Source organism: Pseudomonas putida (genome assembly GCF_028682175.1).
In the GTDB taxonomy this organism is placed as follows: domain Bacteria; phylum Pseudomonadota; class Gammaproteobacteria; order Pseudomonadales; family Pseudomonadaceae; genus Aquipseudomonas; species Aquipseudomonas putida_AD.
Map to the genome: position 1 here is coordinate 113798 of NZ_JANHKS010000008.1, position 51304 is coordinate 165101.

41 protein-coding genes are annotated in these 51304 nt (G+C 62.6%); 15 read left to right on the plus strand and 26 right to left on the minus strand.

The features are described from left to right. Positions 1-18: 18 nt before the first annotated feature. On the minus strand, positions 19-1872 hold the full coding sequence (locus tag NPS29_RS08405; protein ID WP_274131944.1) for a hypothetical protein: 1854 nt from the start codon (positions 1870-1872) through the stop codon (positions 19-21). A 428-nt stretch (positions 1873-2300) separates the two neighbouring features. Here NPS29_RS08405 and NPS29_RS08410 point away from each other — a divergent pair, with 428 nt between their 5' ends. Next, a complete protein-coding gene (locus NPS29_RS08410) occupies positions 2301-4493 on the plus strand; it encodes an autotransporter outer membrane beta-barrel domain-containing protein (RefSeq protein WP_274131946.1) in 2193 nt (730 codons plus the stop codon). A gap of 65 nt (positions 4494-4558) precedes the next feature. On the opposite strand, the gene NPS29_RS08415 is transcribed toward NPS29_RS08410, so the two are convergent. From NPS29_RS08415 to acnA, 5 genes are all read right to left on the minus strand, one after another. Next, positions 4559-5218, minus strand: coding sequence for a hypothetical protein (locus NPS29_RS08415; protein WP_274131947.1), 660 nt, complete (start codon positions 5216-5218; stop codon positions 4559-4561). Positions 5219-5641: 423 nt separating this feature from the next. After that, positions 5642-6313, minus strand: coding sequence for a hypothetical protein (locus tag NPS29_RS08420; RefSeq protein WP_274131948.1), 672 nt, complete (start codon positions 6311-6313; stop codon positions 5642-5644). A 281-nt stretch (positions 6314-6594) separates the two neighbouring features. Then, positions 6595-8160 (minus strand): methyl-accepting chemotaxis protein, encoded by a 1566-nt coding sequence (locus NPS29_RS08425; RefSeq protein WP_274131949.1) that lies wholly within the window; start codon positions 8158-8160, stop codon positions 6595-6597. A gap of 104 nt (positions 8161-8264) precedes the next feature. After that, positions 8265-9056, minus strand: coding sequence for a CPBP family intramembrane glutamic endopeptidase (locus NPS29_RS08430; RefSeq protein WP_274131950.1), 792 nt, complete (start codon positions 9054-9056; stop codon positions 8265-8267). Between the two features lie 353 nt (positions 9057-9409). Then, positions 9410-12151 carry an aconitate hydratase AcnA gene (gene acnA / locus NPS29_RS08435; RefSeq protein ID WP_274131951.1) on the minus strand — a complete coding sequence of 914 codons (2742 nt, stop codon included), beginning with the start codon at positions 12149-12151 and terminating at the stop codon, positions 9410-9412. Between the two features lie 223 nt (positions 12152-12374). Between acnA and rlmM the strand changes: the two genes are divergently transcribed. From rlmM to NPS29_RS08455, 4 genes are all read left to right on the plus strand, one after another. After that, positions 12375-13442 (plus strand): 23S rRNA (cytidine(2498)-2'-O)-methyltransferase RlmM, encoded by a 1068-nt coding sequence (gene rlmM, locus NPS29_RS08440; protein WP_274131952.1) that lies wholly within the window; start codon positions 12375-12377, stop codon positions 13440-13442. 271 nt (positions 13443-13713) lie between these two features. Next, complete coding sequence (locus NPS29_RS08445; RefSeq protein WP_274131953.1) at positions 13714-14277, plus strand: helix-turn-helix domain-containing protein; 564 nt, start codon at positions 13714-13716, stop codon at positions 14275-14277. Positions 14278-14480: 203 nt separating this feature from the next. Next, positions 14481-15896, plus strand: coding sequence for an FAD/NAD(P)-binding protein (locus NPS29_RS08450; protein ID WP_274131954.1), 1416 nt, complete (start codon positions 14481-14483; stop codon positions 15894-15896). A 137-nt stretch (positions 15897-16033) separates the two neighbouring features. Then, on the plus strand, positions 16034-16522 hold the full coding sequence (locus NPS29_RS08455) for a hypothetical protein (RefSeq protein ID WP_274131955.1): 489 nt from the start codon (positions 16034-16036) through the stop codon (positions 16520-16522). Here the strand turns inward: NPS29_RS08455 and soxR are convergent. Next, the gene (gene soxR / locus NPS29_RS08460) at positions 16513-16974 is read right to left on the minus strand and encodes a redox-sensitive transcriptional activator SoxR (protein WP_274131957.1); all 462 of its coding nucleotides are present in this window, start codon (positions 16972-16974) and stop codon (positions 16513-16515) included. The genes NPS29_RS08455 and soxR overlap by 10 nt on opposite strands. Before the next feature lie 169 nt (positions 16975-17143). Between soxR and NPS29_RS08465 the strand changes: the two genes are divergently transcribed. Then, positions 17144-17479: an antibiotic biosynthesis monooxygenase gene (locus tag NPS29_RS08465; RefSeq protein WP_274131958.1), complete on the plus strand. Its 336-nt coding sequence runs from the start codon at positions 17144-17146 to the stop codon at positions 17477-17479. Between the two features lie 24 nt (positions 17480-17503). On the opposite strand, the gene NPS29_RS08470 is transcribed toward NPS29_RS08465, so the two are convergent. Together NPS29_RS08470 and ssuD are read right to left on the minus strand one after the other, a co-directional pair. Then, positions 17504-18607: a sigma-54 interaction domain-containing protein gene (locus tag NPS29_RS08470; RefSeq protein ID WP_274131996.1), complete on the minus strand. Its 1104-nt coding sequence runs from the start codon at positions 18605-18607 to the stop codon at positions 17504-17506. Between the two features lie 218 nt (positions 18608-18825). Further along, complete coding sequence (gene ssuD, locus NPS29_RS08475) at positions 18826-19962, minus strand: FMNH2-dependent alkanesulfonate monooxygenase (RefSeq protein ID WP_274131959.1); 1137 nt, start codon at positions 19960-19962, stop codon at positions 18826-18828. Positions 19963-20264: 302 nt separating this feature from the next. Here ssuD and NPS29_RS08480 point away from each other — a divergent pair, with 302 nt between their 5' ends. Then, positions 20265-21179 (plus strand): LysR substrate-binding domain-containing protein, encoded by a 915-nt coding sequence (locus NPS29_RS08480; RefSeq protein WP_274131960.1) that lies wholly within the window; start codon positions 20265-20267, stop codon positions 21177-21179. A 104-nt stretch (positions 21180-21283) separates the two neighbouring features. On the opposite strand, the gene NPS29_RS08485 is transcribed toward NPS29_RS08480, so the two are convergent. From NPS29_RS08485 to NPS29_RS08520, 8 genes are all read right to left on the minus strand, one after another. Further along, complete coding sequence (locus NPS29_RS08485; protein ID WP_274131961.1) at positions 21284-22888, minus strand: inorganic phosphate transporter; 1605 nt, start codon at positions 22886-22888, stop codon at positions 21284-21286. Positions 22889-23073: 185 nt separating this feature from the next. Continuing rightward, positions 23074-24090 carry a transporter gene (locus NPS29_RS08490; protein WP_274131963.1) on the minus strand — a complete coding sequence of 339 codons (1017 nt, stop codon included), beginning with the start codon at positions 24088-24090 and terminating at the stop codon, positions 23074-23076. A gap of 123 nt (positions 24091-24213) precedes the next feature. Continuing rightward, entirely contained in the window at positions 24214-25047 is an 834-nt protein-coding gene (locus NPS29_RS08495) for an aldo/keto reductase (protein WP_274131964.1), read from the minus strand. Positions 25048-25756: 709 nt separating this feature from the next. Continuing rightward, complete coding sequence (locus NPS29_RS08500; RefSeq protein ID WP_274131966.1) at positions 25757-27181, minus strand: efflux transporter outer membrane subunit; 1425 nt, start codon at positions 27179-27181, stop codon at positions 25757-25759. Further along, complete coding sequence (locus NPS29_RS08505) at positions 27178-28074, minus strand: efflux RND transporter periplasmic adaptor subunit (protein ID WP_274131968.1); 897 nt, start codon at positions 28072-28074, stop codon at positions 27178-27180. Before NPS29_RS08505 ends, NPS29_RS08500 begins: the two co-directional genes overlap by 4 nt. A 1-nt stretch (position 28075) precedes the next feature. After that, entirely contained in the window at positions 28076-28285 is a 210-nt protein-coding gene (locus NPS29_RS08510; RefSeq protein WP_274131970.1) for a DUF1656 domain-containing protein, read from the minus strand. Further along, entirely contained in the window at positions 28282-30372 is a 2091-nt protein-coding gene (locus NPS29_RS08515) for an FUSC family protein (RefSeq protein ID WP_274131997.1), read from the minus strand. Before NPS29_RS08515 ends, NPS29_RS08510 begins: the two co-directional genes overlap by 4 nt. A gap of 5 nt (positions 30373-30377) precedes the next feature. Next, entirely contained in the window at positions 30378-30830 is a 453-nt protein-coding gene (locus NPS29_RS08520) for a MarR family winged helix-turn-helix transcriptional regulator (protein ID WP_274131972.1), read from the minus strand. A 547-nt stretch (positions 30831-31377) separates the two neighbouring features. Between NPS29_RS08520 and NPS29_RS08525 the strand changes: the two genes are divergently transcribed. Then, complete coding sequence (locus NPS29_RS08525) at positions 31378-32046, plus strand: polysaccharide lyase family 7 protein (protein WP_274131974.1); 669 nt, start codon at positions 31378-31380, stop codon at positions 32044-32046. 126 nt (positions 32047-32172) lie between these two features. Here the strand turns inward: NPS29_RS08525 and NPS29_RS08530 are convergent, their stop codons facing one another. Both NPS29_RS08530 and NPS29_RS08535 read right to left on the minus strand, forming a co-directional pair. After that, a complete protein-coding gene (locus NPS29_RS08530) occupies positions 32173-33570 on the minus strand; it encodes a heavy metal sensor histidine kinase (protein ID WP_274131976.1) in 1398 nt (465 codons plus the stop codon). Further along, positions 33543-34238, minus strand: coding sequence for a heavy metal response regulator transcription factor (locus NPS29_RS08535; RefSeq protein ID WP_274131979.1), 696 nt, complete (start codon positions 34236-34238; stop codon positions 33543-33545). Before NPS29_RS08535 ends, NPS29_RS08530 begins: the two co-directional genes overlap by 28 nt. Before the next feature lie 252 nt (positions 34239-34490). On the opposite strand from NPS29_RS08535, the gene NPS29_RS08540 reads away from it, so the two are divergent. From NPS29_RS08540 to NPS29_RS08550, 3 genes are all read left to right on the plus strand, one after another. Next, the gene (locus tag NPS29_RS08540; RefSeq protein ID WP_274131998.1) at positions 34491-35096 is read left to right on the plus strand and encodes a hypothetical protein; all 606 of its coding nucleotides are present in this window, start codon (positions 34491-34493) and stop codon (positions 35094-35096) included. Positions 35097-35237: 141 nt separating this feature from the next. After that, positions 35238-35861, plus strand: coding sequence for a cytochrome b/b6 domain-containing protein (locus NPS29_RS08545; protein WP_274131981.1), 624 nt, complete (start codon positions 35238-35240; stop codon positions 35859-35861). Beyond that, positions 35854-36624, plus strand: a complete 771-nt coding sequence (locus tag NPS29_RS08550; RefSeq protein ID WP_274131983.1) for a molybdopterin-dependent oxidoreductase — start codon at positions 35854-35856, stop codon at positions 36622-36624. The genes NPS29_RS08545 and NPS29_RS08550 overlap by 8 nt, the downstream gene beginning before the upstream one ends. Positions 36625-36891: 267 nt before the next feature. Here NPS29_RS08550 and efeO (NPS29_RS08555) read toward each other — a convergent pair whose 3' ends face one another. From efeO (NPS29_RS08555) to NPS29_RS08575, 5 genes are all read right to left on the minus strand, one after another. Then, positions 36892-37713: an iron uptake system protein EfeO gene (gene efeO / locus NPS29_RS08555; RefSeq protein WP_274131985.1), complete on the minus strand. Its 822-nt coding sequence runs from the start codon at positions 37711-37713 to the stop codon at positions 36892-36894. Between the two features lie 27 nt (positions 37714-37740). Continuing rightward, positions 37741-39075 (minus strand): iron uptake transporter deferrochelatase/peroxidase subunit, encoded by a 1335-nt coding sequence (gene efeB, locus NPS29_RS08560; RefSeq protein WP_274131986.1) that lies wholly within the window; start codon positions 39073-39075, stop codon positions 37741-37743. A gap of 66 nt (positions 39076-39141) precedes the next feature. Beyond that, positions 39142-40353 carry an iron uptake system protein EfeO gene (efeO, locus tag NPS29_RS08565; protein ID WP_274131987.1) on the minus strand — a complete coding sequence of 404 codons (1212 nt, stop codon included), beginning with the start codon at positions 40351-40353 and terminating at the stop codon, positions 39142-39144. Between the two features lie 8 nt (positions 40354-40361). Next, positions 40362-41231, minus strand: coding sequence for an iron uptake transporter permease EfeU (gene efeU, locus NPS29_RS08570; RefSeq protein WP_274131988.1), 870 nt, complete (start codon positions 41229-41231; stop codon positions 40362-40364). A 308-nt stretch (positions 41232-41539) separates the two neighbouring features. Beyond that, positions 41540-42433 (minus strand): LysR family transcriptional regulator, encoded by an 894-nt coding sequence (locus tag NPS29_RS08575; protein WP_274131989.1) that lies wholly within the window; start codon positions 42431-42433, stop codon positions 41540-41542. A gap of 255 nt (positions 42434-42688) precedes the next feature. Here NPS29_RS08575 and NPS29_RS08580 point away from each other — a divergent pair, with 255 nt between their 5' ends. Genes NPS29_RS08580 through NPS29_RS08590 form a run of 3 tightly spaced genes read left to right on the plus strand, consistent with a single transcriptional unit; the run spans position 42689 to position 45660 of the window. Further along, positions 42689-43981 (plus strand): CitMHS family transporter, encoded by a 1293-nt coding sequence (locus NPS29_RS08580; protein WP_274131990.1) that lies wholly within the window; start codon positions 42689-42691, stop codon positions 43979-43981. After that, the gene (locus NPS29_RS08585) at positions 43982-45340 is read left to right on the plus strand and encodes an acyclic terpene utilization AtuA family protein (RefSeq protein ID WP_274131991.1); all 1359 of its coding nucleotides are present in this window, start codon (positions 43982-43984) and stop codon (positions 45338-45340) included. Then, a complete protein-coding gene (locus NPS29_RS08590) occupies positions 45337-45660 on the plus strand; it encodes an AtuA-related protein (protein WP_425312467.1) in 324 nt (107 codons plus the stop codon). The genes NPS29_RS08585 and NPS29_RS08590 overlap by 4 nt, the downstream gene beginning before the upstream one ends. A gap of 217 nt (positions 45661-45877) precedes the next feature. Here the strand turns inward: NPS29_RS08590 and NPS29_RS08595 are convergent, their stop codons facing one another. After that, positions 45878-46600, minus strand: coding sequence for a DUF3142 domain-containing protein (locus NPS29_RS08595; RefSeq protein ID WP_274131992.1), 723 nt, complete (start codon positions 46598-46600; stop codon positions 45878-45880). Continuing rightward, positions 46600-48765, minus strand: coding sequence for an outer membrane assembly lipoprotein YfiO (locus tag NPS29_RS08600; protein WP_274131993.1), 2166 nt, complete (start codon positions 48763-48765; stop codon positions 46600-46602). Before NPS29_RS08600 ends, NPS29_RS08595 begins: the two co-directional genes overlap by 1 nt. 376 nt (positions 48766-49141) lie before the next feature. On the opposite strand from NPS29_RS08600, the gene NPS29_RS08605 reads away from it, so the two are divergent. After that, complete coding sequence (locus tag NPS29_RS08605; protein ID WP_274132000.1) at positions 49142-51268, plus strand: TonB-dependent siderophore receptor; 2127 nt, start codon at positions 49142-49144, stop codon at positions 51266-51268. Positions 51269-51304: the final 36 nt, after the last annotated feature.

A 51304-nucleotide genomic window follows, 5' to 3' on the forward strand; every position in this document is an offset into this window, starting at 1 on the left:
TGATTTTATAAGTGAGGGTCAGGTGCAACTGATTGGAGGTGAGCGTCGATCTACATACACTTCACCGATTAATGAAGTAGCACTGCCGTAATCATTCCTGATGCGATACCGGGTTTTTAAACGGCCAGTGGTAATCCGCTCCAGAAATAGAGTCGGAATGTTTAAATGGATGCCGTTCATGAACTGTTGTTCATCTACGGTTGTAGAAAGTATCAACGCAGCGGATTCAATGGGCTGGCCTTCGATGAAGCTATCTAAGCCTTGCAGGCTCAACTCGATTCGGTCGCCGATTCGCATATTTCGATAGGGCTGTATCAGTACCGTTGCGCCTTCGACGATGGCGGGAAGCCGCAAGGTGTGGGTTTCATCGGCCTCATTGAACAGCGCGCCTTGCAGCCCGTTCTCGCCGCCGGGCAACTGCGCCTGGCGCACCACCCTGACCAGTTGCGTGGCGGAGTGTGAAAGGTTCGGGTTGCCGGCATGGGTGACCGTGTAATGCACGGGGATGGCCCGCCCCACGCCTTCGCCGACGATCAGCCCGTTGGGCATGCAGATCACCAGGTCCGCTGCGGCGTCCAGGTCGTTCTGGTCCAGGGTGCGCACCACCGGCAATGGCCAGGATCCCCAGTACAGCTGGATCCGGTCACAGGGCTGGAACCCTGTCTGCCAGGCGATGACCACAGCGGCGTCGAGCAGGTAGTCCTCTTCATCGAGGAAGTTGGCCTGCCGATTGGGGTGGTCACTTTTGCCGTGCACCTGAGGAGCTGCCAGCTGTTCATTGATCAGCGTTTCGGGCATCGGGTCCTGGGGGCCGGGCAGTGTGACGAACACGTTCACCAGTCGGCCGGGGGAGGTGGCGCGATTCTGTCCCTCGCGCCGCACCTCGTAGCGCACCTCGATGGCACCGTCACCAGCGGCCATGACCGTGGCGAACGAAACCGGTATCGAGGCCACCACCTCCAGCGCTGCTGCGGCCTCGCTCAACACCATGCCCGGCAGCGCCTGTCCGCCCCAGCTCAGCAGGATCACATCACCGGCCTGGGCATTGCCGTAGTGGGGAATCAGTACGTCCACACCGTGGCGGACATCATTGTGCGTCAGCAATCCGTCGACCGCCTTGGGCACGAGCGGTGCCAGCAGGTCATGGGGATGGTTGCGCAGTTGCAACCGCAGGTGGGCAGGCTCCGAGACGACCGACAGGTTGCCCGCGCGGTCGGTGACGGTGTAGGTCACTGCGATGTCGCCGTCGGCCAGCTGCTCCAGAAAGCTGCGCTCGAAAGTGAAGGTGATGTCGCTGCCGCCCACTTCCTCCGCGGTGAGCACGCGCACCGGGCCCGGTTGATCGCCCCAGTAGGTGCGGACCACATCGCCCCATTTGGCGTCGAAATAGCCGGGGAGCCTGGCGGTCAGGATGTTGCCTGCTGCGGCCAGCGACTCTTCGGTCAGTGGCAGTTGATGCGAAGCAAATAGGAGTGGAGCAAGGAGGTCGCCGCCGGGTGGGGTGCGGTCTACGATGAGAGGTATGGTGGGAGAAGGGGCGAATTGTCCGCCAACGTCATTGATGGCGGCGTAGCCGATCTGATAAACACCATCTTTGATCAGGTATGGACCTGGTATGTCCATCGTCAGTGGGTCTCCAGGCTTTTCATTGACAATGGCGAATTCGACTCCCGTTCGCAAGCCGTTAACCATTAATTGATAGGAGTGTTCCGGACTAGCCGTTTCCCATGCTGAAAAGGTTAGGGTAATCGGTCTGTCGAGTGCCTCGAGCGTTAGTAAGCCATCTACAGGGTCGGTTTGGGGGATGGAGGGGGTAGGAAATTCATAATAACGTGATCTTTCGTTCACGTTGTCGATCGTTTCTTTTTTCATAAAATAATCCTCGTTAAGTTGGTCAGGTCGCGTGGGAATGCCGAAATTTGATAACTCACTCGTTGTCTGAATGTTCTGTATATGTGCACCGCTTTTCATATGCCGGTGGTACATATGTATATTCTTGCCGGGCTCAATACCAGAGGGTTTTAACGGTAGAGAAATGTCCTACGCCTCTATCGGACCGACCATGGCTGTTTGTAGGGCGGATGAAGCGTCTGTAGGACCCAGACCACTTTTTGCCAAGAGCAAGGGGGGCCGGGTGCCGGACTCTTCAGGTCGCCGTACCCTGTCCATGATTTCACCCTGCCCGCTCTTTTTAAGGGAGGGTTCTCTAGGTGAAAAACAGAAGCAGAAAACGCGGCGGCGTCGCAAGGCATTGGCAAGTGGCAGGAGTGCTGTGCGGAGTCTCGCTGGCCGCTCAGGGGATGGCTGACAGTAGAGTCATCGGTGCTTTGCCGGGGGCGATTGAGGTCCCTGCGAACACCGTGGTCAATATCGATCAGGCCACAGGGCTGGAGTATCACCTCATGGGCAGGCAGGCGACCCTTAACCTGCTGCCAGGGGCGATGGTCAATAACGTCATAGCTGCGACAGAGGATAATTCTGCACTCAATATCCGTGGAGGCATCATTGACCAGCAAATCGACGGGTCGAACGTGAAGGCGGCTGTTTACCTGACCGGAGGCAGATTGGATGCCGATGACGCCACCATCATAAGCCGCGTAAAGCCTGGCATGCGGCTGGGTCAGGGGGTGCGATTGGGGACGTTGGCGACTGTCAAGAACAGCTTCGTAGCCGGTCTGGGTGCAGGCATCCATGTGGCCAACAGCGAATTGACGCTGGCTAATTCCGAGGTCATCGGTATGGCGGATGGCAATGGATCCGGCGCGGGCATTGTGGCCGCAAGCGGGAAAGTTGCAATCTCTGCCAGCAGTCATGTAGAGGGAGAATTGATCGGCCTGTCCGTGGTTGGGCCAGGCAAGCAGGGTGGCACGGGTGTTGAGGGCGGGCCGAGTGTGATTGTCGTTGATGATGCCCGGGTGACCGGCACCATGGGCCCCGCCATATCCCTGACCGCCAGCCTAACAACCCAACCCAAAGCCACCATCACCCTGCAAAACAGCGCCGAACTGCGCTCCGGCAATGGCAACCTCATCGAGGTCCACGACAAGGGCGAGCTTGACCTGATCGTCGACGACAGTCGCCTCAAGGGCGATCTCTTCGCCGCCGAGGGGGCGCGGATGGATGTGGTGCTGCAAAACGAAGCGCGGCTTTCCGGCAATGTGCAGAACCTCAAGAGCCTGACCATCAACTCCGATGCCCGCTGGCGCTTGATGGGCGACAACAGCGTGCCGACCTTGAAGCTTGGGGCGGGGCGGGTGAGTTTTCGCGGTGAGGGCTTCAATACCCTGACCGTGGGCGAGCTGTCCGGGCGCGGGGTGTTCGACATGCGCATCAACCTGGACAACGCCACCGGCGATCTGCTCAACGTCACCGGCCAGGCCAGCGGTTTCCACCACGTCAACATCGCCAACACCGGGGCCGAGGTGGTACCGGAAAACTTCGAGGCGTTGCGCATCATCCACACCGAAGGCGGCAATGCAGATTTCGAACTGGGTGGCGGGCGTGGCCGCGCCGACCTCGGCGTCTATTCCTACGCCCTGGAGCAGCAAGGCAACGACTGGTTTATCGTCGGTTCCGGCAAGACCATCAGCCCCTCGACCCAGAGCGCCCTGGCATTGTTCAACGTCGGGCCGACGATCTGGAACAGCGAGCTGACTACCTTGCGCAGCCGCATGGGCGAGGTGCGCGGGCGGGAAGAGGGCGGTGGCTGGATTCGCAGCTACGGCAACCGCTTCAAGGCGTCGCTGGATTCGGGCGTGGATTATCAGCAGAAGCAGCACGGCCTGTCGTTCGGTGCCGATGCGCCGGTGCCAGTGGGTGACGGGCAACTGCTGGTGGGTCTGATGGGCGGTTACAGCAAGTCCAGCCTGGACCTGAGCCGCGGGACGTCCGGCGAGGTGGACAGTTACTACCTCGGCGCTTATGGCACCTGGCTGTCGAACGATGGCTACTATCTGGACGGCGTGCTGAAGGTCAACCAGTTCCATAACAGCTCGAAAGTGGCGATGAGCGACGGCGAGAAGGCCAAGGGCGACTACAGCAACCGGGCCGTGGGTGGTTCTGTGGAGTTCGGCAAGCACATCAAGCTGGCCGATGACTACTTCGTCGAGCCCTATGCGCAGCTGTCCGGCGTGTGGATCGACGGCAGCAGCTACACCCTGGACAACGGCCTGCAGGCCAGGACCAGCCAGACCCAATCGGTGCTGGGCAAGGTCGGTACTTCGGTCGGGCGGCAGTTCGCGCTCAAGGACGGCGGCGTCCTGCAGCCTTACGTGCGGGTGGCGGCAGCCCATGAGTTCTCCCGCAACAATGACGTGAAGGTCAACGACCAGCGTTTCGACAACGATCTGTTTGGCTCGCGGGCCGAACTGGGCGCTGGCGTTTCGGTGTCGCTGTCCGAGCGTCTGCAGGTGCATGCCGACTTCGATTACATGAAGGGCAAGCATGTCGAGCAGCCGTGGGGCGCGAACGTCGGGTTGCGCCTGGCGTTCTGACCCCCTGATGGAGCGTTGAAGTGAGCCCCGGCGACAGCGATGTCGCCGGGGTTTTTGCTTTGCGGCTACTGGATGCGCTTGCGGCGGCGGATGGCGCGGGTGCGGTCCGGCGGGGGTGGGCCGATGTGGTGGTCGCCAACCAGCATCAGGATCAGGGTTTCGGACACGCCCACCAGTTTCGAGCGGCGCAGCACCTCATAGGAAACCTCCACCAGACCATTCTTGCTGCGACCCAGGTGTGCGCCACTGAGGTAACGCGTCTCGCGGGGCCCGGTACGGCCCCTCGGTTCGCCGATGACGCTGTAGTAGGTGGTGTTGCCCCAGCGCAGCTTGAGCTGATCGCCTGCCCACAGCTTCGGTGAACGCGGGATATTGATGCGAATGCCTTCAAGCAGCGCACTGCGCGGCAGCATCTGGGATTTTGCCTCCGACACCAGGGGCGCGGCGAAGATGGGCTCGATGTTCAGCTCATCGGCACTCGGACAGTCCAGGCGTGGGACATTGGCCAGGAAGGAGGAGTAGCTGGCGATCACTTCCCGGGTGATCTGATCGATGGAGCGTACGGCTTGCAGTTCCTCGTACAGCGGGACGCAGGAGGGGTCGAGTGTCGATGGATCGAACGCCTGAGTGTCGATCGCCCTCATGTTTTCCATCCATTTATTATCGGTGTTGGCAGTGGCCGAAGGTAAACCTTTGGGCAGCAGAATGTCCTTTTCGTCTTCCATGGAAGCTCCTTTGAATAATGAGTGTGCTCAGCGTTTAAAACGTTCGGACGATACGGCTGAAGTTGTAGGAGTCGGCGTCTCGGGCGACTATGTTCAATTCGAAGAAAGCACTTGTCAATCTTGCGGGTTGCAGAGGTTATACATAGCGTCGCGGGAAAATAGAGCCCTTGATTAATGGTCTTGAATGTGAAGGTTGTGGTTTTGAAGCAATTTTTGGCTGTGCATGACTATATATGTAGGGTCTGTTTGTGGGTTGTTTGTGATAGCGTCTGACAGGCTTCTGAAAATGCTGTAGGAATAAGGGAAATAAGACGAATAAAATAAATTTTGCTAAACGATGGTTGTTTAAAATCCTGCAAGTTCTCAACGCATACGCATGGAGAACTTGCACTGGTGTATTCAAATGAATGGCAAATTATATGGTTACAATTTAAGTGTCATGGCTACCGACAGCGAGCCAACGGACTGATTGCCGGCTCGGTCCGTCACTTGGTACTCGATGAGCGCAATGTCAGCGTCGAGGGTCTTGAGGTATTCGCGTTCGAAGGCGATCTCGATCGGGCGCAGGGTCAGTTCGCCCGGTTCCACTTGATGGGTTGGGCCGAGGACCCCATTGCACAGGGTCTGGATGAGGTCGCCGGGCTCCATGCCGGCGTAGCCGGGGAGCATGCCGATGAGTTGATCCCCGAAGCTTGCGTTCGGGAAGATCATGGGCGCGAGTAGGGTCGCTCCCGGTGGAGTGAGGTCGACTTTTAGCACGATGGACGGAGAGTCCGCGCTGAGTTCGGTGTTCGGGCTCGTGATCCTGTAGCCCAGCCTATACGTGCCGTTGTCTGAGAATAGCGTGTTATCGATGTCAACCAAAATCACGTCCCCGACCTTATCGTCGGAGGTGATGGTGCGAATATCTCCCTTGGGATGTCCATTGAGCATCAATTGAAAATAATTACCAGGCTCGGCGGACTCCCATACCCTGACTCTGACTGGAATGGGAGCGCTCAGATCGGCTGTTTTCAACAGTCCATCCTCTGGGGCGGCAATATTAACCACAGGTGGGGTAAGTGGAATGACTTCCTGCAAATTTACGTCTTTCATGGCGTTCTCCATCTAGCACCCGAGAATGTCTGAGACAATCAGGTAAGTGCCTGCTTAATCAGTGTCGTAGACAGACGCAAACACCTTTGTGGTGTTATTTATTTATCGCTTGTCTGAATTTCAACTAATAGTGATTCGTGGTTTCTGTCAACCCGTCGCATTGCCGTTAATCCATGAAAAACATCGCAGAAGTGCAACTTCAGAAACGTCCTACATTTTCGAACCCATAAAAAAGCCCCGGCAGTGGGGCTGCCGGGGCTTGGGGTGTTGCTGTGCAGGCATTAGCGGTTGAAACGCTCCACCAGCGAGTACTGGCTCAGGGCGGTACCGGTCAGTTCGGCGCTCAGGTTGGCCGAGCGGCGGGCTTCGTCGGAGGTCTGGTCGGCCAGTACGGCAATGTTGCGGATGTTGCGGCTGACTTCTTCGGCGACCGAGCTTTGCTCTTCGGTGGCAGCGGCGATCTGGGTCGCCATGTCGGTGATGTTGGCCACCGCATCGCTGATGCCCACCAGCGCCTTGTCGGCTTCCAGCACCTGTTCGACGCCTTCTTCGGCCTGACGGCGACCGGTTTCCATGGTCTGCACGGCGTTGTTGGCGGTCTGCTGCAGTTTGGCGATCAGGGCGTGGATCTGGCCGGTGGATTCGGTGGTGCGTTGCGCCAGTTGGCGAACCTCGTCGGCGACCACCGCGAAGCCACGGCCCATCTCGCCGGCACGGGCGGCTTCGATGGCGGCGTTCAGGGCCAGCAGGTTGGTCTGGTCGGCAATGCCTTTGATGACATCGACCACGCCACCGATTTCGTCGCTGTCCTTGGCCAGTTGGGTGACGGTCAGGCCGGTGTCGCCTACGGAGGCCGAGAGCCGCTGAATGGCTTCGCGGGTTTCGCTGGCGATGTCACGGCCACGGCGGGTCAGTTCATTGGCCTGCTGGGTGGCGTCGGCGGTGCGTTGAACGTGGGTGGCCACTTCCTGGGTGGTGGAGGCCATCTGGTTGATGGCGGTGGCCACCTGATCGGTTTCCACGCGCTGACGCTCAAGGCCCATGGAGCTGGCCTGGGCGAGACTGTCGGACTGGCGCGCCTGGGCATTGAGGTGTTCGGCGGTGTCCTGCAGGCGGGTCAGGCAGGTTTTCAGGCGGGCTTCCTGGCTGAGGATGGACATCTCCAGACGCGCCTGCGGGCCGCGGCTGTCGGTGTACATCTGGGCGATCAGCGGGTCGGAGGTGGTCTGTTCGGCCAGACGCAGCAAGCGCTTGATTCCGCGCTGTTGCCAGCTCAGGCCGAGCAGGCCCAGCGGCACGGAGAGGGCGGCGGCCAGGGCGAAGCCCCATTGCGAGTTGAGCCACACGCCGATCAGGAAGCTCAACTGGCTGACCAGGATGAACGGCAACCAGTCCTGCAGCACCGGCAGCCATTTGTCGCGGCTGGGCACGGCGGTCTTGCCGTTGTTGAGGCGCTGATACAGGGCCTCTGCACGACGAACCTGTTCGGCGGTGGGCTTGATGCGCACCGACTCGAAGCCCACCACCTGTTTGTTTTCGAAGATCGGCGTCACGTAGGCGTTAACCCAGTAATGGTCGCCGTTCTTGCAGCGGTTCTTGACGATGCCCATCCACGGCTGACCCTGTTTCAGGGTGCCCCACATGTGTTCGAACACGGCGGACGGCACGTCAGGGTGGCGCACGGTATTGTGCGGTGCCTTGACCAGTTCGTCGCGGGTGAAGCCGCTGATGTCGACGAAGGCGTCGTTGCAGTAGGTGATCACGCCGCGCGCATCGGTGGTCGAGATCAACCGTTGCTGCGCCGGGAAGGTCCGTTCGCGTTGGGTGATGGGCTGGTTATTGCGCATAAGCTATTCAATCCGGGAAGGCTTTGAACCCTTATCGGCGGCCTTCGCCGGAAATTAAGCGTTTTGTGAACTGCGTCATGGGACGCTTTGTCGCAGATCAACCGTCAGCGGTTGAACATCGGGTAGGTGAACAGGCCGAAGTGCGCCAGATTGAGCCCGATATGAGTGATGACCGCCGCAGTCAGGCCGCCGAATCGATAGGCGATGCCGTAGCCGATGCCGGCCATGCCCGCCAGCAGCACCCACTCCCAGCCCGCGCCCATGTGCGCTAGGCCAAAGGCCAGCGACGCCAGCCCGATGGCCAACGCCTGGTGGTAGGGAAGGCGATGCAGCAGGCGAGCGAGGCCTTGCTGCAGGTACCCGCGAAACAGCAGCTCTTCGGTGATGGTGACCAGCAACAGGTTGTTGATCGCCCAGATCATGCCCTGCTCAGGCCATTTCGGTGCCCAGCCGACGATCCCCAGCGAGACTGCGCCTGTCAGGCAGATGACCGTGGTCACGGGCAGGGTGATGCTGGCAGTCAGCACTGTGCGGCGAGGGCTGACGGCGAAAAATACCCAGGGACAGGCCAATGCGATCCAGAAGCCGATCAGGGGTTTGTCCAGGTTCAGGAACATTGAAAACGGCGCCGCTTCCTGGGTGAAGCGTACGGCGGCGATGACCCGGGCATTGAAGAAACCGGGCAGCCAATGGCTGGCAAGCCCTGCGGCCAGGGCGATGAACAGGCTGTGACCGAACAGGCGTATGCCCCGATGGCTGAACTGGCTGACGCAGATCCCCGCCATGATCAACAGCCCGAACGTCACCACCACAGGCAGGGTCAGTTGGCCGTAGGTCAGCGCAATGCAGTAACCCAGCGTAAGCAACGCAAGCGCGGTCCAGCGAAGCGCCGGCATGGTGTCGTCCTTGAACGTGAGATAAGGCTGCGGATTCTAGCGTTCATTAAACGGTTGTGCATGTAGGACGGGGCTGAAAGTCGCGGGGGAATCAGTGTCGTGGAAGGGTTAAACGTTTCCATGCCGATACGGAAATGCGACATCCATCTGCAGCGGTACGGCTTGCGGGCGGGGGGTGTTGAGGGCGCTGTCGCGGGCAAGCGCGCTCCTACAGGGGGGCAGGAGCGTAGCAGTCCGGCTTGCCGGCGTTGGCGATTTGAGGGTCGCCGACGCCGGCAAGCCGGACTGCTACGGGGTTGTGTCGTGCTTTCTGGCGGTGTTGACCTGCGTGGCGCCGTCGCGGATAAGCCGCCCTACGACTTGATCAACTGCCGCAGCACATAATGCAGTATCCCCCCCGCCTTGAAGTATTCCACCTCATTCAAGGTATCGATCCTGCAAAGCACCTCGACATCCTCCTGCTTGCCGCTCTCCCGGGTGATCTGCAACGTCAGGCTCATGCCCGGTTGCAGCGTGGCCCCGGTCAGGCCGGTGATGTTCAGCACCTCCTTGCCGGTCAGTTCAAGGGTCTTGCGGCTCTGGCCGTTCTTGAACTGCAGCGGCAACACGCCCATGCCCACCAGGTTGGAGCGGTGGATGCGCTCGAAACTCTCCGCGATCACCGCTTTGACGCCCAGCAGGTTGGTGCCCTTGGCTGCCCAGTCCCGGCTGGAACCGGTGCCGTATTCCTGCCCGGCAATGACCACCAGCGGCGTGCCTTCCTGCTGATAGCGCATGGCCGCATCGTAGATCGGCAGCTTTTCATCGGTCGGAACGTGCAGGGTGTAGCCACCTTCTTCGTTGCCCAGCATTTCGTTGCGAATGCGGATGTTGGCAAAGGTGCCGCGCATCATCACTTCATGGTTGCCGCGCCGTGAGCCGTAGGAGTTGAAGTCCTTGGGTTCCACGCCCTTGCTGCGCAGGTAGCGGCCGGCGGGGCTGTCGGCCTTGATGTTGCCTGCAGGGGAGATGTGGTCGGTGGTCACCGAGTCGCCAAGCATCGCCAGTACGCGGGCCTGCTGTACATCGGCGATGACCGGCAACGGCCCGGCCACGTCGTCGAAGAACGGCGGGTGCTGGATGTACGTGGAGTCGGCCTGCCAGACGTAGGTCGGGTCCTTGGACACCTCGATCGCCTGCCACTGCGCGTCACCGGCAAACACCTCGGCATATTCCTTGTGGAACATGCCGGTGCTGACCTTCATCACCGCATCGGCGATTTCCTGTTGCGTCGGCCAGATGTCGCGCAGATAGACCGGCTGCCCATCCTTGCCTTCACCCAGCGGCTCGCTGCTCAGGTCGATGCGCACGCTGCCTGCCAGTGCATAGGCGACCACCAGGGGCGGCGAGGCCAGCCAGTTGGTTTTCACCAGCGGATGCACCCGGCCCTCGAAGTTGCGGTTGCCCGACAGCACCGACGCCACGGTCAAATCCGACTGCTGGATGGCTTTTTCGATAGGGTCGCGCAACGGGCCCGAGTTACCGATGCAGGTGGTGCAGCCATAACCCACCAGATCGAAACCCAGGGTGTCGAGGTACTGGGTCAGGCCTGCGGCGTTGTAATAATCGGTCACCACTTTGGAGCCCGGCGCCAGCGAACTCTTCACCCACGGCTTGCGTTGCAGGCCTTTCTCGACGGCCTTTTTCGCCAACAGGCCGGCCGCCATCATCACGCTGGGGTTCGAGGTGTTGGTGCACGAGGTGATCGCGGCGATCACCACCGCGCCGTTTTTCAGACGGTAGCGGTTGCCTTCGTATTCGTACTCCGCCTCGCCGACCTGCTCGGCGTTGCCCACCGCCACACCGCCACCGCCTTCACTTTCCAGACGGCCCTCTTCATGTTTGGTCGGTTTGAGCGCCAGGCCGAGAAAATCGCTGAACGCCTGGGAAACGTCAGGCAACGCCACGCGATCCTGCGGGCGTTTAGGCCCGGCAAGGCTGGCGACCACCGACCCCATGTCCAGCTCCAGCGCGTCGCTGAACACCGGTTCCTGGCCTGGCACGCGCCACAGGCCCTGGGCCTTGCAGTAAGCCTCGACCAGCTTGACGGTTTCAGCGGGGCGGCCGGACAGGCGCAGGTATTCCAGGGTCACGTCATCGACCGGGAAGAAGCCGCAGGTGGCGCCGTATTCCGGAGCCATGTTGGCGATGGTGGCACGGTCCGCCAGTGGCAGGTCGGCCAGGCCGTCGCCATAGAATTCGACGAATTTGCCCACCACGCCTTTCTTGCGCAGCATCTGGGTGACGGTCAGCACCAGGTCGGTGGCGGTGATGCCTTCCTTGAGCTTGCCGGTCAGCTTGAAGCCGATCACCTCGGGAATCAGCATCGACACCGGCTGGCCAAGCATGGCCGCTTCCGCTTCGATACCGCCCACGCCCCAGCCCAGCACGCCGAGGCCGTTGATCATGGTGGTGTGGGAGTCGGTGCCCACCAGCGTGTCGGGGAAGGCATAGGTGCGGCCATCCTCTTCTTTGGTCCACACCGTGCGGCCCAGGTATTCGAGGTTGACCTGGTGACAGATGCCGGTGCCCGGCGGCACCACGCTGAAGTTGTCGAACGCACCCTGGCCCCAGCGCAGGAACGCATAGCGCTCGCCGTTGCGCTGCATTTCGATGTCGACGTTTTCGCTGAACGCCTGCTGATCGCCGAACTTGTCGACCATCACCGAGTGGTCGATCACAAGGTCCACGGGGGACAGCGGGTTGATGCGCTGCGGATCGCCACCGGCCTTGGCCACGGCGGCGCGCATGGCGGCCAGGTCGACCACCGCCGGTACGCCGGTGAAGTCCTGCATCAGCACCCGGGCAGGGCGATACTGGATTTCCCGGTCCGACTTGCGTTCGGTCAGCCAGGCGGCCAGCGCCTTGAGGTCGTCGCCGCTGACGGTCTGGTTGTCTTCCCAGCGCAGCAGGTTTTCCAGCAGTACCTTGAGCGACATTGGCAACCTGCTCAGGTCGCCCAGGGTTTTCGCAGCGTCGGGCAGGCTGAAGTAGTGGTAGGTTTTGCTGTCGATTTGCAGTGTCTTGAGGCTTTTCAGGCTATCGAGGGAGGGCATGAACTAACTCCTTCACTGATCCGCAAGATTGCGGACGGGCTTATCACGAACGGTAAGACGATCTGTCCAAGCCCTCTGAATGGCGGCTTTTAAATGGTCATTGAGTAGTACTGGACCTTTGGCCTGCGCCAGTGGTTCCTGATTCCGTTATCATGCGCCGCTTTCGAGTCACCGAGATGAAATCTCGGTCAGCGATGACTCACCCGCTTCTGGAGTACACCCGGTGAACACCCTTTTCATGCATTGCCGCCCCGGTTTCGAAGGCGAGGTCTGTTCCGAGATCAGCGAGCACGCTGCCCGGCTGAACGTGCCCGGCTACGCCAAGGCCAAGCCTGGCACGGCCTGCGCCGAATTCGTCTGCACCGAGCCCGATGGCGCCGAGCGGCTGATGAACGGCGTGCGTTTCATGGACCTGATCTTCCCGCGGCAGTGGGCGCGCGGGGTGTTCGTCAGCCTGCCGGAAACGGACCGCATCAGCGTGATCCAGCAGCACATGGCCGATTTCCCGGTCTGCGGCAGCCTGTGGCTGGAAGTGGTCGACACCAACGACGGCAAGGAGCTCTCGACCTTCTGCCGCAAGTTCGAGGCCCCGCTGCGCAAGGCGCTGGAGAAGGCTGGCAAACTGGTGGACAACCCGAGCTTGCCGCGCCTGCTGCTGACCTTCAAGAGTGGCCGCGAGGTGTTTCTCGGCCTGGCAGATGCCAGCAACTCGGCAATGTGGCCGATGGGCATCCCGCGTCTGAAATTCCCCCGGGAAGCGCCCAGCCGCTCGACCTTGAAACTGGAAGAGGCCTGGCATCACTTCATTCCTCGCGAGCATTGGGACGAGCGTCTGTCCGGCGACATGACCGGCGTTGACCTGGGGGCCGCGCCAGGCGGCTGGACCTATCAACTGGTCAGGCGCGGCATGCTGGTGACCGCCATCGACAACGGCCCGATGGCTGAAAGCCTGATGGACACCGGCCTGGTGCAGCATCTGATGGCCGACGGTTTTACCTACAAGCCGCGCCAGACCGTGGACTGGATGGTCTGCGACATCGTCGAAAAACCTGCGCGCAACGCCGCCTTGCTCGAAACCTGGCTGGGCGAGGGGTTGTGCCGCGAGGCGGTGGTCAACCTCAAGCTGCCGATGAAACAGCGCTACGCCGAAGTGCGGCGCTTGCTCGACCGCATTGAAGAAGGCTTCAAGGCCCGGGGCGTCAAGGTATCGATCGGTTGCAAACAGCTCTACCACGACCGCGAAGAAGTGACGTGTCACCTGCGGCGCCTGGATATGAAGCCCAGGGTGTAAGCCCAGATCCCCTATGACCTCAAGACCGCCCCGCCGGCAAGCCGTGCTGCTACGGTACCGGGGTCGCCACGAATCCCGGGGGATGTTGCCGCAGACCCTGTGGGAGCGGGCTTGCCCGCGAAGAGGCCGGGCCAGGCGCTAGAAATCTTGCGCCGGTACCTGCGCTTTCGCGGGCGAGCCCGCTCCCACAAAGGGCACCACCAGTGCCAAGGCAGGTGCTCTTGCACACAAAGGGCAATATAGTGCGCAGGATGCGAAGGGGATCTGTTCGATGGAAAAAGAATCACTGCCAAGGGCCTCGGTGCTGCAACACGTCAGCCTCAATGTGCGGCGCTTGCGGCATGGGGCGGGGTTGAGCCAGACGGCGCTGGCGCAACGCTCCGGCGTCAGCCGGCGGATGCTGGTGGCCATCGAGGCCGGGGAGAAGAATGTCAGCCTGGCCACGCTGGACCGGGTGGCCGAGGCTCTGGATGTGGCCTTCAGCGATCTGATCCAGGCGCCGGACCTGCGCGACTCCAGCCGCATCAACGAGGTGGCGTGGGCCGGCACACAGCCAGGCAGCAAGGCCGTGCTGCTGGCCAGGGCGGCGGCGCGCCAGGGCGTGGAATTATGGGAATTCAGCCTGGCGCCGGGGGAGTCATACGGGTCGCAGTCTGACCCCGAGGGCTGGAGCGAACAGGTCTACGTGATCGAAGGCTGCCTGACCGTCGCCTTGCCGGACCAGATCCACGAAGTCGCCACCGGTGAGTTCTTCATGTTTCCCAGCGACCGGCCCCATGCCTACCGCAACGACGGCGACACCCTGCTGCGCTTCGTCAGAAACGTGGTGTCGTAAGGGCCAGGGTGTTGATTCGGCAACAGCGGATCAACACTTTGCCCGCATTTCACCCACCCAGAGTCGCTTTATTCCGGCACGGGCCGTGCCTTGCATCCTTCGTACCGCAACGGGCCTACCAACGTCCTGTTTGAATCCATCGGCGCGCTCTGCATAATCTGGGCGTGCGGGCCCATCGGGCGAAGAAAAAAGGCGAAACAACAATGACCGCAGACAACAGTCGACCGGACGCAGACATTCTCATCGTCGGCGGTGGCCTGAGTGGCACCATGCTCGCGGTGCAGCTGCTGCGCCTCGCGGGGCCGCGTCGCATCACAATCGTAGAGTCGCGCAGCGAACTGGGGCGAGGCGAGGCCTACAGCGCCACCGAGCTTGGGCACACCCTGAACGGCAACGCGGCGCGCATGAGCGTCGACCCGGACAACGCCGACGACCTGACCCAGTGGCTCACCGATTTCATTGCTGCAGGCGGCTGGCCGGAATCGGACGATGAACATGTACCGGTGGCGGAATTGTTCCCGCCCCGAGGAATTTTCGGCCTGTATGTGCAGCAACGTCTGGCAGAGGCCCAGGCGCTGGGGGCGCGGCACGGCTCCAGTGTCGAGCATGTGCGTGGCGAAGTCAGTGACCTTGAACACAGCGCCTCGGGCGTTCGCTTGACCCTGGCCGACGGCGCCGAACTGACTGGCCGCTTCGCGGTGCTGGCCACCGGCATGTTCGCCGCCGCCCGCACCCCGCAACGGGATTCCAACGCCCTCAACGCAGCCGCCGTAGACCCTTGGGATGTGCAAGCCATGTCCCGCCTCGACCCCCAGGGCCGCGTGTTGATTATCGGTTCGGGCCTGACCATGGTCGATGCCGTGGTGTCGCTGGAGCAGGCCGGGCATCGTGGCCCCATCGATGTGTTCTCCCGCCATGGGTTGCTGCCCCATGTGCGTCGGCAACCGCCGGCATGGCCGGATTTTCTTGGCGCCGATCACAGCATTCGCAGCACCCGGCAACTGGTTCGCGCACTGCGTGAACAGTGTGCCCGGGCGATTGCCCAGGGTATTGACTGGCAGGCACCGCTGGACACCGTTCGCGTGCACATCGGTCGCTTGTGGAGCCAGGCGAGCGATGTGCAGCGGCGCCAGTTCGTGCGCCACGTGCGGCCCTGGTGGGAGAGCCACCACCACCGCTCGCCACCGCCAAGCGCACGCTTGCTTGAGCGTCTGGTGCGGGAGGGGCGGCTGAACATTCACGCCGCCTCCTTGCTGGGTGTCGACAGCGCCGAGGCGGGGAAGGTAAGTATTCAGGTGCGCCGTCGTGGCGAGGAGCAGGCGAGCCAGATCAGCGGCGATGCCTTGATCAACTCCACGGGTATCCAGTACGACTGGCGCCGCGTTGACCGCGCCTTGCCGCGCAATCTGCTGGATCGGGGTTTGGTTCAGCCAGGGCCGCTGGCGCTGGGGATCGCCGCCGATGCCGGTGGCGCGGTGCTGGATGCCCAGGGGCAGGTGTCGGACCGGCTGTTCGCCCTGGGCCCGCCGTTGCGTGGATTGTGGTGGGAGAGCACGGCGGTGACCGATGTGGCATTGCAGGCCAAGGCGTTGGCGATTCGATTGGCGGAATTCGGCTGACCGGGGAATTGTGTCGACTCCGACACAATTCCTGCGCCTTACCCTAAAGCACTATCCGAACGGGCCGAGAACCTTGCAGGACCCGCTCGATCCGTCTGGACATCGTGGGTGATTCAAAGCTATGGAGGCGTTCACCCATGTTGAGTCTGAATTTCAGGAACCCGGCCGATGCGGCCGTGCTGTTGCCGCAGACAGCGACCAAGGCTCAGCCATCGAACGATGACAGCACCAAGCTGCCCAGTGCCGCCGAGCAGATGCGCCAGAGCGTGGAAGTGCTGCTGTCGCCCGAAGCCCAGAAGGCGGCCAGGAGCGGCGACAAGAACGCCGACATCGATGCCACGAACCTGCCGGACCGGATCAAGGATCAGTTGAAGATGATTCGCGCGCTCCAGGAACGCATTGCCAGGCGCATGCAGGACATGCAGGCCTTCATGAGCGACCGTTCACTGTCCAGGCAGGTGCGCGAGGCCAAGATGCGGCAGTTGCAGATGGAAATCATGGCCATGAACAGCTCGCTGCTGCAGGCCACCAACCAGCTCAATCAGGCCATGCAACAGATGCAGCTCTCGAACGGTGACCGGGTGCTGGCCGCCACGCTGGTGGGCCCGCAACACATTCAGTCCTGATCCAGCAGCACGGGGCCCACGCCACTCTCACCCAGGTTATCGCCCTGGTTGCGCAGCGGGCAGGCTTCCATCGACAGACAGCCGCAGCCGATGCAGCCATTGAGTTGGTCGCGCAGGGCGGTGAGGCGATTGATGCGCTCGTTCAGATCGGCTTTCCAGCAGTTCGACAGGGTGTTCCAGTCCTGCAGCGTGGGCGGATGGTCCTGGGGCAGGTTCTGGAACGCCACCTGAATGCTGGCCAGCGGAATGCCCAGGCGCTGGGCGGTCTTGATCAACGCCACGCGCCGCAGCACGTCCCGTGCGTACCGGCGCTGGTTGCCGGCATTGCGCTGGCTGCTGATCAGGCCCTTGGATTCATAGAACCGCAGCGCGGTAATGGCCACGCCGCTGCGGGCAGCCAACTGGCCGACGGTGAGTTCGCGGGGAAGGTGAATGGAATCGCTGGCGCGCATATTTATACCAAATGCTTCTTGACCTCTAGTTAAGTGGAGGTTTTACCCTTCGCAGCGTTGAATCGCAACCGGCCTGTTTGCGTCGAGGCCCGGCGCAAGAAACGTAGTTCGCAACACCCGGCTGTGGAGCATTGTGCTCAGTAACACCTGTCATCAGTGGAGAGCGTTCATGACGTCACAAGACTCAAACCTTCCGTTCAGCCAGTTCATCGAGTTCACCGTCAATCCGCCGCACCAGACCGGGCTGGTCAATGCCTTGAATGAGCATTTCGAGCGCTTCACCCGCACCTATCCAGGCTTCATCCGCGCCAGCGTGCACGTCAGCGAAGACCAGCGCCGGGTCCTCAGCCATGTGCTGTGGCAATCCAGGTCCGACTGTGAAAAGGCCTTTGCCAACGCAGAGAAAGGAGAGGGCGACCTGTGGAACCTGATTCGTGCCTACCGGACCACGGCGATGGCATTCAATGCCTACGAACAGGTGGGGGAGATTGTCGGGCCGCGCTGAACAGGCGGCCTGTGGCGGCATCGATCACACGGACAATTGCACCATTCGGTCACCCTGCAACTGCTCGCCGGGGCGACGTTTGTTCACCGCCAGCTCACCGATCCTGATCAGGCGCGCACGAATCACGTTTCGGCTCAGGCCCAGCAACTGCGCGGTATGCACCTGGTTGTAGTGGCTAAACCGATAGGCCGCCCGCAGCAGGCTGTCTTCGACCTTTTCATGCAGCGCGCCTGCCTGCTCCTCGAACAACTTCTGGAACGCTCGGCTGAGCAAGGCTTCGGTGGAGTCGTCGATGGCGACCGTAGCTTCTTCCTGACGCTCCAGGCGCAGGTTGGACAATCGCAGGTCGCTGGGCTGGATCACGCCGTTGCGGCAGATCAGCAGCGTGTGATGAATGACGTTTTCCAGCTCGCGAATATTGCCCGGCCAGCCGTAGGTGCGCAGCTTGTGCTCGGCGTCGTCGCTGATCTGGATCGGCCCGCAGCCCAGGCGCTGGCTGTAGACCTCGATGAAGTGGCGGGTCAGCGGCATGATGTCGCCGGGGCGTTCGCGCAGTGTGCTCAACATCAGGTTGACCACGTTCAGGCGATAGAACAGGTCTTCGCGAAAATGCCCGGCGTTGATCGCCTGTTCCAGTTGCACGTTGGTGGCCGCCAGTACGCGCACGTTGATCGGCGTGCTCTTGCGCGAGCCCAGGCGCACCACTTCGCGCTCCTGCAACACGCGCAGCAACTTGACCTGAATCGCCATCGGCAGATCACCGATTTCATCCAGGAACAGGGTGCCGCCGTTGGCTTCCTCGAACCAGCCAGCCTTGGCGGTGAGGGCGCCGGTGAAGGCGCCTTTCTCATGGCCGAACAACTCGGCTTCAACCAGTGATTCGGAAAACGCGCCGCAGTTCACGGCCACGAACGGCTGGTGGCGGCGGGCCGAGAGGTTGTGAATGTGACGCGCCACCAGCTCCTTGCCGGTGCCGGTCTCGCCGATGATCAGCACACTGGCGTCACTGGGCGCGACCTGTTGCACATGGGCCAGCAGCGCCCGCGACTTGGGGTCTTCGAACACCTGCGCGGTGGCGCGGATCGAGGTGGCCAGGGCGGGCGAGGGCGGTAGGGTCAGTAGCTGCATGGGGATCACTTGTGGTTGAAACGGAACGCTGGCGGTCATGTGTGACTCCTTGTCGCGATGGGCTATTACCCATCTCCCGAACGCCATGCTTTGGCAAGGCAAACGGTTTACCTGTAGGAGTGAGCTTGCTCGCGATGGCGGTGTGTCAGCTTGAGTAGTCAGCACAGACAGGTTGCAATCGCGAGCAAGCTCACTCCTACAGGAGATGTGGAGATTTTCTATTTCTGCGGCGGCAGGTCGTTGGCGATCATCTCGCCGAAGGGCCCGGTCAGGTTGGTGATGCCGCGTCCGGCCAGGCTGCGGTACGGTTCTGGCAGCAGCGGGAAGACCAGTTCGGCGAAGCGATAGGCCTCTTCCAGGTGCGGGTAGCCGGAGAAGATGAAGCTCTCGATACCCAGGTCCGCGTATTCCTTGATCCGCGCGGCGACTTCCTCGGGGTTGCCCACCAGCGCCGTGCCCGCGCCGCCACGAACCAGGCCGACGCCGGCCCACAGGTTCGGTGCGATTTCCAGGTTGTCGCGCCGCCCGTCATGCAGCGCGGCCATGCGGCGCTGGCCTTCGGAATCGAAGCGCGAGAAGGATTTCTGCGCAGCGGCGATGGTTTCGTCGCTGATGTGTTCGATCAGGGTGTTGGCGGCTTTCCACGCCTCCTCGCTGGTCTGGCGCACGATCACGTGCAGGCGGATACCGAATTTCACGGTGCGGCCATTGCGGGCGGCGCGCTCGCGAATGTCGGCCAGTTTCTCGGCCACTGCCGCTGGCGGCTCGCCCCAGGTCAGGTACACGTCCACCTGTTCGGCGGCCAGTTCATGGGCCGCCTCGGAAGATCCGCCGAAATACAGCGGCGGGTAAGGCTTCTGGATCGGCGGGTACAGGGCCTTGGCGTTCTGCACTTTCAGATGCTTGCCTTCGAAATCCACCGCCTCGCCTTGCAGCACGCGGCGCCAGATCTTGAGGAATTCGTCGGTGACTTCGTAACGCTCGCTGTGATCGAGGAAGCTGCCGTCGCCACGGTTCTCGTCAGGGTCGCCACCGGTCACCACGTTGATCAGCAAGCGCCCGCCGGACAGCCGGTCCAGGGTCGCGGCCATGCGCGCGGATACGGTGGGCGAGATGATGCCCGGACGGATCGCCACCAGATACCGCAGGCGCTCGGTCAGCGGCACCAGGGCCGAGGCGATCACCCAGGAGTCTTCGCAGGAGCGGCCGGTGGGAATCAGCACACCGTGGTAACCCAGGTCGTCAGCGGCCTGCGCCACTTGCTTCAGGTAATTGAGCGTAACCGGGCGCGCGCCCTTGGTGGTGCCCAGGTAGTGGCCATCGCCGTGGGTCGGTAGAAACCAGAAAACATCCATGAGAAGTCCTTCGAGCAGAATCAGTGGCTTTTGGAATAAGTGGGGCTATTTATAGAGGCTGCGATTTATTCCGTAAAAGAACTGAATTCCATATTTTTAGAACTTAAAGAGATATGTCGGCATTTACGTTTTGAAACGTATGTTTTTCACAGGGTGATATTCTCTTGCCCTGCGCGCCCCTGTAGGAGTGAGCTTGCTCGCGATCGCGTTTGTTCAGGTAATGGATCGGTGATTGGCACTCCGCCATCGCGAGCAAGCTCACTCCTACAGGTCATTGTCCCAGCCTGACAAAAAGAACCCGCATGACCACAAAAAAAGAAGCAGCACCCCTGCCCGAAGACCTGCGGGTATTCCTCACCGTGATTCGCAAATCCGGGTTCGCCGCCGCCGCCGAAGAACTCGGCCTGTCACCGGCCTACGTCAGCAAGCGCATCCAGATTCTGGAGACGACCCTGGCCACGCGCCTGCTGCATCGCACCAGCCGCAAGATCGCCCTCACCGAAGACGGCGAGCGGGTGCAGCGCTGGGCGGTGCGGATCCTTGAAGATTTCCAGTTGCTGCATGACGAATTGTCCGAGGCCCATCAGGCGCCACGGGGCAAACTGCACCTGTGCAGCTCCCTGGGCTTTGGCCGCAACCACGTCGCCCCGGCGATCTCGAAACTGGCCCGGGCCTACCCGGACCTGGAGGTGCGCCTGGACCTGTTCGACCGCGTGGTGGACATCGTCAGCGAAGGCTTCGACCTGGAAATCCGCGTCGGCGACGACATCCCCGGCCAGCACATCGGCCGGCAGTTGGCGAGCAACCACCGCGTGCTTTGCGCAGCCCCCGACTACCTGGCCCGGCGTGGCACACCCACGCAACTGGCCGATCTCGAACAGCACGATTGCCTGGTCATCAAGGAGCGCGACAACGCCTTTGGCATCTGGCATGTGGAGCGCGACGGGGTGCCGGAGACGGTGCGGGTCAGCGGGCCTCTGTCATCCAACAGCGGCGAGATCGTCCTGCAATGGGCGCTGGACGGGCGCGGGGTGCTGCACCGTTCGCTGTGGGATGTGAAGCCCTTTCTGGAGCAGGGCAGGCTGGTGCAGGTACTTCCCGAATACACCGAAACCGCCAACGTCTGGGCGGTGTACCCGACGCGGCTGGCCAGTTCCGGGAAGCTGCGGGTGTGCGTGGAGTTTTTGCAGGCACATTTTCAGGGGCTGTCGATCTGACACCCCATTCCCGTAGCAGCACGGCTTGCCGGCGGGAGCGATGCAGCAGGCAAAAAAAACAGGCGCCTGAGCGCCTGTGAAGGAGAGCACGGAAGCTCTGCAAATCAGAAAATCTGGGTGAACAGCCAGTACAGTCCGCCGGACAGCAGGATCGCCGCAGGCAGGGTCAGGACCCAGGCCATGGCCAGGTTGCGCAGGGTGCGCATCTGCAGGCCCGAACCGTTGGCGGTCATGCTGCCAGCCACGCCCGAAGACAACACGTGGGTCGTCGACACCGGCAGGCCGTACATGTCGGCCGCACCGATGGTCAGCATCGCGACCACTTCGGCAGAGGCGCCCTGGGCGTAGGTCATGTGGGTCTTGCCGATCTTCTCACCGACGGTGACTACGATGCGCTTCCAGCCGACCATGGTGCCCAGGCCCAGCGCGATGGCGACCGCGATCTTGACCCACAGCGGGATGAAGCGGGTGGCGCTGTCGATCTGCTGCTTGAACAGCTGCACCTTGCCTTGGGTGTCGGCGTCGAAGTTGCCGACCTTGTTCTTGTCCATGATGCGAATGGCTTCGGACGTCAGGTACATGTCGTTACGCACGTTGGCCGTGGCCTCGGCAGGCACTTTGGCCAGCGAGCCGTAGCTTGCGACCTGGTCGCCGATCTTGCCGGCCATCACCGCCAGCGCAGGCACCAGCTCGGGAGTGGCCTGTTTGTCGCGGATGTACTCGGACAGCGTCTTGCGCGAGTCGGCCGGGGCTGGCAACGGCGCAGCCTTGGTCAGCGCCTGCTGGGTCACTTGCGCCACGGCGGCGAACTGCACCGACTGGTCGGCCGGCATGGTGCGGTTCAGCGCGTAGGCCATCGGCAGGGTGCCGACCAGGATCAGCATGATCAGGCCCATGCCTTTCTGGCCATCGTTGGAGCCGTGGGCGAAGGACACGCCGGTGCAGGTCACGATCAGCAGGCCGCGAATCCACAGCGGCGGCGGGGTGTTGCCTTCCGGCGCCTTGTACAGCGCGCGATTCTTCACGAAGGCGCGCAGGGCCAGAAGCAGCAGCGCGGCGCAGGTGAAGCCCACCAGGGGCGATAGCAGCAGCGAGTAGCCGATCTTGGTCGCCTGGGTCCAGTCCACGCCGCTGGTGCCGTCACGGCCGTGCATCAGCGCGTTGGCCACGCCCACGCCGATGATCGAACCGATCAGGGTGTGCGACGACGATGCTGGCAGGCCCAGCCACCAGGTGCCCAGGTTCCACAGGATGGCGGCGATCAACAGGGCGAAGATCATCGCGTAGCCGGCCGACGAGCCGACCTGCAGGATCAGTTCCACCGGCAACAGCGCGATGATGCCGAACGCCACGGCGCCGCTGGAGAACAGCACGCCCAGGAAGTTGAACGCACCGGACCAGACCACCGCAAAGTTCGGCGGCAGGGAGTGGGTGTAGATGACCGTTGCCACCGCGTTGGCGGTGTCATGGAAGCCGTTGACGAACTCGAAGCCCAGGGCGATCAGCAGCGCGACGCCCAGCAGCAGGAACGGCACCCAGGTGGTGACGACCGTGCCCAGCTCATCCATGTCCGATTTCAGGCTGTAGGCCGTGTAGAGCAGGCCCAGGCCGAGGACGGCGAAGAAGATCACCATCGTCAGGATGCCGGGCTTGCGGCCGAATTGGGAGCTAAGGCTCGGTGAGCCTTGAGCCATAGAGGGGGTCGCCATGATTCACAATCCTGTTGAGATGGGATGGTGAATATCTTCATTACAAAATGTGACAGAGATACGACGCAGGTCAGCAAGACCGCGTATTTATTGGCTGTAAGCGATTAACGGGCTTCAAAAAAATGGCGTCAAAGGGCCATTTTTCTTTCAGGAAGACTCAATGTGAGTGGGCGCTTGTCGCCAGGTCAATAATCCCGACTCTTGCGAAATGCCCAGCGCCCGGCGATGAAGGTGAACGACGCCACCAGTGCCACCAGCACCCAGAAGCCATGGGGATCGGTGGCCAGCGGAATGCCGCCGACGTTCATGCCGAAGAAACCCGCCACGATGTTGATCGGCAGGGCCAGCACCGTGACCACGGTCAGGGTGAACAGCGTGCGGCTGCTCTGTTCGTTGAGGTTGGCGGCGATTTCCTCCTGCAACAGCTTGATCCGCTCGCCCAGGGCGGTGAGGTCGCTGATGACCAGCGCCGACTCTTCGGTTGACTGGCGCAGCTCCTGCAAGTCCTCTTCCAGCAGCCATTGCGGCGGTCGGTGCAGCAGGCGCATCAGTGAGCCAGGCTCCAGCGCCAGCAGGCGTTGCAGGCGCACCAGCACCCGGCGCATGGTGCCAAGTTCGGTGCGGTTGTTGCTCAGGCGCTGGGACAGGAGCTGGTCTTCGATCTTGTCGACGCTGATGCTGGTCTTGCGCATGAACTGCGCCAGCACTTCGCTCTGGTCGCGCAGCAGGTGCGCCAGCAGTTCCAGCGGCGAGCGGAAGGTCTCGCCGCGCTTGACCGAGGAGCGCAGCTTGTCCACCGAGCGCAGCGGCTGATGGCGAGCGGAAATCATCAGGTTGCCGCGTACGCAGACCCACATCGTGGCGATGTCGGTCGAGACCCGGTTGAAGTCGAACACCACGTCGTTGACCACCGCCAGCAGCGCCGAGTCGACGTGCTCGATGCGGGTCGAGCGCGAGCCTTCATGCAGCGCTTCGAGAAATTCGTCGGGTAAATCCAGATTCGTCTTGAGCCAGCGCTCGCAACTGGCGTGGGCCAGGTTCAGGTGCAGCCAGATGAATTCCCCGGGCTCGGCGGGGTTGCGCAGGAATTCCAGCGCAGTGGCCGAATCAATCTCGCGCCCCGGCTCATCGATACGGAAACGGAATCCATACAGCAGACCGAAGATGTCAGAGTCCTGATGCCGGGCAATGCTTTGATTCATGAGGGCTCGCAGGCGATGCGTGCCGCTGGGGCACGGGGCTGAAAGCGGCATCATCGCAAGCGGTTTTGACAGTTTTGTGACGGTTTGTATCGCAAGGTTACGATTTCATTTACCGGCGACGTCTTACACCATCGCCAGGCGCTTTTTACGAATCGGTGCCGGCCACGAAGTGTTTATCAGCAGCTCGTCCTCGATGCTCAGTTCGATCCTTGCAGCATCGGCGTTGAGCTGGATGTGCAGGGGATCCACCGCCTTGGGGATAGCGATCACACCTTCCTGACGGATTACCCAGGCCAGGCTGATCTGCGCGGGAGTGGCGTTGTGCTGCTCGGCGATCTGCATCAGCGCCGGGTTCATCAGCAGGTCACCCGCCTGGCCGATGGGGCAGTAGGCCATGAGTGGCATCAGGGCGTTTTGCATCCAGGGAATGAGGTCGTATTCGATGCCGCGTTCGGCGGGGTTGTACAGCACCTGGTTGGTGGCGCAGGGCGTGCCCGAGGCGATGGTGTCGAGTTCCAGCAGGTCCGAGACGTCGAAGTTCGATACGCCCCAACGACCGATCTTGCCCGCCACGCGCAGGCCTTCGAAGGCTTCGACGGTTTCTTCCAGTGGGTAGGAACCTGGCCAGTGCAGCAGGTAGAGGTCGATGTGGTCGGTTTTCATGCGCTGCAGGCTGCGTTCGCAAGCGGCGATCACGCCTTTGCTGCTGGCGTTGTGGGGGTAGACCTTGCTCACCAGCGTGACCTGATCGCGCCTGCCGGCGATGGCCTGGCCGACCACTTCTTCGGCACCGCCTTCGCCGTACATTTCGGCGGTGTCGATCAGGGTCAGGCCCTGTTCGATGCCGTGTTGCAGGGCGGCTACTTCGGCCTGTCGCTGGGCGCGATCTTCGCCCATGTGCCAGGTGCCCTGGCCGATGACGGGAACGGTTTTGTCTGCCAGTTGCATCGTGCGCATGGGGTGCCTCCTGCCGGGTGGGTATAGAGAGATGAGGCAGTGTAGGCGGGCGAGGGTTCAATTGCATGTGCGCGGCACGGCACATGATCGTTCCCACGCTCCGCGTGGTAACGGCTTTAGTGACGCTCTGCGTCGTTGGGTGACTTTGGGATCGGGTGTATATCCGTTTTCGCGGTGGTTTTGGCTTAGGGTTTCGCCCCTTACGGGCGACCTACTTTCTTTCGGGAAAGTAGGCAAACCATTTGCGACAGGCTGGGGTCCTCCTTCGTCGGACTTCCCTCGACTCCGGCGCCGTTCCGGGGGCACGCCGTGATGGGCCGTCCCTGGCCCGCACGGCTTTCGCGGCTCCTGCCGCTCATCCCCCTCCACGACACCTGCGCTCGGCCTGGCGCCTTGACGTCGCATTCTGCGGCGTTTGTGCCATCGCGCACCAAGATCAAAAGCAAGATCAAAATCTTTGGTTGTACACCGCCCCGTAGCAGCACGGCTTGCCGGCGGGAGCGATCTCAAGGGCGCCATCGCTAGCAAGCTCACTCCTACAAGGTTGAGGTGACGACACCCGTAGCAGTCCGGCTTGCCGGCGGGAGCGATCTCAAGGGCGCCATCGCGGGCAAGCGCGCTCCTACGGGGTTGAGGTGACGACACCCGTAGCAGTCCGGCTTGCGGGAGTCGGCGATTTTGAGGGCGCCGTTGCAAGCAAGCCATGCCGCTACCGGTGGCTGCCTTCCCAACCACCACCCAGCGCCAGGAACAGGTCGATCTGTCCCATCGCTACCTGGGTGTTGGCGGCTGACAGCTGGGCGGTGACGTCGGTGTAGGTGCGGGTCGCCTGCAGGTCGGCCAGGAAGGATTCGCGGCCAGCCACGAAGAAGCGGTGGATCTGGTCGGCGGCCTGTTTGGCGGACTGTTCGGCGTCGGCCAGGGCGTCGCGGCGTTCGAGCAGGGCGGTGTATTGCGACAGGCTGGTCTGGGCTTCGCGGATCGCATTGAGCACCACGCCATCGAAGTGCGCCAGGGCCGCCTGGTTCGAGGCTTCGGCCATGTGGATGCGGGCGCGGGCGCCGTTGGACGGGATGGTCCAGTTGATCACGCCGCCAAAGCCCCAGCGGTTGGTCGAGGGCTCGCCCAATTCCTTGAGGATGCCGACGGTGCCGACGGTCGCGCCGATGCTGATGTCCGGATACAGCTCGCCGGTGGCCACGCCAATCGCGGCGCTGGACACTGCCAGGCGGCGCTCGGCCTGACGCACGTCCGGGCGGCGTTTGAGCAGCGCGGCGCCGTCACCAACTGGCATCACCTGGGCGATATGCGGCAGCTCGGCGCAGTCGGCCACGCCCTTGGGCAATTGCTCCAGCGGCTTGGCCAGCAGCATCGACAGGCGGTACAACCCGGCCTTTTGCGCCGCGTCATAGCGAGGCAGTTCGGCGCGCAGGGATTTGAACTGGGTCTGCGTGCGGGTCACCTGCGTTTCGTCGCCACGCCCGGCATCGCGCAGGCGCTGGGTCAGGTCGACGCTCTGTTTTTGCAGGTCCAGCGAGTGCAGGGCGATGTTGCGTTCTTCATTGGCCGCGCAGATTTGCGTGTAGGAACGCACGACATCGGCCACCAGAGTGATTCGCGCCGTGTCCGCCGCCGCCTGGGCCGCATCGGTGTTGGCCTGGGCCGCTTCGATACCCCGCTGCAGCACGCCGAACAGGTCGAACTGGTAAGAAGTGGTCAGGCCGACGTCGGCGACGTTGGCAACCGGGACTTTTTCCGGCAACAGAAACGCCTGCCCGGCTTCCTGCAGGCGCTGGACTCCGGCCTTGGCGGTGTTGGTAAAACCACCGGCGGCATCAGCTTCGTCGGTCTGGTAACGGGCGCGCTGCAGGTTGGCCGCCGCGACGCGCAGGTCGGTGCTGGACACCAGCGCCTGACGCACCAGTTCGTCGAGTTTCGGATCGTGATACAGCCGCCACCAGTCCGCTGGCACCGGGGCCGACACCACGTTCGACGACGATCCGGCGATCTCGCCCTGCAGGTCCGCGCGGTTCACGGCGGCGTCCTTGGGCAGTTTGTAATCGGGGCCAACCACAGTGCACGCCGACAGGAGCATGCCTAAACCGACGGTCAGCAGCCGCGCGCTGTGTTTCATTGCGCGGCTCCTTTGTCGTTGGCCTTGGCCTCGTCGATGATCGACACCGTGGCGGTACGCCCGGCGATCATGCGGAAATCCTGCGGCACTTCGTCAAAGGCGATGCGCACCGGAATCCGCTGGGCCAGACGCACCCAGCTGAACGCCGGGTTGACGTTGGGCAGCAGGTTCGAGCCGCTGCTGCGGTCGCGGTCTTCGATACCGGCGACGATGCTCACCACGTGGCCGCGCAGGCGGGCGTTGTCGCCGATTACGCGGATGTCCACGGCCGAGCCGATGTGGATGCCGTCCAGCTTGGTTTCTTCGAAGTAGCCGTCGATGTGGTACGAGGCGCTGTCGACCACCGACAGCACCGGACGCCCGGCACTGACGAACTCGCGGTCCCGTGGCGCACGGTCGTTGAGGTAGCCGTCCACCGGGCTGCGGATCACCGAGCGATCCAGGTTCAGTTGCGCGGCATCCACCGCCACCTGGGCCTCGTTCAACGCCGACAGCGCGCGGGCTTCCTTGGACTGGCTTTCTTCCAGTTGCTCGCGGGCCACCAGGTTGCCCAGGCCACGGTTGCGCTTGTTCTCGCGCTGGGCCTGTTCCCAGGTCTCCTTGCGCTCGGCCACGGTCGCCTGGGCCTGGCGCAGGGCCAGACGGAAGCGGTCCTGGTCGATGGTGAACAGCACCTGGCCCTTGGTGATCGCCTGGTTGTCGGTGACCGAGACTTTCTCGATCAGCCCGGACACGTCCGGGGCGATCTGGATCACGTCGGCACGGATATGGCCGTCGCGGGTCCAGGGCGCGTACATGTAATACATCACCATGCGCCAGACGACGATGGCGGCGAGGATGACGACCAGCAGTGTCAGGACCACACGGCCCAGAGTCAGTAGAGGTTTTTTCATTTCAGCTCATCAGGTAGCGACTGAGGGTATCCACAACGCCGAGCAGCAGGGCGTACAGACCGACGTTGAACAAAGCCCGGTGCCAGACCAGGCGGTAGAAGTGGACACGCGACAGCACGGCGTGGACCACCAGGAAAATCACATAGGCGATGCCCATCAGCACCAGAAAGGTCGGCAGGAAAATCCCGCTGATATCCAGATCACCAATCACAGTGGCGCTCCATCGATGCCATACGGCGGTTGTTCTTCTTGCTCGGCGAGCACGTCGACGATCTCCACTCCCGGCAATAACGCCAGGCGCAGGCCGCTCAGGGCGTGCAACAGGTGCAGGCGCGACTGGTCGTCGCCCATCCAGTCGAAGGTCAGCGAGCGGCGCGCGCGGTCCATGGTCATCAACAGGCCCTTGGGCGCAGGCAGGCGCTCGTGGGCTTTGAGGCAGGCGCGGAAGTAGCTGCCCACTTCATCGATGACCTGGCGCAGCAGTTGATGCGGCACCGCTTGCACCCGCGGCAGGTACGCCAGCAGGTCGAGCATGTTCAGCGCCACGCGCACCTCGCGCACGGCGATGCTGGTGTCCTGGGCGGTAATGGTCAGGCGCGGCAAATGCTGCATCAGGCGGTCGAGCATGCGCACGCCCATGCGCCGGTGTTCGGCCAGGGTGGCGTCTTCGCACAGGGTGACGATGTCGCGCCAGGCCGAGCGGGTCAGGCGCTTGGCGGCCACTTCGGTGCCGAAGGGCCGCACGACGAGGGTCCAGACAAACGCAAACGCCAGACCCGCAGGGCCAGCCAGGTTCGAGTTGAGGAAGTTCAGGAAGTCCGCGTCGTAGGCGCTCTGGATGCTGATGAACGACGAGGTGTTGACGATGGTCAGCAGCGTGCCCAGGTAGAACTTCGGCTGCACGGTCAGGGTGCCGACCACGATGAACGGCACGGCGAAGGCCAGCACCAGCATCGGGAAATCGTGCAGGTTGGGCAGCACCACGAACAGGTAGAGACTGGCGAAGATCACCGACATCAGGGTCCAGAAGAAGAACCGGTAGATCTGCGGCGCCGGATCGTCCATCGCCGCGAAGAAGCTGCAGGACACGGCCGCAAGAGCCACGGCACTGGCGCCGTCCTGCCAGCCAAGGAGAATCCACAGCACGGAAGCAACGATGATCGCGCTGACCGAAGTGGCCACCGAATACAGCATCATGCCCTTGTCCAGGAACGGCGACAGCCGGCCCAGACGCCAGTGGCGGTACACGGCGCGCCAGGGAGAATGGTCGTCGGTTTCGATGGCGCATTGCAGGGTGCGGCAGTCCTGCCACAGGTCGATGAATTCGCGCAGGCGATAGAGCACGGTGGACAGCAGCAACTGGCGGCGGTCATCGACCTGGGCGGCGGTCGGTTGCAAGCGGTCGAGTTCGTCGTGCAGGGCCTGCCAGTATTTCTCGGGGGCGCTGGAAGCGGTTTTCTCCAGCCAGTCGCGGCACTCGATGACCAGCGGCGCCACATCGGCCACCAACTCTGGCGTGCGGCGTTCGAGCGCCCACAGGGCATCGTCCAGCGCGTCGATCACCGGCAGCAGATGGATCATGCGCCCGCGCAGTTCGCGGATGTTGCGCATGGTCTGCGGATGCGCGCCCTCGTGAGGCAACTGGCCGATCATCAGCTCAAGTGTGTTGAAGGTGCCGACCATGGAAGTGCGCAGCCCGCCGATGGCCTCGGGTGTCGCGTTGCGCGCCAGGAACAGATCGCTGTAGGTCGAGGCGTCCTTGAACCATTTGCTCATCGAGTCCACCAGCACCGGGGCTAGGCGCCGAGGCCAGAACATCGCCCCGACCACGGCGGCGCAGACGATGCCCAGAAAGATCTCTTCGGTACGCGATACGGCGATGTCGAACACGGCTTGGGGGTTGTCCACCACGGGGAAGGAAATCAGCGGCATGGTATAGCCAGCCAGCATCAGCGCGTAGCTGTTGGCGGTGCGCAGGTGCAGGGACAGGAAGAGCAGGGTGCCGGTCCACAGGGCAATCACCACCGCCAGCAGAAAGGGCGTCTGCACGAACATCGGCACCACCAGCACCGACGCAGCAGCCCCCAGCAGCGTGCCGGCTGCGCGGTACAGGGCTTTGGAACTGGTGGGCGCGACGAAGGGGCTGGAGACGATGTAGACCGTGGCCATCGCCCAGTAGGGACGCGGCAGTTCGAAGATCAGCGCCAGGTACAGGGCCAGCATGGAGGCGGCGAAGGTGCGCACGCCGTAGAACCAGTCCCGGGATGGCGGCACGCCTTGGAAGAAGCCTTTGAACAGCGCGCTCAAGAGGACGACTCCGGGGTGATCGACGTGGCCCGGGCAATCGCCTTGAACACCCGCTGAGTGGCTTCCAGATCGGCAGGGTCGATGTCGGCGAAGACCTCGCGGCGCAGGCGAATCAGCTCGGCCTCGATGGAGTTGGCCAGCGCGCGACCTTCGGCGGTCAGGCTCAGGGCCTTGGCGCGGCGGTCGGTGGGGTCTTCGGTGCGCTGCACCAGGTTGGCCTTGCCCAGTTGATCCAGCAGGCGCACCAGCGAAGGGCTCTCCAGCCCGCACGCCTGGGCCACCGTGACCTGGCGCACACCTTCACCCAGGCGCGCGATCATCAGCAGGGGGCCTGCGCAGGCCTCCGACACGCCGCTGTTCATCAGCGTGGTCTGACACACCCGGCGCCATTGACGGGAAGCCGCGACCACGCCGCCGGTGATGTGCATTTGCAGTGAGTCTAGAGTCATCGAAGGTGCCACTGGTTGATCGATTGAGAAAAGCTTTTGGTTAGGCTGTGAATGATTAGTCGCTGTATTATTAGCTTGCTAACTATTAATATCCAGTAACAAAGTTATTTCGTCAAATGAAAAAGTGCCCGTAGCAGCACGGCTTGCCGGCGGGGCGGTGTGTCATCTGGACTATTTTTACCTGACACACCGCTCCCGCCGGCAAGCCGTGCTGCTACGGATGATGTGCCGACCGTCTGTCGGGGATTTGGAAAATATCCCGGTCGATTTTGGAACTTGCCTCAGAGACGCTTCAAAAAACTGACGCATACGCCATGCCCGATATCCGCCATGTTGGTTAAAAAATGGCCAATCGGCTGTTTGAATTAATTGATATCAAACCGGCATCATTCACAGATTTTTGAGCGATTCCGGCGGTTTCTTGACTGATGCCATCGCTAAAGATCAACCGTTTCAGCCGATAGCAAAGGCGACAGGAAACCGGGCGCACAACCCCGGTCCAGACACATCCCTTTGCTGGTGCGCAATGCGCACCCACGAGCGCAACATGATCGATCTCGCCACCTGGAATCTCTCGGTACCCGTCGGTACACCCGCCGTCACTGTCGACACCGCCAAACTGGTCGGCGGTTATCAGGATGGGTATTTCCGTTCCGGAGACACGCTGTTTTTCTGGGCACCGGTGACCGGCTCAAAAACCGACAACGCCATCTACCCGCGTACTGAACTGCGCGAAACCTATGCCAACGGCGCGGTCCACAACTGGACCTACACCCAGGCCGACAATTTCCTGCGTGCGGCGCTGACCGTGGACCAGGTGCCGTCGTCGGGCAAGATCGTCATCGGCCAGATCCACTGCTATGGCAGCACCGAGCCGCTGATCAAGCTTGAGTACCAGTACAAGGAAAAAACCGCGACCGGCAATATCGTCGCCAAGTTTCGCCTGACCCCGACTTCGGAGCCCGAAGTGATCCAGATCGCCACCGGCGTGCGGCTCAAGGAACGCTTCACCTACACCATCCACCTGACGCCCAGCGGCGACCTGACCGTCAACGCCCACGAAATGCAATGGGGCACCCGACTGGACCAGACCTGGAATGGCAAGCAGCTGTATTTCAAGGCAGGCGTCTACACCCAGGACAACACCGGGTATGCGACCGAAGGCGGCGCGGCAACGTTTTACAAGTTACAAATTTCCCACGACAAAAAAGCGTAAACTCGATCCCGTAGCAGCACGGCTTGCCGGCGGGGGCGGTGTGTCATTTAGAAATTTTTACCTGACACACCGCTCCCGCCGGCAAGCGGAGCGCCGCCCGGCCGGGCTGCTACGGTGCGTAGGGATTCAGGATTTGGGGAAGATCAGGGAAAAGCAGATCCGCCCTGACGCGGGCTGGTTCACCGTGACCTTGCCGCCATGCAACTGCATGATCGCCGCGACGATGGCCAGGCCCAGGCCGTTTGAGTCGGAGCTCTGGTGACGCGAGGCGTCGGCGCGGTAGAAGCGGTCGAAGAGTTTGCTCAACGCCGACTCACTCAGCACCGGCCCCTGGTTTTCCACCTCGATCTGGCAGCCATCAGCCGCATTGACCACCCGAACATCAATCCGGCTGCCTTCGTCGGCATAGCGAATGGCGTTGGCCACCAGGTTGCTCAGCGCCCGGCGCAACAGCAGTGGGTCGGCATCCAGTCGGCCGTCGCCTGCGATGTTCAGGGTCATCTGCCGCTCTTCGGCAAGACCCTCGAAATACCCGGTCACGCGCTGCAGCTCATCCTCCAGCTCCAGCGGCTGACGGTTCAGCGCCGCCTGGGCGTCGTCGGCGCGAGCCAGGAACAGGATGCTCTCGACCATGCGTGAGATGCGTTCCAGTTCTTCAAGGTTGGAGGCCAGCAGTGCCTGATACTCATCGGCACTGCGCGGCTGGCGCAGCGCGACCTGGCAATGCCCCATCAACGAACCCACCGGGGTGCGGATTTCATGGGCCAGGTCCGCCGAGAACTGGGTCAGGCGCTGATAGCCGTCGGCCAGGCGGTCGAGCATGGCGTTGTAGGCGTCGCTCAGTTGCTGCAATTCGACCGGGGTGTCGCGGCTTTCCATGCGGCTGTCCAGCCGGGCCGGGGTGATGGCGGTGGCGTGGGCAGCCATCCGCCGCAACGGGCGCAGGCCACGGCGCAGCAGGAGGTAGCCGAGCAGGGCGGTCACGACGAAGGCCAGCGCGACGGCGAACAGGATGCGGTTGCGAAAGTTGGCCAGGGTGGCCATTTCCTTGACTGCCAGGTGCGCTGCAGTGAGGTTCACCACCTTGCCGTCGGATAGGGCCTGGGCGGTGGCAGCACGCATGGGAATCTCGTCCGGCCCCACGGCGGCGCCGCGCATGTCGTCGGTGCTCAAGGGCTGGCCGACGCCGACCACCGGCATCTCGGGCAGCGCAGCCTTGAGCGGATTGACCATGATGACCGGGGTCTTTCCGGGCTCGGCGATGATGAAGATGTCGTCCTCGCTGTCGAGCATGTTTTCGAACAGTTGCGGGCTGCTACGCAGGGTTTCCAGGCTCAGGTCGTACTGCAACAGTTTGCGAAAGTGATCCAGGCGCGCCAGCACCGCATGATCGCTGCGGGTCATGACCGAGGCTTTCATGGTTTCGTACAGGTACATCCCGGCACTGGCCACGGCGAGCATCGCCACCACCGCAAACGCCAGGGTGGAGCGCAGGGTCAGGGATGGCTGGCGTCGGGCTCGCATGGCCGCACCTCGCACACATAACCGATGCCGCGCACGGTGTGGATCAACTTGACCGGGAAGGGCAGGTCGACCTTGCTGCGCAGGCGCTTGATCGCCACGTCGACCACGTTGGTGTCGCTGTCGAAGTTCATGTCCCACACCTCCGAGGCGATCTGCGCCCGGGACAGCACGTCGCCTTCGCGACGCAGCAACAGGTGCAACAGGGCGAACTCCTTGTTGGTCAGGGTGATGACCTGCTGCTGGCGCGTGACGCGGCGCCGCAGCAGGTCCAGTTCCAGATCGGCCAGATGAAAGTGATCGGCCTCGCGCACCACGCCCCGGCGCAGGATGGTGCGGATGCGCAGCAGCAGTTCGGTAAAGGAAAACGGTTTGACCAGGTAATCGTCGGCACCCAGTTCCAGGCCGCGAATTCGGTCGTGAAGCTGGTCCCGGGCGGTGAGAAACAGCACCGGCACATCCTGCTTGCCGCGCAGGATCTCGATGATCTGCCAGCCGTCGATGCCCGGCAGCATCACGTCCAGCACCAGCAGGTCGTAGCGGTTTTCCAGGGCCATGTGCAGGCCGTCGGTGCCGTGCTGGGTCCAGTCGACCTTGTAGCCGGACTCGCTCAGGCCCTTCTTGAGGTACTCGCCGGTCTTGGTGTCGTCTTCGATCAGCAGGATGTGCATGTAGAGGTGACGCTCGCAGAATTTGGCCGGGGCCGTACGGCTGGATGCCCCGTGGAATGCGGAGTGTAACCAACTGGCGGGGCGAGGTCGGTTACATTTTTGTCATGGGCGCAGGCGTCGGGCGAATGACAAAAATGTCATTGGCCGGTCATGGTCCAGTACCGGTTGGCGATCAACTATGGTTATCAGTTACGCAGCGACAACACATTCCCATTCGTTCTGAAACCTGCCTCAAGGAATGCATCGATGAAGATCAAGACTGCACTGTCCACCACCTTTGGCATGCTGATGCTCAGCGCCGCGGTCATGGCCTCCGCCGCCGACACGCCGGTGGTCAAGCCACTGCGCGGCACGGTCGACAGCGTCGAAAACAACACCCTGAATTTCACCACCCGCACCGGCGCCCATCAAAGCATCGGGCTGACCGACAAGACCGGCGTGCGTCTGGTGTCCAAGGCCGACATCGCCTCGATCAAGTCCGACAGCTTCATCGGCTCGGCGGCCACGCCGCAGGCTGACGGTACGCTCAAGGCGCTGGAAGTGACGGTGTTCGAAGCGAGCCTCAAAGGTAGCGGTGAAGGCCACTACGGCTGGCAGAACGCCGATGGCAGCACCGGCACCATGACCAACGGCACTGTCGGCAAGCTGACCAACGCCAACGGCCGTACCCTGAGCGTAAGCTACAAGGGTGGCGAGAAGCAGCTGGTGGTGCCGGAAGACGTGCCGATTGCGTACGTGGAAGCAGGCAAGGTCGATGAGTTGGTCAAGGGCGCCAAGGTTGTGGTGTTCCCGGCCGAAGACGGCAAGACCGCCCGTGGTGTAGCGGTCGGCAAGGATGGGTTCCAGCCGCCGATGTAACAGGCGCTGATATGCGCCCGTAGCAGCGCGGCTTGCCGGCGGGAGCGGTGTGTCAGGTAAACATTAATCAACTGACACACCGCCCCCGCCGGCAAGCCGTGCTGCTACGGGGTGTTTCAACGTGGTAACGAGTGTCAAACCATGAAAAAAACCAGAATTCACCCCTGGCCCGTTCGCCTCACGCACTGGATCAACGCCTTCGGCATGGTCTGCATGTTCATGAGCGGCTGGGCGATCTATAACGCCTCACCCCTGTTTGCCTTCTCATTCCCCCGGGATTTCACCCTGGGCGGCTGGCTTGGCGGGGCGCTGGCCTGGCATTTCGCGGTGATGTGGCTGCTGGTGTTCAACGGCCTGGCCTACGTGCTGTATGGCCTGTTCAGCCGCCACTTCAAACGCGACTTGTTGCCCGTCTCGCCGACGGCGGTCAAGCGCGACCTGCTCGATGCCCTGCGCTTTCGCCTCAAGCATGAGAAGGGCGTGTACAACGCCGTGCAGCGGCTGATGTATTGGCTGGTGCTGGCGGCGGGCGTGCTGATCGTGGTGTCGGGCCTGGCGATCTGGAAGCCGATCCAATTGCAGGAGCTGACAGCGCTGTTCGGCGGCTATGACTTCGCCCGCTTCGTGCATTTCGGCGCGATGGCAGCCATCGGTGCGTTCGTCGTGGTGCATCTGGCGCTGGTGTTGCTGGTGCCCAAGACCCTGTTGCCGATGATCACCGGCGGGGTGCGGCCAGTGGAAAACGGGAAGACTGAACATGATTGAGCCCAAGAAACGCGCGATCCAGCGCATCCGCCTGGAGCCTGCCCAACAGACGCAACTGGAAAACCTGCAACGGCGGCATTTCCTCAAAGGCGGCCTGACCGTCGGCGCCATGGCCATGCTCAGCGGCTGCAACCTGCAGGACGGCGATCAGGTGGACAAGGTGCTGTGGTCCATGTCGCGCTGGAACGACCGGGTCCAGGCCTGGCTGTTCAGCGGGCAGAAACTGGCGCCGACCTTCAGCAAGGACAAGATCCGCAACCCGTTCCCGTTCAACGCCTATTACGCCGAGGACGACATCCCCGACCTGGACGTGGCGGACTGGAAGCTCGGCGTGTCAGGGCTGGTGCGCGACAAGGCGCCATGGACCCTCGATGGCCTGCGCAAACTGCCACAGCGCACCGACATCACGCGGCTGATCTGCGTCGAAGGCTGGAGCGCGATAGGGCAGTGGGGCGGGGTGCCGTTGCGCACCTTCCTTGAGCATGTCGGGGCGGACACCACGGCCAAGTTCGTCGGCTTCAAGTGTGCCGATCGCTACTACTCAAGCCTGGACATGCCCACCGCGCTGCACCCGCAGACGCTGCTTGCCCTGGATTTCGGCGAAGTGGCGCTGCCACCGTCCTACGGCTATCCGCTGCGCATTCGCGTGCCGACCAAGCTGGGCTTCAAGAACCCCAAGCACATCGTCGAGATCTTCGTGACCAACGACTATCCGGGCGGGTATTGGGAAGATCAGGGGTATAACTGGTTTAGCGGGATTTAAGCGCCACACGCCCTCTGTAGGAGTGAGCTTGCTCGCGATGCGGTATGTCTTACACGATCTCATCGTCAGACACTCCGCCATCGCGAGCAAGCTCACTCCTACAGGGATGCGGGTCGTCTGTGAATTCGCCTCGCCAAACAAAAAGCCCGCGTACCGACCGATCGGTACGCGGGCTTCTTGTTTTCCCGTAGCAGTCCGGCTTGCCGGCGACGGCGATCTGAAGGGCGCCGACGCCGGCAAGCCGGACTGCTACAGGTATTACCGCACTCAGTTCAGACCGAGTTTGCCACGCATCTGCGACAGGTCTTCAGCCAAGGTGTTGACCGGGCCAGCCAGGGCCTTGCGGTCGGCTTCCTTGACCTTGTCGTAGGTCTCGTAGCCGCCGTCCTTGGTCTTGTACTTGGCCAGGATCTTGTCCACGGTGGCGAAGTTCTTGTCGACCTTGGCGACGAACGCAGCGTCAGACTTCTGCAGTTGCGGCTTGAACAGGTCGACGATTTTCTTCGAGCCGTCAACGTTGCCCTGGAAGTCATACAGGTCGGTGTGGCTGTAACGGTCTTCTTCACCGGACAGCTTGGTCGCAGCGACTTCTTCCATCAGCGCGGCAGCACCGCCCACCACTTTCTCTGGCGGGAAGGTCATGTCGGCAATGCGCGATTGCAGCTCTTTGACGTCAGCCAGCAGCTTGTCGGCGAATACGGCCTGATCCTTGGTGGTGTTCTGCGAGAACAGGGCGTGCTCCAGACGGTGGAAACCGGTGAAGTCGTCAGCCTTCACGCCGTTTTCGTGGTCGTCTTCGCGGGAGTCGATCGAGGCGTCCAGGTCACTGAACAGCTCGGCGATCGGCTCGATGGACTCGTAGGAAACGCGAGTGGTCGGGAACAGCTTCTTGGCCGTTGCCAGATCGCCTTTCTTCACGGCGTCGGTGAATTTCTGGGTCTCTGCCACCAGTGTGTCGACGTGCTCCGACACGTAGATCTTGTAGTCCGAAACCGGCGTTACCAGATCCAGTGGCGCGGTAGCCGCGAACACCGATGGGGTCTGCAACAAGCCAAGGGTAACCAACAGCGCGAGAGGCGACTTTTTCATGGAGCTCTTCCTGTGAGGTAAGGGTTGTCAGGCAGTTTTTGTTTTTACAGCGGCGGCAGCGGCCAGCAATGACCGGCCAATGAAATCGTTGTTGTCCACGACGCCCGGCAGGGTGAAGAAATAACCGCCGCCGGTGGGCTTGAGGTATTCCTCCAGCGGCTCGCCGTTGAGCCGGGTCTGGACGGTGATGAAGCCTTTTTCCAGGTCCTGCTGGTAGCAGATGAACAACAGCCCCATGTCCAGCTGGCCGTTCTTGTTGACGCCGTTGGAATAGTTGAACGGACGACGCAGGATCAGGTTCTTCTGGGTGTCTGCGGTGCGCGGGTTGGCCAGGCGGATGTGCGAATCCAGGCGGGTGATCTTGCCTTCCGGGTCCTTCTTGTAATCCGGGACGTCGGTTTCGCTCTTGCCATCCATCGGCGCGCCGGCAGCCTTGGTGCGGCCGAAGATCGACTCCTGCTCCTGCAGCGGCGTGCGGTCCCAGCGCTCGACGAAGTTGCGGATGATCCGCACCGCCTGATAGCTGCCGTTGACCGCCCAGGCCGGCTCGTCGCTGCCCGGCTGGACCCAGACCAGTTCGTTCATGGTCTTCTGGTTGTTGGAGTCCGGGTTGGCAGAACCATCACGGAAACCCAGGAAGTTGCGCGCGCTTTCCGGCTGCTGACCCGGCTTGAGCGGGGCCTGGGCCGGCACGGTGCCTTCCTGTTTCCAGCGCACCATGAGCAGGTCTGGCAGGTTCTTCACGATGTCGCGCAGGGCGTGGATGTTGCTGTCCGGCGCGTTGGAGCAGAACTGAATGCTCAGGTCGCCGTGGCAGCAGGCGGCTTCCAGTGCATCGTTGGGGAAGCCGACCATGCGTTGCAGGCGCTTGGGTTTGACCTGTTCCAGGCCGAAGCGCTCGTCGAACAGCGAGTCGCCCACCGATACGGTGATGGTCAGGTTGTCGGGCGTCACCACAGGGCCGAGGATGCCGGAATCCAGCGGCGGCAGCTTCGGATCGACCTGGGGCACCGGGCCGCCGGTCATCAGGAAGGCGATGCGGTCGTTGAGGGTGCGGAACATGCGCTCCAGGTCTTCGCGATCCTGGGCCAGCACGTCGAAGGAGACCATCATCCCGGCCACCGGGCGCGGGGTGACGATGCCGCTCTGGTGCACGCCGTGGAAGTCGTTGTGATCCTGGGTCTTCTCGCTTTTCGGCGCTTCGGTCACTTGCGCAGGGGCAGGCTGTCCCGAGGTACTGCCGGCCAGGGCATTGCTGCTCAGGCTGGCACCGGCAATGGCGGCGCCGGCAGCGCCCAGACCGAGCAGGACACGACGGCGTTCAGCGGAAATCGGCGCGTTGGATGAATCAAAATCTTTCATGTTGGAGGCTTACTTCGCTCTGGTTTCAGGGCCGGGCGGATGCGTCGAACATCCGCCCGGGGGCGCTTACAGGCCGGTAAGGCCCAGGGCCGGATCGATTCCATCGAGTGCATCGGCCAGTGCCTTGGCCTTGTCCGAAATCTGTTTCTTCTGCTCGCTGCTGACCTGGTCGTACGGCTTGTAGCCGTCGTCGGTCTTGAGCATCAGCAACTGGTCGTCCAGCGCTGTGGTCGCGTCGTCGATCTTCTTGAGTACGTCGCCCGAGGTCTTGCTCAGCAGAGGGCGCAGCAGGTCGACGACCTTGCGCGTGCCTTCAAGGTTGGCGGCGAAACCTGTGACATCGACGTGGCTGTAGCGCTCTTCCTCGCCGTTGCTGCGGATCTCGGCCAGGCTTCTGATGTTGCGCACCACCATGCTCGCCAGTTGCTCGGGGGCGATGCTCTGGGCCAGCAGTTGTTCTTTCAGGGAGGCGATGTCGCTTTGCAGTTTCTGCACGACAGGCGCCAGGCCATCGACCGACTTCTGCGAGAACAGGCCGAATTCGATGCGGTGGAAGCCGCCGAAGCCTGGGTCCTGCTCGCGTTTTTCGAAGTAGTCGGCGCGTGCGTTGATGGCGTTGTCCAGTTCGGCCAGACGCTGGGCGGCCGGGGCGATGCGCTGGTAGGCAGCGCGGGCCGGGGCATATGCCTGCTGGGCCTTGGTCAGGTCGCCGCTTTCGATGGCTTGCTGCAGGTCGGTCACGGCGCGGATCAGCGCGCTGCTGCGGGTGCTCAGGTAGACGCGGTATTCGGACAGCGGCCCGATGAACGCCACCATCGAAGGCCGGGCCTTGGCGGCCGCTTCGGATTCTGCGGTCGGGGTCACGTGCAGGGTGCCGCGCGGGTTGCTCAACAGGCCGCAGGTGATGGCGTAGTCGCCCGGTTGCAGGTTGGCGTTGATGATCTGGCTCAGGCCCGGAACGATGTTCTCACGCTCCTCGACCACCAGCACGCCGTCGAGGATTTCCCATTCCACGGCCCGCTCGGAGGCGTTGACGATACGGAACGCATTTTTGCCTGCCGGTACGGTGATTTCGTTCGGCTCGCAATTCTTGGCGTGGATGGTGACCACGGTTTCGTTGCCGCTGTTGGCCACGCGCTTTTTGTGCGCCGCCTGGGATGCGAAATAGAACATGGCGCCTGCCGCGATCATCAGCAGTACCGAGCCTGCGACGGCGAACTGCAGGGCGCGAGGTGGCTTGGCTTTCTTGGGCGGAAGGCCGTTGGGACTGGAGGTCATGGTTGCCCTTATTTGTTCGAAACTGAAGTGGAGTGGCCGTGTTCATGGGCAGGCCGGGTGGGCAGACTCACCACCTTGGCCTGCGGCTTGAAGAACAGGACCAGTGCGAAGACCAGATAGGCCAGGTAGGCCACCAGCACGCTGACGCTTGGCGCATCCTGATAACCGAACATGCCGGCCAGTACCGAGCCGGTCGGGCCGTCCATCGGCAGGATCGGGCTGATGTCGAAGACCACTTCCTGGAAGTAGTTCCAGATCCCGGCTTCATGCAGCGAGCGCACCGAGTTGGCGAGGATGCCCGCCGCCACGATGAGGATGAACAGGCCGGTGTAACGGAAGAACATGCTCAGGTTCAGGCGCATGCTGCCCTTGTAGATGGCGATGCCGATGGCCACGGCAATGATTAGGCCCAGCAGCGCGCCCAGCGGGCCGGATGCGCCTTCGCTCTGCTGGAACACGGCCAACAGGAAGAACACGGTTTCAAGGCTTTCGCGGGCCACGGCGAAGAACACCATGGCGATCAGGGCGTAGGTCTGGTTCCTGGAGCCGGCGAGGGCGGCGTCCAGCGACTGATGGAGATCATGCTTGACCGACCGCGCGACCTTGCGCATCCATACAACCATGGAGCTGAGGATGACCACGGCGATCAGGCCGACCACACCTTCGAACAGTTCCTGTTGCTTCTGCGGGAATTCGGCGCTGACCATTTCCAGGCCGCCGCCGACGAACAGCGCCAGCGCTGCCGCGAGGAAGACCCCGATCCATACGGCTGGCATCCACTCGCCACGGCCGGTCTGCTTCAGGTAGCTGGCGATGATGCCAACGATAAGCGCGGCCTCAATCCCCTCGCGCAACATGATCAAGAATGGAACAAGCATTTATCACCGAAGTAAATCTGATAGGGTGTGCAGCGTGAACGCGTACTGGAGCCATTCGCATTCAGCCAATGTGTAACATAATGATACTCATTATTGAATGAGCATACTTGTTTTTTTGCTTTTTTCAGGATTTGTGCAGGTGTTCAGGTGGCGTTCAGCCATGGGGCAGCTGCAAGCTTAAAGCCGCAAGCTGCAAGAGGGATTTGCGTTGTGCCGGGACCCCGTAGCAGCACGGCTTGCCGGCGGGAGCGGTGGAACAGTTGAACAATTCTTGGCTGACACACCGCCCCCGCCGGCAAGCCGTGCTGCTACAGAGTTACCGCTGGCAGAGATTTCTTCATCAGGTCGGCGAATCGTGTCGCTGCGGGGCTCAAGCCAAATCCCGTGCGGGTTATCAGGCCAATCTCCCGGTTCACCCCCGCATGCTCGATGCGCACCTGCACCAGGTCACCCCGGCCTTCGTCGGCGGATTCCGGGAGCAGCGTCATACCCAGCCCCTGTCGCACCAGGGCCATGACCGTGGACATGTAGTTCGCTTCCAGCCCCGGCGTCAGAATCAATCCCTCGTCGGCAAAGAGTTGTTCCACCCGTTCACGCACGCTGCTGTCGCGGCCGGTGAGGATGATCGGTTGCCCGGCCAGTTCAGCCAGAGCAATCGAACCGCGCTCGGCCAACGGATGGTCCAGCGGCACGAACAGGCTCAGCCGGTCCATCATCACCACCTCGAATTCCAGCCCGTGGCTCAGCCGGGCCCGCACCCCCAGGCCGAAATCCACTTCGCCTTCACGCACCAGCGCGTCGATGCGCTGGGCCACCACGTCCCGCAGTCGCACTTCGACGCCCGGAAACTGCTCGCGGAAGGTTTTGAGGATCGGCGGCAGAGCGCCTGAACACATCGAGGGCAGGGCGGCGATGGTCACCACGCCCCGGCGCAGGGCGGCCAGATCCCTTGAGCCGCTGACGATGTTGTCCAGATCAAGCAGTAGCTTCTCCATCGGCCCGCGATTGTTCTGCCCGGCAGCGGTCAGGCTGACATGGCGCGGGCTGCGTTCGAGCAGGGTGACGCCGAGCCAGTCTTCCAGTTGCTGGATCTGAACGGTCAGCGCCGAGGGCGAGAGGTTCAGCTCCACCGCCGCCTTGGCAAAGCTGCCGCTGTTGGCCACGGCCAGGAAGGCGCGGATGTGTTGGATGGAATTCTTCATAGTTTCAGTCTCTCGCCGCAGTTGGTAGCAGCACGGCTTGCCGGCGGGGGCGGTGGGTCAGTTGAAAAATTCTTGGCTGACACACCGCTCCCGCCGGCAAGCCGTGCTGCTACGGGTTGGTCTTATCGTTCTGAATTTACGAATGTGCGCCTGCGAACATTTCAATTTACAAATCTTACCCCCGTTTTGATACTCGATGAAAACAACAACAGCTCATTCCATGCACTGCGCAGAGGAATGACCAAGGATCCGTCCATGCCCGCCACGCTCGGTGTCATTACTATTCTTTGCTTGCTCGCCGCCGTCATGAGCAAGCGCCTCTCGCCCCTGGTCGCGTTGATCGCCTTGCCGATCATTGCCGCATTGATCGGCGGTTTCGGCCTGCAGACCAGCGCCTTCATCATCACCGGTATCAAGAACGTCGCGCCCGTGGTCGGCATGTTCGTGTTCGCCATTCTGTTCTTCGGGGTGATGACCGACGCCGGGATGCTTGACCCGATCATCGACCGCATTCTGCGCACAGTCGGCACCCGCCCTACGCGCATCGTCGTGGGGACCGCGCTGCTGGCGTTGCTGGTGCACCTGGATGGCTCCGGCGCCGTGACCTTTCTGGTGACAATTCCGGCGATGCTGCCGCTGTACACCCGGCTGGGCATCGACCGCAGGATCCTGGCCTGTGTCGCGGCGATGGCCGCAGGGGTGAACTTCCTGCCCTGGACCGGCCCGGTGCTGCGTTCCTCGGCGGCGTTGCATGTGCCAGTGGCCGATCTGTTCCAGCCGTTGATTCCGGTGCAGATTGTCGGCCTGGCATTCGTCTTCATCAGCGCCTGGTTGCTGGGCCGTCGTGAAGAAAAGCGCCTGGGCCTGGGCAAGGGCGTGAACGTCGATGTCGTGCCCCAGCGGGTGCTGAGCGAGCAGGAAGAAGTGCTGCGCCGTCCGCGTCTGTTCTGGCTCAACCTGCTGCTGACCATCGTGGTCATGGCGGTGATGATTGCCGGCTGGGTCGATCCGGTGGTGATGTTCATGGTCGGCACCGTGCTTGCGCTGTGCATCAATTACCCCAACGTCGACGCCCAGCGGGCGCGTATCGATGCCCATGCCAAGACCGCCCTGACCATGGCCAGCATTCTTCTGGCGGCCGGGGTGTTCACCGGCATCATGCAGGGCACCGGGATGCTCAAGGCCATGGCCGAGGTGGCGGTGGCGCAGATTCCGGCCGGCCACGGCAAGTTGATTCCGATGGTGGTGGGCTTCCTGTCCATGCCGCTGAGTCTGTTGTTCGATCCCGATTCGTTCTATTTCGGCGTGATGCCGGTGATTGCCGAGGTGGGCCGCACCCTGGGCATCGACCCGCTGCAGGTGGCCCAGGCGTCGCTGCTGGGCGTGCACACCACGGGCTTCCCGGTCAGCCCCCTGACGCCTGCGACCTTTCTGCTGGTAGGCCTGTGCAAGATCGAACTGGCGGACCATCAGCGCTTCACCATCCCGTTCCTGTTTGGCGCCTCGGTGCTGATGACCCTGACCGCCCTGCTGCTGGGAGTGTTTTGAATGAAGACCCTACGTATTGGCGCCGGCGCCGGCTATTCGGGCGACCGCATCGAGCCCGCGGTGGAGCTGGCCGACAAGGGCGAGCTGGATTACCTGGTGTTCGAATGCCTGGCCGAACGCACCATCGCGCTGGCGCAACAGGCGCGGCTGGCTGACCCCGAGGCCGGTTTCGACCCGCTGCTGGCCGAGCGCATGCGCCGGGTGCTGCCGTTCGTGGCCCGTGGACGTGAAACCGGGCAGCGCCGCTTGCGCATCATCAGCAACATGGGCGCGGCCAACCCTCTGTCGGCCGCGCGTGAAGTGCGGCGCATTGCAGCCGAGTTGGGGCTGACGGGACTGGTGGTCGCAGCCGTGACCGGCGATGACGTGCTCGCGCAACTGCCTCCCGAACAGTTGCTCGACAACGGCGCCACGGTCGGTTCACTGGGCGAGCGGCTGATTTCCGCCAACGCTTATCTGGGCGCCGAGGGCATCGTCGAAGCGCTCAAGGCCGACGTCGATGTGGTGATCACAGGGCGCGTGGCGGACCCTTCATTGTTTCTCGCGCCACAGCTGTTCGAATTCGGCTGGGCTCATGACGACTGGACGCGGCTGGGACGCGGCACCCTGATCGGACATCTGCTCGAATGCGCGGGGCAGATCACCGGCGGCTATTTTGCCGATCCGGGGGTGAAGGACGTGCCCGATCTGGCACGCCTGGGTTTCCCGCTGGCCGAAGTGGACGCCGAGGGCAGGGCGGTCATCAGCAAGGTCGCAGGCTCTGGCGGGCGTATCGACACCGCGACCTGCACCGAGCAGATGATCTACGAGGTGCATGATCCCGAGGCGTACCTGACGCCGGACGTCACGGCTGATTTCTCCGGTGTGTCGTTCAGCGTCATCGCCGCCAATCAGGTGAGGGCCGACGGCGCCAATGGTCATGCCCGCCCGCAGACGCTGAAGGTGTCGGTGGGTTACCTGGATGGCTGGATCGGCGAGGGACAGATTTCCTATGGCGGCCCCGGCGCCCTGGCCCGCGCGCAGCTTGCCCGTGAGGTGGTGCTGGAACGTTTGAAGCTCACCGGCGTGGTGTGTGATGAAGTGCGTGCCGACCTGATGGGCGTCGATTCGCTGCACGGCGCCGAGTTGGGTGCACGCGCAGGTGGCGAGCCGTGGGAGGTGCGCTTGCGGGTAGCCGGTCGCTGCGCCGACAAGGCCCAGGCGGTGCGTATTGGCAACGAAGTGGAAACCCTCTACACCAACGGCCCCTATGGCGGCGGCGGGGCAACCAAGGGGGTGCGGCAGGTGGTGGCGGTGGCGTCGCTGTTGCTGCCCCGTGATGCGGTCACGCCGCAGGTTCATCTGGAGGATGCATCGTGAGTTCAGTCAAATTACGCGAGCTGGCCCATTCCCGTACCGGTGACAAGGGCGATACCTCGAATATTTCGGTGGTTGCGTTCAAGGCAGAAGACTATCCGCGCCTGGTCGAGCAACTGACCGCTGAGCGTGTGGCTGCCCACTTTGCCCAGTTGTTGAACCCGGAAGCCGGGTCGGTACGGCGCTATGAACTGCCCAACGTGCAGGCGCTGAATTTCGTGCTGCCGGGGATTCTCAAGGGCGGGGTGACAAGATCCCTGGCGCTGGATGCCCATGGCAAGGCGCTGGGGGCTGCGTTGCTGGATATCGAGATCGAAGTCTGACCGAGATCAATTGGCATGACGCAGATCCATCGCCATGGCACAGATTCACTGTAGGAGCGCGCTTGCCCGCGACGGCGGCGTGTCAGATATATCACCGGCCCAGGCACGGCCCTGTCGCGGGCAAGCGCGCTCCTACAGTGGTGATGCAGTGTGTCAGTTGATGAAGGTGGAGCCGATGGACCGCCGTCGCGGGCGAGCGCCCCCGCAGGGTTCAGTGTCAGTCTCGGGATTGGCGATTCTGCAAAAACACCACATACCCCCGAAACCACGGGCTGCTCTGCAAATACTCCGGCGCCGTCCAGTCCCCGCCCTGAATCAGACCAACCTTGAACGGCAACCCAAGCCGGCTCATGCGGGGCAGGTAGGCGGCGTAGTCTGGGATGCTGTGGCGGCCCTGGTAGGTCTGCACCACCACTTCGTCCACCACGCCCTGCAACTGGGCGATGGCCTGCGGGTCGGCGTTGCTGCTCCAGTCCATCAGCCCGGTGATGCTCAGCTTGTAGCGGGCGGGCAGGCGTTGGCGCAGGTCCTTGAGGAAGGTCACGTACTCTTGCAGGTAGCGAGTGCGGGCGTCGAAATCGATCTGCACGCCGGTCACTGCATTGCCTGCCTGCTGCCAGCGCGACACCTGCCCCAGTAACTGGCTGTACACCGATTCCGGCCAGCGCAGGGTGTGGGCGCGGTAGACGATCCACAGGTCTTGTTGCGGCAGGCGGCGCACGCCCATGCCCTGGGCGATGAAGTCTACCCGCTGGCGGTCATGGCGGGGCGCGAAGATCTGGCCCTGCAACACATACAGCGTGCGCGCCTGATCCAGCACCGGCTGCGAGGCGACGCCGCTCCACAGCCAGAACGCATCGTGGTCCCGCGCATCCACTGCCGCCCAGGCCGGGCTGCTGGCGAGCGTTGCCAGCAGCAGTGCGATCAGCCGCCTCTTCATTACCAGTAGTACTGCAGCGACTTGCTCCACGACGTGGCGGCGTAGGTGCTCTTCAACTGCTTGAACCAGCCTTTGCGCACCGACTGCGCCACGTCCTTGCCGCCGCAGCTGTTATAGCCCGAAGGCGCGTAGCAATTGATGGCGCGGTACAGCGCGTAGGCCTTGTCGTCGCGGGCCGCGGCGCTGTTGGCGATCACCGCCTGATAGCCGTCCAGACGCGAGAACACCGGCCCTTTGAACCCCGGCTCGCTGCTCGCCAATTGCGGCGCGGCAGGGCGTTGGTCCAGGGGCATGCTGTCCAGGCCGTTGCGCAGGATGAACTCGCCCAGGCAGTTCAGGCCCTTGGGGTCCTTGCCGTTGGCCTGCAAGGCGGCAGCGGTTTCGCCGATGCTCGGGCAGGCGTAGCTGGACTCGGCCTTGTCGCCGTTCCAGCGGAACAATTGCAGGCTCTGCCCGTCGCCGTAGACGTAGCCCAGGCTGGTGCCGAGCTTTTCTTCGGAAGCCTTGGCCGGCAACGCCTTGAGTGCTTCAAGGAAGGCCGGGTACTGGCCGTACAGCAGATTCTTGTACAGCAGCACGAACTGCGCGGTGGCTTTTTCGGTGGCGCTGATGCCCTGGGTGATCTGCTGGTGCAGCAACTCGTTGCCCGCAACCTTGCCCAGCAGGATCAGGCGCACTTGCGCCGACTGGATCGGCGAGTCAGCGGCAAAGACCTTTTCCAGTTGGCCGCTACGTTCGTAGTTCATCGCCAGGGCCAGTTCCAGTTGGTCCCGTTGCAACGGCTGCTTGGCCTGCGGCAACAACTTCAGCCACAGGCTCTGGGCTGCGGGCAGGTCGTTGCTCGCTTCCAGTGCAAGGCCGCGCAGGGTCTGTTGGCTGAAGGCGAAATAATCGAGGTTGTCGGGAATGTCCTTGGGCAACAGTTTCAGCGCCTCGGCCGGGTTCTTCTCGATATAGAACGCGAACACCGCTTGCAAGTAATCGAACATCGCCGGTTGCTCGGCAAACACAACCTTGTGCGCCTGCAATTGTTCGCGGGTCATTTTCGACGCGCCGTCCGGGCGCATGAGCATCAGGTCATGGGTCGCGGTCAACAGCGGGCTGTCGAGCTTGTCGGGCGCGGCCATCAGCAGCTTGTTGTCGGCCTCCTGAATCAGCGCGTCCATCGAGGCATTGCGCTGTTGGTCTTCGGCCTTGGTCAGTTGCCAGTCGTAATCGCTGGCGAGTTTTTCGCTTTCGCCTGCCAGCCAGTGCACACGCCGCAGCAGGCCCTTGGCTGAAATCGCGTAGGTGCCTTTCGGGTAGGCGCTCAGGTACTGGTCGAACGCCTGTGCGACCTTGGCGTAAGGCGCAGGGTCCATGTTGTCCTTGCGCGTGCCGTACTCGTCGAACGCATCCTGCTGGGCATCGTTCAGGCGGGTGCGGGCGATCATGTACAACGCGGTTTCCTTGAGCCATGGCTGGGCACTGTCGGCGAGGCTCGCGAAGCCGTTTTCGGCGTCGGCAAAATGACCGCTGTAGAAGTCCGAAGCGGCTTTGAGGTAAGTGAGAAACCCCAGGCCCTCGGCCGACTGGATGCCGGTGGGCAGCAGTGCTGCCAGTTTCTCGCCTTCCCAGGTGCAGGCGTCGAGCAGTTGCACCCGGCTGCGGGCCAGGCTCTGGCGTTCGGCATCGGGCAGAGCAGCGCTGGCCTGCAGCTGGCCGATGAACTGCGCGGCGCTGTCATCGCGGTTGCTGCGGCAGCGGCTGCCTTCGCCTTGCAGGAAGGCCTGGCCTGCGCTGTCGGTGGAGTCGCGCTTGATGCCGAGTTTCTCCAGCAACTCGCCCAGCGCGGCCTTGCCTGACTCTTCGCTTTCGTCACCCTCGATCTGTGCGATGTCCAGCCGCGCCACGGCGAATGGCACCGGGCCGAACCCTTCGGCCAGCTCGTCTTCGCCCAGGGCGTTGGGCTTGATTTCCAGCGCCTTGCGGTCGGCGAGCAATAGCCGCAGGTTGACCCGGCTGTCGTTGCCGGGGGTGAGGAATGCCAGGTTGTTGCAGACATCCAGCGAGTCGCGCAGCAGCGACCAGTTGGGGTAGCAGGAGTCGTCACCGCTGGCCTGAGCCTGGCCGCAGAGGGTTGCACCGATGAGCAATGCAAGAGGAGTCAGGGAGCGGGTACGCATGAACAATCCTTGATTTCGCTACGCAGGAGGAGGGTGGAGCGGGGCGAATGATACAGCTTGTTTTCGAAAGCGGGATTGATGGCGATTGGCCTGCTCGTCGTCCTCGTCCAACGCGACCCGTAGCAGCACGGCTTGCCGGCGGGAGCGGTGTGTCAGTTGAAAAATGTCCGACTGACACACCGCTCCCGCCGGCAAGCCGTGCTGCTACGGGAACGTGGTCGTCAATTTTTTTCAAAAAAACAGGTGAGGTAAATCCCCTCGGCATCCGTGTAGTGAGAATCAGATTCGTTTCCAGCGAACGCCATCACTACTCGACACCCAGGGTTTTCCGTTCATGACAGCCTCATCCGTTTCTCCCGCTTTTCGTCCCGCCTCCCTGTTGGGAGTCTGTTCGGCCACGGCGCTGCTGTGCTCGCTGGGCATGAGTTCCGTTGCCCAGGCTGCGGAAATGCAGCTGGACGCCGTCAACATCGACGCCAGCTCCCAGCGTGAAATCAGCGAGACCGAGCACAGCCGCACCAGTTATCAGGCGCGCAAGGCCTCGGTTGCCACCCGTACCGAAACGCCGCTGGTCGAAGTGCCGCAGACGGTGAACGTGGTCACCAACCGGGTCATCGAGGACCGCCAGCCCAACAGCCTGGACGAGGCGATCAATGCGGTCAGCGGGGTCAAGCAGGGCAACACCCTGGGCGGTACCCAGGATGCGATCCAGAAGCGCGGCTTCGGCACCAACCGCGACAACTCGATCATGCGCGATGGCATGCAGTCGGTGCAGGCACGCAACTTCACCCCGACCACCGAGCGCATCGAAGTGCTCAAGGGGCCGGCCTCGATGCTCTATGGCGTGCAGGACCCGGGCGGGGTCATCAACGTGGTGACCAAGAAGCCGCAACTGGAGGCCGCCCATTCCATCTCCGCGTTCGGCACCAGCTTCGGTGGCGGCGGCGAGCAGATCGACCTGACGGGCCCCATCGGCACCAACGGCCTGGCCTATCGCGTCATCGCCGACAAGCAGAACTACGACTACTGGCGCAATTTCGGCAGCATCGACCAGTCGGTGATCGCACCGTCCCTGGCCTGGTATGGCGACGACACCACGGTCTCGGTGGCCTATGAGCACATGGAATATTCGGTGCCCTTCGACCGTGGCACGCAGATCAACACCAGGACCGGCAAGGTGCTGGACATCCCGCGCAATCGCCGTCTGGACGAGCCGTTCAACGTCACCACCGGGCGCTCCGATTCCCTGGACCTGCGCATGGACCACCGCCTCAACGACACCTGGACCCTGCGCACCGGCTACGCCTACAGCCGCAACTACTACAACGACTATCAGTCGCGCTTCATCTCGGCCAACTACACCACCGGTGCCGTGACCCGCCGTGGCGATGCCACCCGTGATGCCGTGCAGTTCGCCCACACCGCCACCGTCAACATGCTCGGCAACCTGTACTGGGGCGATATTCGCCACGAGGTGCTGTTCGGCGCCGACTACATGAAGAACGACCGCGAGCTGGGCGACCTGTACCGCAGCGCCAACCGCACCGATTTCAACTACAACGCGCCGGTCTATGGCGTGACCCAGCAGCCGAGCACGGTCAGCGCGCCGAACAGCGACCAGACCGATCACCTGCGCACCCACGCGTTCTTCGTCCAGGACGCCATTCACCTCAACGATCAGTGGATCTTCCAGGCGGGCCTGCGCTACGACGCCTTCGACGAGATGACTGGCAAGGGCCGGCCGTTCGTGGTCGGCGCCGATGTCAAGGACAGCAAGGTCGTGCCCCGTGTCGGGCTGGTGTACCTGATTCAGCCGGACTGGTCGGTGTACGGCAGCTACACCGAGTCGTTCCGCCCCAACACCTCGATTGCCTCGCCCATCGGTGATTTGCCGCCGGAGGAGGGCAAGGCCTACGAGATCGGCACCAAGTTCCAGAACGATGCGATCACTGCCACCGTGGCGCTGTTCAACATCAACAAGGAAAACGTGCAGACCAGCGAGCCCTGCGGCACCGAGACCTGCACCCGGGTGTCGGGCGAGGTGCGTTCGAGGGGGCTTGAGGCGGACATCACCGGGCAGATCAACGAGTTCTGGAGCCTGACCGGCAGCTACGCCTACACCGACACCAAGGTGCTGGAAGACCCGATTCTCAAGGGCCAGCCGCTGGACGGCGTGTCGAAACATACCGGTGCTTTGTACCTGACCCGCGACTTTGGCCATGTGGGCATCGGTGACCTGCGCGCCGGTGCCGGTGCGCGGTTCGCCAGCCGCTGGGGCGTGAACGACGGCGCGGGGAAGGAGTACTACCTGCCTTCGTCGAAAGTGGCCGATGCCTTCGTTTCCTACAAGATGAAGCTCGACGAACGCGACCTGACCCTGCAGTTGAACCTCAAGAACATGTTCGACGAGAAGTACTACACCTCGGCCAGCGGCTTGGGTTCGCCGGCGATTTCCATCGGCGAACCGCGCCAGTTGGTGGCGCGGGCGAAGCTGGACTTCTAAGCCGCACAGATGACCCCGTAGCAGCACGGCTTGCCG

What these genes read in the sequence shown, in the direction of transcription:
- NPS29_RS08405 (WP_274131944.1), bottom strand. Translation starts at nt 1,872, where the DNA reads ATGAAAAAAGAAACGATCGACAACGTGAACGAAAGATCACGTTATTAT.
- NPS29_RS08410 (WP_274131946.1), top strand. Translation starts at nt 2,301, where the DNA reads ATGGCTGACAGTAGAGTCATCGGTGCTTTGCCGGGGGCGATTGAGGTC.
- NPS29_RS08415 (WP_274131947.1), bottom strand. Translation starts at nt 5,218, where the DNA reads ATGGAAGACGAAAAGGACATTCTGCTGCCCAAAGGTTTACCTTCGGCC.
- NPS29_RS08420 (WP_274131948.1), bottom strand. Translation starts at nt 6,313, where the DNA reads ATGAAAGACGTAAATTTGCAGGAAGTCATTCCACTTACCCCACCTGTG.
- NPS29_RS08425 (WP_274131949.1), bottom strand. Translation starts at nt 8,160, where the DNA reads ATGCGCAATAACCAGCCCATCACCCAACGCGAACGGACCTTCCCGGCG.
- NPS29_RS08430 (WP_274131950.1), bottom strand. Translation starts at nt 9,056, where the DNA reads ATGCCGGCGCTTCGCTGGACCGCGCTTGCGTTGCTTACGCTGGGTTAC.
- acnA (WP_274131951.1), bottom strand. Translation starts at nt 12,151, where the DNA reads ATGCCCTCCCTCGATAGCCTGAAAAGCCTCAAGACACTGCAAATCGAC.
- NPS29_RS08445 (WP_274131953.1), top strand. Translation starts at nt 13,714, where the DNA reads ATGGAAAAAGAATCACTGCCAAGGGCCTCGGTGCTGCAACACGTCAGC.
- NPS29_RS08450 (WP_274131954.1), top strand. Translation starts at nt 14,481, where the DNA reads ATGACCGCAGACAACAGTCGACCGGACGCAGACATTCTCATCGTCGGC.
- NPS29_RS08455 (WP_274131955.1), top strand. Translation starts at nt 16,034, where the DNA reads ATGTTGAGTCTGAATTTCAGGAACCCGGCCGATGCGGCCGTGCTGTTG.
- soxR (WP_274131957.1), bottom strand. Translation starts at nt 16,974, where the DNA reads ATGCGCGCCAGCGATTCCATTCACCTTCCCCGCGAACTCACCGTCGGC.
- NPS29_RS08465 (WP_274131958.1), top strand. Translation starts at nt 17,144, where the DNA reads ATGACGTCACAAGACTCAAACCTTCCGTTCAGCCAGTTCATCGAGTTC.
- NPS29_RS08470 (WP_274131996.1), bottom strand. Translation starts at nt 18,607, where the DNA reads ATGCAGCTACTGACCCTACCGCCCTCGCCCGCCCTGGCCACCTCGATC.
- ssuD (WP_274131959.1), bottom strand. Translation starts at nt 19,962, where the DNA reads ATGGATGTTTTCTGGTTTCTACCGACCCACGGCGATGGCCACTACCTG.
- NPS29_RS08480 (WP_274131960.1), top strand. Translation starts at nt 20,265, where the DNA reads ATGACCACAAAAAAAGAAGCAGCACCCCTGCCCGAAGACCTGCGGGTA.
- NPS29_RS08485 (WP_274131961.1), bottom strand. Translation starts at nt 22,888, where the DNA reads ATGGCGACCCCCTCTATGGCTCAAGGCTCACCGAGCCTTAGCTCCCAA.
- NPS29_RS08490 (WP_274131963.1), bottom strand. Translation starts at nt 24,090, where the DNA reads ATGAATCAAAGCATTGCCCGGCATCAGGACTCTGACATCTTCGGTCTG.
- NPS29_RS08495 (WP_274131964.1), bottom strand. Translation starts at nt 25,047, where the DNA reads ATGCGCACGATGCAACTGGCAGACAAAACCGTTCCCGTCATCGGCCAG.
- NPS29_RS08500 (WP_274131966.1), bottom strand. Translation starts at nt 27,181, where the DNA reads ATGAAACACAGCGCGCGGCTGCTGACCGTCGGTTTAGGCATGCTCCTG.
- NPS29_RS08505 (WP_274131968.1), bottom strand. Translation starts at nt 28,074, where the DNA reads ATGAAAAAACCTCTACTGACTCTGGGCCGTGTGGTCCTGACACTGCTG.
- NPS29_RS08520 (WP_274131972.1), bottom strand. Translation starts at nt 30,830, where the DNA reads ATGACTCTAGACTCACTGCAAATGCACATCACCGGCGGCGTGGTCGCG.
- NPS29_RS08525 (WP_274131974.1), top strand. Translation starts at nt 31,378, where the DNA reads ATGATCGATCTCGCCACCTGGAATCTCTCGGTACCCGTCGGTACACCC.
- NPS29_RS08530 (WP_274131976.1), bottom strand. Translation starts at nt 33,570, where the DNA reads ATGCGAGCCCGACGCCAGCCATCCCTGACCCTGCGCTCCACCCTGGCG.
- NPS29_RS08535 (WP_274131979.1), bottom strand. Translation starts at nt 34,238, where the DNA reads ATGCACATCCTGCTGATCGAAGACGACACCAAGACCGGCGAGTACCTC.
- NPS29_RS08545 (WP_274131981.1), top strand. Translation starts at nt 35,238, where the DNA reads ATGAAAAAAACCAGAATTCACCCCTGGCCCGTTCGCCTCACGCACTGG.
- NPS29_RS08550 (WP_274131983.1), top strand. Translation starts at nt 35,854, where the DNA reads ATGATTGAGCCCAAGAAACGCGCGATCCAGCGCATCCGCCTGGAGCCT.
- efeO (WP_274131985.1), bottom strand. Translation starts at nt 37,713, where the DNA reads ATGAAAAAGTCGCCTCTCGCGCTGTTGGTTACCCTTGGCTTGTTGCAG.
- efeB (WP_274131986.1), bottom strand. Translation starts at nt 39,075, where the DNA reads ATGAAAGATTTTGATTCATCCAACGCGCCGATTTCCGCTGAACGCCGT.
- efeO (WP_274131987.1), bottom strand. Translation starts at nt 40,353, where the DNA reads ATGACCTCCAGTCCCAACGGCCTTCCGCCCAAGAAAGCCAAGCCACCT.
- efeU (WP_274131988.1), bottom strand. Translation starts at nt 41,231, where the DNA reads ATGCTTGTTCCATTCTTGATCATGTTGCGCGAGGGGATTGAGGCCGCG.
- NPS29_RS08575 (WP_274131989.1), bottom strand. Translation starts at nt 42,433, where the DNA reads ATGAAGAATTCCATCCAACACATCCGCGCCTTCCTGGCCGTGGCCAAC.
- NPS29_RS08580 (WP_274131990.1), top strand. Translation starts at nt 42,689, where the DNA reads ATGCCCGCCACGCTCGGTGTCATTACTATTCTTTGCTTGCTCGCCGCC.
- NPS29_RS08585 (WP_274131991.1), top strand. Translation starts at nt 43,982, where the DNA reads ATGAAGACCCTACGTATTGGCGCCGGCGCCGGCTATTCGGGCGACCGC.
- NPS29_RS08595 (WP_274131992.1), bottom strand. Translation starts at nt 46,600, where the DNA reads ATGAAGAGGCGGCTGATCGCACTGCTGCTGGCAACGCTCGCCAGCAGC.
- NPS29_RS08600 (WP_274131993.1), bottom strand. Translation starts at nt 48,765, where the DNA reads ATGCGTACCCGCTCCCTGACTCCTCTTGCATTGCTCATCGGTGCAACC.